Annotated in this window: 56 protein-coding genes, 1 pseudogene and 1 riboswitch; of the genes and pseudogenes, 44 read left to right on the top strand and 13 right to left on the bottom strand. The window is 55.5% G+C overall.

Annotation, left to right across the window (positions count from 1 at the left end; all coding sequences use genetic code 11):
* Positions 1-3: 3 nt before the first annotated feature.
* From Q674_RS27505 to Q674_RS40675, 4 genes are all read left to right on the top strand, one after another.
* The gene (locus Q674_RS27505) at positions 4-360 is read left to right on the top strand and encodes a MerR family transcriptional regulator (RefSeq protein WP_031209955.1); all 357 of its coding nucleotides are present in this window, start codon (positions 4-6) and stop codon (positions 358-360) included.
* Between the two features lie 59 nt (positions 361-419).
* Complete coding sequence (locus Q674_RS40845) at positions 420-797, top strand: carboxymuconolactone decarboxylase family protein (protein ID WP_081698923.1); 378 nt, start codon at positions 420-422, stop codon at positions 795-797.
* A gap of 269 nt (positions 798-1,066) precedes the next feature.
* Entirely contained in the window at positions 1,067-1,750 is a 684-nt protein-coding gene (locus Q674_RS0120670) for an aspartate/glutamate racemase family protein (RefSeq protein WP_031209954.1), read from the top strand.
* Between the two features lie 540 nt (positions 1,751-2,290).
* A complete protein-coding gene (locus Q674_RS40675) occupies positions 2,291-3,097 on the top strand; it encodes a helix-turn-helix transcriptional regulator (RefSeq protein WP_023008448.1) in 807 nt (268 codons plus the stop codon).
* 65 nt (positions 3,098-3,162) lie between these two features.
* Here Q674_RS40675 and Q674_RS41065 read toward each other — a convergent pair whose 3' ends face one another.
* The gene (locus Q674_RS41065) at positions 3,163-3,912 is read right to left on the bottom strand and encodes a hypothetical protein (RefSeq protein ID WP_152526055.1); all 750 of its coding nucleotides are present in this window, start codon (positions 3,910-3,912) and stop codon (positions 3,163-3,165) included.
* Entirely contained in the window at positions 3,900-6,848 is a 2,949-nt protein-coding gene (locus Q674_RS27490; RefSeq protein ID WP_227501196.1) for a class I SAM-dependent DNA methyltransferase, read from the bottom strand. Before Q674_RS27490 ends, Q674_RS41065 begins: the two co-directional genes overlap by 13 nt.
* An 891-nt stretch (positions 6,849-7,739) precedes the next feature.
* On the opposite strand from Q674_RS27490, the gene Q674_RS0120665 reads away from it, so the two are divergent.
* Entirely contained in the window at positions 7,740-8,219 is a 480-nt protein-coding gene (locus Q674_RS0120665) for a pyridoxamine 5'-phosphate oxidase family protein (RefSeq protein WP_031209953.1), read from the top strand.
* Positions 8,220-8,264: 45 nt separating this feature from the next.
* Positions 8,265-8,606, top strand: coding sequence for an NUDIX domain-containing protein (locus Q674_RS40840; protein WP_081698921.1), 342 nt, complete (start codon positions 8,265-8,267; stop codon positions 8,604-8,606).
* A gap of 67 nt (positions 8,607-8,673) precedes the next feature.
* Here Q674_RS40840 and Q674_RS27480 read toward each other — a convergent pair whose 3' ends face one another.
* Together Q674_RS27480 and Q674_RS27475 are read right to left on the bottom strand one after the other, a co-directional pair.
* Complete coding sequence (locus Q674_RS27480; RefSeq protein ID WP_023008443.1) at positions 8,674-9,027, bottom strand: DUF4440 domain-containing protein; 354 nt, start codon at positions 9,025-9,027, stop codon at positions 8,674-8,676.
* Between the two features lie 91 nt (positions 9,028-9,118).
* Positions 9,119-9,988 carry an alpha/beta fold hydrolase gene (locus Q674_RS27475; RefSeq protein WP_023008442.1) on the bottom strand — a complete coding sequence of 290 codons (870 nt, stop codon included), beginning with the start codon at positions 9,986-9,988 and terminating at the stop codon, positions 9,119-9,121.
* A 138-nt stretch (positions 9,989-10,126) separates the two neighbouring features.
* Between Q674_RS27475 and Q674_RS27470 the strand changes: the two genes are divergently transcribed.
* From Q674_RS27470 to Q674_RS27450, 6 genes are all read left to right on the top strand, one after another.
* Complete coding sequence (locus Q674_RS27470) at positions 10,127-11,338, top strand: aspartate aminotransferase family protein (protein WP_161629365.1); 1,212 nt, start codon at positions 10,127-10,129, stop codon at positions 11,336-11,338.
* A gap of 21 nt (positions 11,339-11,359) precedes the next feature.
* Entirely contained in the window at positions 11,360-11,935 is a 576-nt protein-coding gene (locus Q674_RS27465; protein WP_023008440.1) for a CGNR zinc finger domain-containing protein, read from the top strand.
* Positions 11,936-11,977: 42 nt separating this feature from the next.
* Entirely contained in the window at positions 11,978-12,382 is a 405-nt protein-coding gene (locus Q674_RS27460; protein WP_023008439.1) for a PaaI family thioesterase, read from the top strand.
* Positions 12,383-12,547: 165 nt separating this feature from the next.
* Positions 12,548-13,057 carry an AraC family transcriptional regulator gene (locus tag Q674_RS41305; protein ID WP_023008438.1) on the top strand — a complete coding sequence of 170 codons (510 nt, stop codon included), beginning with the start codon at positions 12,548-12,550 and terminating at the stop codon, positions 13,055-13,057.
* Positions 13,023-13,232, top strand: a complete 210-nt coding sequence (locus Q674_RS41665) for a helix-turn-helix domain-containing protein (RefSeq protein ID WP_200865914.1) — start codon at positions 13,023-13,025, stop codon at positions 13,230-13,232. Before Q674_RS41305 ends, Q674_RS41665 begins: the two co-directional genes overlap by 35 nt.
* A 62-nt stretch (positions 13,233-13,294) precedes the next feature.
* The gene (locus Q674_RS27450; protein WP_023008437.1) at positions 13,295-14,095 is read left to right on the top strand and encodes an alpha/beta fold hydrolase; all 801 of its coding nucleotides are present in this window, start codon (positions 13,295-13,297) and stop codon (positions 14,093-14,095) included.
* Positions 14,096-14,279: 184 nt separating this feature from the next.
* On the opposite strand, the pseudogene Q674_RS40835 reads toward Q674_RS27450, so the two are convergent.
* Positions 14,280-14,399, bottom strand: a pseudogene (locus tag Q674_RS40835) (IS256 family transposase); the annotation flags it as partial.
* Positions 14,400-14,670: 271 nt separating this feature from the next.
* Here Q674_RS40835 and Q674_RS27440 point away from each other — a divergent pair.
* From Q674_RS27440 to panB, 8 genes are all read left to right on the top strand, one after another.
* Positions 14,671-14,970: a hypothetical protein gene (locus Q674_RS27440; RefSeq protein ID WP_227501194.1), complete on the top strand. Its 300-nt coding sequence runs from the start codon at positions 14,671-14,673 to the stop codon at positions 14,968-14,970.
* A gap of 21 nt (positions 14,971-14,991) precedes the next feature.
* Positions 14,992-15,330 (top strand): tRNA-binding protein, encoded by a 339-nt coding sequence (locus Q674_RS27435; protein WP_031209947.1) that lies wholly within the window; start codon positions 14,992-14,994, stop codon positions 15,328-15,330.
* 109 nt (positions 15,331-15,439) lie between these two features.
* Positions 15,440-16,099 carry an NADPH-dependent F420 reductase gene (locus tag Q674_RS27430; RefSeq protein WP_023008433.1) on the top strand — a complete coding sequence of 220 codons (660 nt, stop codon included), beginning with the start codon at positions 15,440-15,442 and terminating at the stop codon, positions 16,097-16,099.
* A gap of 120 nt (positions 16,100-16,219) precedes the next feature.
* On the top strand, positions 16,220-16,846 hold the full coding sequence (locus tag Q674_RS27425) for a LysE family translocator (RefSeq protein ID WP_023008432.1): 627 nt from the start codon (positions 16,220-16,222) through the stop codon (positions 16,844-16,846).
* A gap of 437 nt (positions 16,847-17,283) precedes the next feature.
* Positions 17,284-17,814, top strand: a complete 531-nt coding sequence (locus Q674_RS27420) for a helix-turn-helix domain-containing protein (RefSeq protein WP_023008431.1) — start codon at positions 17,284-17,286, stop codon at positions 17,812-17,814.
* Entirely contained in the window at positions 17,811-18,530 is a 720-nt protein-coding gene (locus Q674_RS27415; RefSeq protein WP_023008430.1) for an AzlC family ABC transporter permease, read from the top strand. The genes Q674_RS27420 and Q674_RS27415 overlap by 4 nt, the downstream gene beginning before the upstream one ends.
* Positions 18,531-18,533: 3 nt before the next feature.
* Entirely contained in the window at positions 18,534-18,881 is a 348-nt protein-coding gene (locus Q674_RS27410; RefSeq protein WP_023008429.1) for an AzlD domain-containing protein, read from the top strand.
* A 22-nt stretch (positions 18,882-18,903) separates the two neighbouring features.
* A complete protein-coding gene (gene panB / locus Q674_RS27405) occupies positions 18,904-19,734 on the top strand; it encodes a 3-methyl-2-oxobutanoate hydroxymethyltransferase (protein ID WP_023008428.1) in 831 nt (276 codons plus the stop codon).
* Between the two features lie 408 nt (positions 19,735-20,142).
* Here the strand turns inward: panB and Q674_RS0120650 are convergent, their stop codons facing one another.
* On the bottom strand, positions 20,143-20,718 hold the full coding sequence (locus Q674_RS0120650; protein ID WP_227501198.1) for a GNAT family N-acetyltransferase: 576 nt from the start codon (positions 20,716-20,718) through the stop codon (positions 20,143-20,145).
* 43 nt (positions 20,719-20,761) lie between these two features.
* Positions 20,762-21,247 carry a hypothetical protein gene (locus Q674_RS27400; protein ID WP_023008426.1) on the bottom strand — a complete coding sequence of 162 codons (486 nt, stop codon included), beginning with the start codon at positions 21,245-21,247 and terminating at the stop codon, positions 20,762-20,764.
* 284 nt (positions 21,248-21,531) lie between these two features.
* On the opposite strand from Q674_RS27400, the gene Q674_RS27395 reads away from it, so the two are divergent.
* From Q674_RS27395 to Q674_RS27365, 8 genes are all read left to right on the top strand, one after another.
* Positions 21,532-22,212, top strand: a complete 681-nt coding sequence (locus Q674_RS27395; RefSeq protein WP_023008425.1) for a class I SAM-dependent methyltransferase — start codon at positions 21,532-21,534, stop codon at positions 22,210-22,212.
* A gap of 83 nt (positions 22,213-22,295) precedes the next feature.
* The gene (locus Q674_RS40830; RefSeq protein ID WP_081698919.1) at positions 22,296-22,697 is read left to right on the top strand and encodes a GFA family protein; all 402 of its coding nucleotides are present in this window, start codon (positions 22,296-22,298) and stop codon (positions 22,695-22,697) included.
* 90 nt (positions 22,698-22,787) lie between these two features.
* Positions 22,788-23,336, top strand: coding sequence for a DUF6624 domain-containing protein (locus Q674_RS27390; protein ID WP_023008424.1), 549 nt, complete (start codon positions 22,788-22,790; stop codon positions 23,334-23,336).
* Between the two features lie 90 nt (positions 23,337-23,426).
* Entirely contained in the window at positions 23,427-24,239 is an 813-nt protein-coding gene (locus Q674_RS27385; RefSeq protein ID WP_023008423.1) for a HEPN domain-containing protein, read from the top strand.
* Positions 24,240-24,486: 247 nt separating this feature from the next.
* The gene (locus Q674_RS41660) at positions 24,487-24,732 is read left to right on the top strand and encodes a VOC family protein (RefSeq protein WP_023008422.1); all 246 of its coding nucleotides are present in this window, start codon (positions 24,487-24,489) and stop codon (positions 24,730-24,732) included.
* Positions 24,733-25,190: 458 nt separating this feature from the next.
* Positions 25,191-25,667 (top strand): molybdopterin-dependent oxidoreductase, encoded by a 477-nt coding sequence (locus tag Q674_RS27375; protein ID WP_227501193.1) that lies wholly within the window; start codon positions 25,191-25,193, stop codon positions 25,665-25,667.
* Positions 25,664-27,610: a bifunctional diguanylate cyclase/phosphodiesterase gene (locus tag Q674_RS27370; RefSeq protein WP_023008420.1), complete on the top strand. Its 1,947-nt coding sequence runs from the start codon at positions 25,664-25,666 to the stop codon at positions 27,608-27,610. The genes Q674_RS27375 and Q674_RS27370 overlap by 4 nt, the downstream gene beginning before the upstream one ends.
* Positions 27,607-28,371 carry a HAMP domain-containing protein gene (locus Q674_RS27365; protein ID WP_023008419.1) on the top strand — a complete coding sequence of 255 codons (765 nt, stop codon included), beginning with the start codon at positions 27,607-27,609 and terminating at the stop codon, positions 28,369-28,371. Before Q674_RS27370 ends, Q674_RS27365 begins: the two co-directional genes overlap by 4 nt.
* 8 nt (positions 28,372-28,379) lie before the next feature.
* On the opposite strand, the gene Q674_RS27360 is transcribed toward Q674_RS27365, so the two are convergent.
* A complete protein-coding gene (locus Q674_RS27360; protein WP_023008418.1) occupies positions 28,380-30,455 on the bottom strand; it encodes a sensor domain-containing diguanylate cyclase in 2,076 nt (691 codons plus the stop codon).
* Positions 30,452-31,432 carry a substrate-binding domain-containing protein gene (locus Q674_RS27355; RefSeq protein ID WP_023008417.1) on the bottom strand — a complete coding sequence of 327 codons (981 nt, stop codon included), beginning with the start codon at positions 31,430-31,432 and terminating at the stop codon, positions 30,452-30,454. Before Q674_RS27355 ends, Q674_RS27360 begins: the two co-directional genes overlap by 4 nt.
* A 325-nt stretch (positions 31,433-31,757) precedes the next feature.
* Between Q674_RS27355 and nhaB the strand changes: the two genes are divergently transcribed.
* Entirely contained in the window at positions 31,758-33,263 is a 1,506-nt protein-coding gene (gene nhaB, locus Q674_RS27350) for a sodium/proton antiporter NhaB (protein ID WP_022992593.1), read from the top strand.
* A gap of 131 nt (positions 33,264-33,394) precedes the next feature.
* Positions 33,395-34,183 (top strand): substrate-binding periplasmic protein, encoded by a 789-nt coding sequence (locus tag Q674_RS27345; RefSeq protein WP_227501192.1) that lies wholly within the window; start codon positions 33,395-33,397, stop codon positions 34,181-34,183.
* Between the two features lie 12 nt (positions 34,184-34,195).
* Here Q674_RS27345 and Q674_RS27340 read toward each other — a convergent pair whose 3' ends face one another.
* Both Q674_RS27340 and Q674_RS27335 read right to left on the bottom strand, forming a co-directional pair.
* A complete protein-coding gene (locus Q674_RS27340) occupies positions 34,196-35,101 on the bottom strand; it encodes a response regulator (RefSeq protein ID WP_023008415.1) in 906 nt (301 codons plus the stop codon).
* The gene (locus Q674_RS27335; RefSeq protein WP_023008414.1) at positions 35,088-38,471 is read right to left on the bottom strand and encodes an ATP-binding protein; all 3,384 of its coding nucleotides are present in this window, start codon (positions 38,469-38,471) and stop codon (positions 35,088-35,090) included. The genes Q674_RS27340 and Q674_RS27335 overlap by 14 nt, the downstream gene beginning before the upstream one ends.
* A gap of 301 nt (positions 38,472-38,772) precedes the next feature.
* Between Q674_RS27335 and urtA the strand changes: the two genes are divergently transcribed.
* The 9 genes from urtA to Q674_RS27290 all read left to right on the top strand — a co-directional run bounded on the left by urtA (position 38,773) and on the right by Q674_RS27290 (position 47,556).
* The gene (urtA, locus tag Q674_RS27330; protein ID WP_011787268.1) at positions 38,773-40,038 is read left to right on the top strand and encodes an urea ABC transporter substrate-binding protein; all 1,266 of its coding nucleotides are present in this window, start codon (positions 38,773-38,775) and stop codon (positions 40,036-40,038) included.
* An 80-nt stretch (positions 40,039-40,118) separates the two neighbouring features.
* Positions 40,119-41,045, top strand: coding sequence for an urea ABC transporter permease subunit UrtB (gene urtB, locus Q674_RS27325; RefSeq protein WP_011787267.1), 927 nt, complete (start codon positions 40,119-40,121; stop codon positions 41,043-41,045).
* A gap of 9 nt (positions 41,046-41,054) precedes the next feature.
* A complete protein-coding gene (gene urtC, locus Q674_RS27320; RefSeq protein ID WP_023008413.1) occupies positions 41,055-42,254 on the top strand; it encodes an urea ABC transporter permease subunit UrtC in 1,200 nt (399 codons plus the stop codon).
* Positions 42,254-43,012 (top strand): urea ABC transporter ATP-binding protein UrtD, encoded by a 759-nt coding sequence (gene urtD, locus Q674_RS27315; protein WP_023008412.1) that lies wholly within the window; start codon positions 42,254-42,256, stop codon positions 43,010-43,012. The genes urtC and urtD overlap by 1 nt, the downstream gene beginning before the upstream one ends.
* Before the next feature lie 2 nt (positions 43,013-43,014).
* The gene (gene urtE / locus Q674_RS27310) at positions 43,015-43,704 is read left to right on the top strand and encodes an urea ABC transporter ATP-binding subunit UrtE (protein WP_011787264.1); all 690 of its coding nucleotides are present in this window, start codon (positions 43,015-43,017) and stop codon (positions 43,702-43,704) included.
* A 21-nt stretch (positions 43,705-43,725) separates the two neighbouring features.
* A complete protein-coding gene (locus Q674_RS27305; protein WP_014423120.1) occupies positions 43,726-44,772 on the top strand; it encodes an aliphatic amidase in 1,047 nt (348 codons plus the stop codon).
* A 15-nt stretch (positions 44,773-44,787) separates the two neighbouring features.
* Positions 44,788-45,831: an AAA family ATPase gene (locus Q674_RS27300; RefSeq protein WP_023008411.1), complete on the top strand. Its 1,044-nt coding sequence runs from the start codon at positions 44,788-44,790 to the stop codon at positions 45,829-45,831.
* Between the two features lie 135 nt (positions 45,832-45,966).
* Positions 45,967-47,199 carry a formamidase gene (gene fmdA / locus Q674_RS27295; RefSeq protein WP_023008410.1) on the top strand — a complete coding sequence of 411 codons (1,233 nt, stop codon included), beginning with the start codon at positions 45,967-45,969 and terminating at the stop codon, positions 47,197-47,199.
* Between the two features lie 3 nt (positions 47,200-47,202).
* Positions 47,203-47,556: a zinc ribbon domain-containing protein gene (locus tag Q674_RS27290; RefSeq protein ID WP_023008409.1), complete on the top strand. Its 354-nt coding sequence runs from the start codon at positions 47,203-47,205 to the stop codon at positions 47,554-47,556.
* Between the two features lie 51 nt (positions 47,557-47,607).
* Here Q674_RS27290 and Q674_RS27285 read toward each other — a convergent pair whose 3' ends face one another.
* Positions 47,608-48,297, bottom strand: coding sequence for a DUF3047 domain-containing protein (locus Q674_RS27285; RefSeq protein ID WP_051993036.1), 690 nt, complete (start codon positions 48,295-48,297; stop codon positions 47,608-47,610).
* Between the two features lie 144 nt (positions 48,298-48,441).
* Positions 48,442-48,639, top strand: a riboswitch (cobalamin riboswitch).
* Positions 48,640-48,770: 131 nt separating this feature from the next.
* Here Q674_RS27285 and Q674_RS27280 point away from each other — a divergent pair.
* Genes Q674_RS27280 through Q674_RS27270 form a run of 3 tightly spaced genes read left to right on the top strand, consistent with a single transcriptional unit; the run spans position 48,771 to position 53,537 of the window.
* Positions 48,771-51,533 carry a ribonucleoside-diphosphate reductase subunit alpha gene (locus Q674_RS27280; RefSeq protein WP_023008407.1) on the top strand — a complete coding sequence of 921 codons (2,763 nt, stop codon included), beginning with the start codon at positions 48,771-48,773 and terminating at the stop codon, positions 51,531-51,533.
* 27 nt (positions 51,534-51,560) lie between these two features.
* Entirely contained in the window at positions 51,561-52,619 is a 1,059-nt protein-coding gene (locus Q674_RS41060) for a ribonucleotide-diphosphate reductase subunit beta (protein WP_023008406.1), read from the top strand.
* Positions 52,620-52,679: 60 nt separating this feature from the next.
* Complete coding sequence (locus tag Q674_RS27270) at positions 52,680-53,537, top strand: AraC family transcriptional regulator (RefSeq protein ID WP_031209935.1); 858 nt, start codon at positions 52,680-52,682, stop codon at positions 53,535-53,537.
* Here Q674_RS27270 and Q674_RS27265 read toward each other — a convergent pair.
* A complete protein-coding gene (locus Q674_RS27265; RefSeq protein WP_031209933.1) occupies positions 53,499-54,092 on the bottom strand; it encodes a LysE family translocator in 594 nt (197 codons plus the stop codon). The two genes, Q674_RS27270 and Q674_RS27265, sit on opposite strands and share 39 nt — an antisense overlap.
* A gap of 149 nt (positions 54,093-54,241) precedes the next feature.
* On the opposite strand from Q674_RS27265, the gene Q674_RS27260 reads away from it, so the two are divergent.
* Together Q674_RS27260 and Q674_RS27255 are read left to right on the top strand one after the other, a co-directional pair.
* A complete protein-coding gene (locus Q674_RS27260; RefSeq protein ID WP_023008403.1) occupies positions 54,242-55,252 on the top strand; it encodes a 2-hydroxyacid dehydrogenase in 1,011 nt (336 codons plus the stop codon).
* 38 nt (positions 55,253-55,290) lie between these two features.
* Entirely contained in the window at positions 55,291-56,064 is a 774-nt protein-coding gene (locus tag Q674_RS27255; RefSeq protein WP_023008402.1) for a CLCA_X family protein, read from the top strand.
* Positions 56,065-56,363: the final 299 nt, after the last annotated feature.

Below are 56,363 nucleotides of genomic sequence, written 5' to 3'. Positions count from 1 at the left end.
ATCATGAACATGAGAGAATTTTCGGATAGAGTCGAATTGTCGGCTTATACCCTTCGTTACTACGAAAAAATAGGTTTACTTAAACATGTCCAAAGAAACACTAGTGGTCACAGAGTTTACTCAAAAAAGGATATTGATTGGGTAAAATTCATCAAACGCTTAAAAGATACAGGTATGCCTCTCGTAGAGATTCAGAAATATGCGTCTCTAAGGGAGTTGGGTACACAAACGGTACAAAAGCGGCAAGCTATTCTAGAAAAACATCAAAGAAATTTGATAGAGCATATCAGGCAGCAGAATGAGCACCTGAAGACCTTGGATGATAAAATTAATTTATACAAAAGCGGAGAAGTGAGTTGACTTAGAGTTAACTCTAAGTAGTAAGGTGTGCTGGTTTTATTTAAATAGGAGCGCACACAATGGGAAATGAACGTTTCGATAAAGGTTTCGAGTTACTATCAAAAATTGATGGTGAAGCCGGTCAAAAGGTTATCGATAGTCTAGAAGATATTTGTCCTGATTTAGGCAAATATACCATCGAATATCCGTTTGGAGATATCTATTCCCGCCCAGGTTTAGATTTGAAATCACGAGAATTGGCAACAGTTTCAGCCTTAACCGCAATGGGCAACTGCGTTCCACAATTGAAAGTGCATTTACATGCAGCACTTAATGTTGGTTGTACAGAGACGGAACTAAAAGAAGTCATTATCCAAATGTCAGTATATGCAGGTTTCCCAGCAGCACTAAATGGTATGTTTGCTCTCAAAGAGGTGCTCTCTGAACGGCGGGCATAACATGTCGCTCAAGTAGACGGTGGACTTCCCTTGGGCGGCGTTTTCTCCGTTTCGTAAAAGCAGCCGTTTATTGTTGGCGTTGGGGCTGTAGAAAAAAGTCACGAGATCTTCCTGACCCGAAATCGGTCAGTAAATGAACTAAAAAATGCGCCTATTCTTAAAACCTGGAGCATTCATCATCGAAAATACTCCCAGATTTTACGTAGGAGCACCATCGGAAAAAGGGGCGGGTTTATTTCTACAGCCTCGTTAGGTATCAAAAGAATTGTATGAAACACATAGGTATAGCGGCAGTAACAGCGGAAGGTGCTGCACTCGTATATAGGCGGATTTGCTCCTTTTCGACAACGCGCTTGGGCAAACATTGTCACCCTGAAATATCTCTTCATTCCTTTTCGTTCTCTGAACACGTCAACGCAGGCCCAAATAGACGGGAAAAGTGGGCTGAACTTATTGCCCAATCTGCAATGAAGTTACACAGGAGCGGCGCGGACTTTATGATTTGCCCATCTAATACACCGCATGATGTTTACAGCATAGTTGAGCCTTTGTTGCCTTTTCCCTGGCTTCACATTGCGTCGTCTGTCCGTAGGATGGCTGAGTCTAAGAATATCAATAGGGTTCTTTTGCTGGGAACAAGGTTTACAATTGAAGGTGATGTGTATGACAAGGAGTTTTCAGGTAGTGGTATTGAGCTGATGAGGCCAGACAATGACGAGGCAATTCAGATACATCAGTATATTACGGCGGAGCTGGTAAGTGGTTATGTCAGCAATCAATCCAAGCAGTTCTTCTTACAATTGCTCAAAAAATACGCCCTTGAAGGTGCCGGGGGAGTTATCCTTGGATGCACAGAGCTTCCGCTGGTTGTTACTAAAGAGAATTCCTACTTGCCAGTTCTTGATTCTACCATTGCCTTAGCAGATGCGGCTGTTGAGTATGCAATTGAGTAGCTCTCATCGAGCTGCTCATGAAGGCCTCCAGCGGCTACTGGGGGCGGGCCTTTGCCTAAACACGGCAGAAATTATCCATACAAGGCGACGTCTACTACATTGCGGCTTCGCCTCCATTCCGCAGCCGCGCATGCTGGCTGGCGTTGTGCTGCCAGGGGCTCACTGAAAGGAGCCATGGATGATCGTTCCTCTATTCCTTGATACAAATGATTGCCGGTATTTCTCAAAGGATGCTCGCCGCACCATCGGAGAGGTATGTGCCGATGCTGAACCAGAGATACGCTCTCTTCTTGGAGACTTACCTGAGAATATTGAATTGGCCTGTCAAACGGGGCCGTATGTTATCCCGGAAACGGGTGAGATGGGCGCGGCAATAGCACCAAACCGCATAGGTTGGACGGTTGATGATAGGCTGCCGGGGGGCGTAGCTACCATCGTCCGTACCCAATTACGTTTCACGTTGTTCCACGAACTCCACCACTTGGTAAGAGGGTGGGTCATGTATGGTAGGGCACCCCCCACTCCTTTATGGATGGGGTAGTGAGTGAGGGCCTTGCGACCGTGTTTGGACGTGATTTTGGCGGCCGCGAGGCGCCTTGGGGAAAACACCCTGAAGGCGTCGAGGATTGGGTGACTGAACTGCTAGAACTTCCAGTTTCTGCCCCTTACAACCAATGGTTGCCTTCCGCTTTAGTAATGAAGAGCGCGCTTGATCTTCTCGTTGGAAGTAACCAAATTGCGGCTAGGTCCGAGCTCCATTGCAAAGGCATCGTTGATAATGAAATTCAAGCACAGACGGAAGTCCTTTGGAGGCTTAAAATGGAACTCCATACAGGGCTGCTCGAAGGTGTTGAGGATCGTTTGCTGTCACTGAGGGCTTGGTGTACTTCCCAGGGGCAGTGGCTCCGCCTGCTGGAAACGCGTTTGTTGCTGGCGGTCGTGATGCTGCGCAGTGGCCGTCACCGGGAAGCAGTGAAGAAGTTCTGTGATGTGGGGAGCCTGTTAGTCAGGGAGCGCATGACCGGTGTGATGCTCGATCCGTTTCTGCTCTGGTTGCCCTTTTTGGACCAGCGCCTCCCGGAGGAGCTGCGTGCGGCCCTTGAACGGTTGCTGGAGCAAATACCAGAGACTGCCGGTCGGGTCTTGTCTTCTAAAGCAAGGCTGACAGCGCGGGAAAAGCAGGTGCTTCAGTTACTGGTTAAAGGAATGCGTAATCAGGTTATTGCTGATGAGCTGTCGGTTTCCATAACCACCGTGCGTAGCCACTTACAGAACATCTACAACAAATTGGGTGTTTCAAGTCGGGTTGGTGCGACGGCATGTGCCTTGGAGAAAGGGATCGTTTAATGCTTGCGACTTAAGGTAAACATGCAATGTTCTATGCAGGAAATTGCGCTCATACCATTGAGGTTTCACGTTGATGTTTTACATCGGGTGTTCTCACAGGGCTCTTCAGTCTTCAACCATAAATGATGTAAGGCAATCGGCAGGTTAGAAGTTTGGCGGCTTGCGTTAGAGCCGCGATAATGCACGCTCGAATAAACTACGTCACCATAAATTGTCTGGCGAAGCGGGGTTGTTCTTTTCTTGACTCGGTACTCTTTTCGCCCCGTAGCACTGTCCAGTACATAAGTAAGTCCGTTAGGCAGATCACAGATATTGCGCACATACCCCAACATGAGCGCGCGGTCTACTGCCCAAGCATAATCTTCTTTAACAAACCGGCTTATGCCCGCCTTACAGTAGGTACTGCCGATGGGGTGTGCAGAATCGATGGGTTTGCATTCGACTAGTATTGCTGCCATCGCATTGCTTCTGGTGACCAATTGACCCCGAAGCGGACGGAATGTGAGATCGGGCTGGCAATCGAGCCTGGTTCCTGTTCGATTTCGCAGGTTACCCTCTCGAACAGGGGTCTGAAAAAGTGAAAGCCCTTTAATAGACTCTGGATGATTGCTGGAAAGTTCATCCAGAATCATATAAAGACGCTCAGTGATGGTGTCTTCTTCTTCGCCGCAAATGGAGAATTGCCCTTCGGCGACGTCCTTAAGCAATTGACGCCAGGCGTGAGCGAGCGCATTTTGAATTACTTCCATTAAGAATACTGGAATTTTGCATGGACCTTCAGCGTCTGTGCCCAGCCCTGTCATCAATCCACGCATTGCTGACTGAGCTCCTCTAAACGCGCCCCGTATTCCCAGACCAGATCTGATGCAAGCAGGCGGGCTTGGCTTTGTGTCCAGTATCGATAACGGTTAAGGAGCCCAACTATCAAGCTGGGCTGCGTCGAACTTAGTAAAGTGATTCGGCTGACGCCGAGACTGCTTACTTGTTGGACCCAATTTTCAGGAAGCTCAAGTGGTGCTGATCTCCCCTCCAATTTGATGGAAATAAAGCGCCACGGGAGGGCTGCCTTGATATTATTTAAGAATTGCACTTGCACCTGATGGCCGCCCGCACCAAGCACCCCAGTCAGTTCTTTTTTCAAACAAGCGATGAAAGCCTGAGCCTGTTCCTCTTCGGTCTTCGCCAACCCTTTGTCGCGAGCTGATGCGTAGGGGGCGTTTACCATGAGAGTATCCGAAAGAACCTGTTGGTCGGTAGTCGACAAACCATAGAGCTGTCCAACGGTATAATCGAGCGACGACCAATCAGGATGGTTGTGGATCAAATTCTTTGCGCAAGTTTCTATGGACTGACGTTGATCTGACGACAGGCTCTCCGGTGGAATAAAGGGAAGACGGTTAATGTCCATTTTTTGCTGAACCTCGCGTTCAACACCGAACTCTCCGCTCGTCATCAGGGTTACGTATTCAAAAAGTTTACTGTGAAGCAAAACCAGCAAGTAATGGGTTAGAAACTCTGAGAGTGGGTGACCAGAAGTTGAGTATCCATAATAAGATTCAGAAAATGCCAAGTCGCTAAAACTTAACAACGCGCGTCCCCTAGCGCGATCTTCCCGCAACGTTTTTCTCACTAGCAATAGTGGTGCTTTATATATTTCAGGCATTCTGGGGCGATGCAACCCTTCCGGAACATAACGTTCAAGGGATTGACTCTCAACAAAAAAGGGATGCAAATTATAGTTCGCTTTGAGTGTGGGCTTATTTGCAAGGAAGCTATCATCCGATGCCCGATCAGCTACCCTAAAGCCCTGCCCTTCATAAAGGTTTGCATTTTGTTTCCAATAGCTGCCGATGGTCGATTGTGCTCGCAGCCTGATCTTTTTGATGATGGCTACATCCAGCACAGTGCCGCGATACAAGGTTTTTAGCGCAGCCGGATTGGCTTTGACCAGATCAAAAGCGACCGGAGTGGCATCACTAGCATCGACTCGCAACAGACCCTTACTGTTCAGGTTTGGTTCATAATGCGGACTAACGAAGATAAACCGATTATCTGGCTCTGGCAGCTCATTGTCGGCAAACAGTAGGCAGAACGGCTGATCTACACTTGGCCAGACCCGGGTTTGCCTCAGTGCAGCGCCATTCAGGATACCCGTTACTTTCAGGGCTTCGAATATCGCATTGCGAGCCGCAGTTCCTTTGTGAGATTGCTTGAACAGCCAGCGCCCTGCCAATGCCAAAGCAATGCGTCCACCGGGCTTGGCCCAAGCCATGGCTCCCCAAACAAAGGGCAAGTCGGGAACGCCATCTGGGTTTTGATAAGACTTAGCGATTTCATCCAGACCGCGTTGTGCAGCTACCTCTCTACACCGCTTGGTAAAAATCCGTTCAATGCTTCGGTACTCCTTGGTTAAACTGGTCCACGGCGGATTGCCAATGACGAGGTCAAAGGCATGCTGGTAGTGATCAAACACGTGATCACCCAAGCTGCCTGCCATAGGCACCAGCTTATTACTGTTAGATTCCGGGTCAGCAACGTTGATGAGAACACTGCTCTCAAGTTTCTTGAAACGCAGCTCTTCAAGTGGTGCGGGATGTGGATCAAGTTCAAGGGCCGTCAGGTATAGGGCTAATGCTGCAAGCGTGCGGGCATGGCTATTGGTATCGAAGCCAACCAGTTGTTCATGAAGCATGTCTCGAATTTGTTGGCGCGATGGTCGTTTACCAGTTTCGCGAAAGCGTAATTCCACTAACTTACGTAGTCCGGCGACTAGAAATACGCCGGCCCCGCAAGCAGGGTCCAGTAGCTTCGCGTTTGAGCCCTCCGGATGTGCGTGGAAGGCTTCTTCCACCATGTATTCGGCAATGTGATAGGGCGTGTAGTACACGCTCGTGGCGTGACGGGCGGATTGATCGAACTGATGAATCAGTTCTTCATAGGTTTCACTTAACAAACCAATTGGCAGGTGATCGAAATCAAGATCCCCCCAATCGAGCCGCTGTTGTGACGCGCCGGGTTCAATGGCGGTATCAAGGGTCATTATAGCGCTCAAAGGTTGAGTGACACTTGGCCCGTGTTGTTGAACTAATTGGCGGAAATAAACGGCGTAATCGGTAGCGGGGAGAGTTAGAAGGTCGCCATTGAAGGTTCTATCGAGCCAGTGATTAGTCTCTGCCAGTGCTACATCTGTGTCCATGCACTCTTTCAGTGAGTTGGCACTAGGAGCGATATCGGCCAAATTCTCGGGGAGCACAATCTTTCGACCTATCAAGTAGCGCAGAAACAGCGCTCTACCCGTGAGTGCAATTGCCTCGTGAGTTGATACGCCAAGATCGCGCAGCGCTTCGCCTGCATTGCTCATCAAATCGAGAAGGACATCACGCAGGCGCAGAGTAGCAGGCGCTACGAAGTCCTCACCCTGAGCAAGTCTGGGAAGAATGCTTGGTGCATCGTTGGAATCGCGAGAAAACCAGACTGGGGTCGCGTCTTCTGAGGGGCGCAGATCGGTGGCGTAAATATCCAGTCGTCCCGGTTTCAATATGCCCAACCAAGCCGGCTCGCCCCGCATGGCAAGAATTTTCTGGAGATCACGAACGGGTAACACGTCATCTCGAAAGTGAGTTTGGTCGACGACGTATAGCAGCGCCTGGACCTGATGTTCAACAACATAATCAACCAGTGGGCGTTCTCGATTCCGATATAGATCTGTATACCTCAGGCAACGAGCATCCAGGTTGTCGTGCAGATCCACACAGCTCTCGTTAGGTGCACCGAATTCCTGTAGCAAATTCATCTTTGCTGCCCTGATGCGATGTTTGTGATCAAGGGTAGCTCTCGTTGAGAACATTCGAGTCCCAGGTACCAATCGATACGCTCTCGCTCTTTGGACATATCGACAACCCAGCCCAGGCCGGTGGGATTCTGGCCTCGGAGCAAATAAACGGCTTCTCCCTCGTCCAGGTTTTCCTGTGGAATAAAAATTAACTCAGCTCCAGGAGCCTGACGTGGTGCGCTGACATAACGATGGACAGCGGCTGAGACCCGTTGGACATCTCTGCGTTTCATACCCAGGGTGTCCTCTAGTGTTTGCAGTGCCGCGAACGTAATTAAATCTGCCTTTGTGAAGCGTCGTGCGCTCCTTTCACGAGTTGGCCTGTCGCAAAATGGTGGCAGTTGCGCCCACATGTGAAGCCTTGACCGGCTTATTCCTCCTAAGGCGGCACAAACATCTTTGGCGGTGAACGACTTGATGGCAGGCATTTTTACGCTTTCTGTTTTAGAAGTAGAGCAAAACTGTTCAGATTATAGAACAGTTTCACTAAAGAAAACATGCTCAGAGCCTGCCAGACCTACTAACTGGGGAAGGTGAAGCGGATTTAGGGCTGTGTTGTTTAGGGGCAGCTTCTTTTTTTCGCTCTAGCGTCTCTGACGGGCTCAGAATGTAGTGGTCAATTAATTCCGGACAGTATCAGGAGTAAAGGAACGTTGCTCTCCGGTCACCAGACACTTCGTTTATGGTGGTGATACTACCACCTTCGCTGGCGCACAAAATCATTGAAGCACTACATTCCCTACTATTCAAAAAATGAATGACAGAGCATAAAATAGAAATTTTTTTGGCTAAAGTGATTGTGGGTTTATTATGTTAAGTCCTGACGTATTAGAGTATATCGACCGGAGTGTTTTATGTTGGCTCGCGACGGTAGATCCCAGCGGATATCCAAATGTGTCCCCAAAAGAAATATTCTGTCACTTTGGAAACGAAAATCTTCTGATAGCAAACATTGCGTCGCCGGGTAGTTCTCGTAACATACTGAGTAATAGTAAAGTTTGTGTTAGTTTTGTGGATATTTTTGTTCAGAAAGGTTACAAAATAAAAGGTGAAGCCACCATTGTTGAACCATCAAACAATGGTTTTGATAGTTATGTTAGGCCGCTTCTTTCAATGACGAAAGGAATGTTTCAGATAAGGAGTATTTTCGATATCAAAGTTGAATTAGTTGAGCGAATACTAGCTCCAAGCTACATTTTAGAACCAAATGTTACGGAGCAAGATCAGATAAAAGCTGCACTTAAGACGTATGGGGTAGATAAGTCTAAAATGAAGCTTGATAACTGCTGATATTGTTGTTGGTTAATTTATTTTAATCAGCTATTTGAGGTCACAATGAAAAATGGCTTCTCGGAATGCAAAATTGCTTATATTTATGAGGGCAGGATCCTGGTTTATAAGCGATATAATAATATAAATATACCTTATGCTGGTCTATGGGATCTTCCCGGTGGAGGAAGAGACGGAAAAGAATCACCAGAACAATGCATGTTGCGAGAATTAGAAGAGGAGTTTTCAATTTCTCTTGATGTCTCAAGGTTGATATATAAAAGAAAGTATGCTGGAAAAAACACAACATTCTTTTATGCTGCTTATGGAGAGCAGGCGGAGGTTGATGGTATTGTGTTTGGTCCAGAGGGTCAATGTTGGGAGTTTAGACTATATAAATCATCCTGACTCTAGACCAGATCTGGTGGCCAAGATTAGAAGCTTCATTGAAAATAATATTGAAGTTCAGTGAGATTTATCCATGATGGGTCGGTATTATTGTTGATTGATGGTGGAGCATCTGCCACCGATTATCCTTTTTTACCCATATCGAACTCCTGTAGGACCTCTTTCCCTCCCAAGACGAAAAGTAATAAATCAGTACGCATCCTTCGCATAAAGTCTTGTAGCTAAAGTTTGATAGCTTGTATATCGTATTAAAATCTAAATTGGCCGAAGATAAAACTGTATCCTTGTCTATTACATGACCGGAGCTTCCAAACTCTTTGAAGTCATCTGCTAATAGCTCGTCCAAGCGGCTGGCATTCATTCGAGTATCAGGAGAGATGAGTTCTAATTCTAATTTTTGGATGTGGTCATAATCTGACATGTTAATTCCTCCTGCTTTCCGCACTGGCCAAAGAGGAGCTTACTAAAATCAACTGCCTCTTTGGCCTGAGGCTATTATTCAGTGTTGGAATTTACCTTACAAATAGCTCAATGATTCGATCGGCTATGTAATCACAATGAGTTTCCAAAGCAAAATGACCGGTATCCAAAAGTTCCACTGTCGCGTTGGGGTTATCTTCTTTGAATGCGTGAGCTCCTGGAGGAATAAAGAATGGGTCATGGCGCCCCCATATAATGAGAGATGGTACCTTTGACTGCCTGAAATATTCCTGAAACTCTGGATAGCGCGCCAAGTTGTTTTGATAATCAAGGAACAGGTCCAGTTGAATATCCTTGTTACCCGGACGTTCCATTAGTAGCGCATCCAGAGTGTAAGCCTCTGGAGCGAGTAGTGATGTATCCGACACACCTTCCATATACTGCCAGCGCGTTCCTTCTAAGTGCAAAATAGCCTCTCGCACTTTATCACGATTCTCCTGGGTGGGTTGATCCCAGTAGGTTCTGATCGGATCCCAGGCGCTACCGAGACCTTCGAGGTAGGCATTGCCGTTCTGAGAAACCAACGCCGATATTCGTTGGGGTTGAGACACAGCTAACCTCAGCCCCACAGGGGCTCCGTAATCAAACACGAAGAGTGCAAACCGTTCGAGATTCAGCTTTTTCACAAAAGCAGCCATCGTCTTCGCGAGGTTATCGAAAGAGTATTGATAGTTGCGCTCACTGGGGACCTCCGTAAACCCAAACCCTGGAAGATCTGGCGCTATTACATGGTAGTGCGCTGCCAGGCGCGGGATGAGGTTCCTGAACTGGTGAGAAGAGCTTGGGAAACCGTGGAGAAGCAAGAAAACTGGTGCACCTTTTTTTCCTGCTTCCCGGTAAAACACGTTAACCCCATCAACCTCTGTTTGGCGGTAGTGAGTGATCGTCATGGGTAGTGACATTCTTTCTCTCCCTGTAACCTGTATAGTGAATTATAAAAGGTTACTGGGGATCTTGATCTGCTCTTTGTAACTTGTCAAGTGTAATTTATGTGGTTACCATAATCGTGACGTATCCTAGGTATAGGATCGATGAGAAGCATGCCTGAACACGCTGGTATGGAGGCCGCAGTGAACCATCTATTAAATAGCTATACGGATGTCGACGTAGATATTGTGTCTGGTCAGAATTGCTCGCTATACGACCATTCAGGAAACCGGTTTGTGGATTTCGAGGCAGGACTTTGGAGTGCCGCGCTTGGTCACAGTCATCCACGAATCACCAGAGCCATTACTGATCAAGCGAGTAAAATCAGCCATCTCCACACCCGCACGCCAAACACTGTTGCGCAACTGGCTGCAGAGACGATCTTGGGCATCACCGGACTTGCCGGTGGAAAGTGCGTGTTCCTGAATTCTGGCAGTGAGGCCGCTGAACTGTCCGTTAAGGTCGTCAGACACCTGGTACGAAATCGGAAGCTATTGAGTTTCGCTAACTCCTACCTCTCGGCGTATGGTCGTGCAGGAGAGAAATCTGAGGTCGATTTCCGGCTGATCGATTGGAGCAACATGGAGCTTCATGAGCTTGATGCGATATTGAACGACATACCATTTCAGGAAATCGGCGGTTTTATTCTGGAACCGGGGGGGAGCGGTTCCGGGTTCGTTAGGTTCCCGCCGTCGGAGCTTGTTAAAAAAGCTGTCGAGAAGGTGAGACAGAACAACGGAATCATCGTTGCCAATGAGGTAACGACTGGAATGGGGCGAACCGGTAAGTGGTTTGGTATCCACCATTACCAAATTGAACCGGACATAGTGATTCTGGGTAAAGGGTTGGGAAACGGCTATCCAGTGAGTGCAATAGCCATTGAGCGAGGTCTCGCAGCCCAACTAGAAGAGGGTGGCTTCACCCACGTTCAATCACATCAAAATGATCCTTTAGGCTGCCGGGTTGCCCAAGAGGTCGTAATGACCATGCGGGAGGAAGGCCTCGTTGAGCGGAGCAAGGAAACTGGGGCTTACTTCCTGAATGGGTTGCTAGAGTTGACTCGCAAACATGACCTATTGTCCGATGCTCGCGGCAGAGGTTTAGTACTGGCCTTGGAGTTCGCGTCTGGTAATAAGCTGAACGCTAGCTGGGCTTACCGTCAGCTTTTGAAGGAAGGCTTTCTGGTTGGCTGCTATCCGGCGGCGAACATTCTTAGATTTGATCCGCCACTAACCATTGAACGGGACGACATTGACCTGCTTTTGCAATGCATCGATTCAATTTTGAACAGGGCTGAAGATGGGCTCATTGATACTGAACTTTAGCTTTAAACCAAGGGAGTTTTAATGAAGCTTTCTCCTGATGGCAAGCCGCTATTGTTAGCTGATCATTCCGCGTTGGATTTGGTTAACACTGTAAGCCGTATAGAGGGCAAAAATTTTGACTTTTGGAGTGATGACGAAGACGTGGAGAGCTGGCTGGAGCGCGTCGGCCTCTCGGTTGATTCGGTGAATGTCCATTGGTCGCGAGGAGAACTACTGTCCCATGCCAAGGAACTGAGATCTCTGGTTCTAAATTGGCTTCATAAATCGAGAGAGGAGGTTGAGATCCTCAATGTACTAAACAGCTATCTTGCTGAGTCCTGGAGCCACCCGAAAGTCATATATGAATCGAGTACAGGTCTCCGAGTCGAGCGACATCGAGCTGCGACGAGTGTTAAGGGATTGCTGGGACCAATTTCAGAATCCATTGCTGATCTTTTTGCCAATGGCGACCCGCAACGAATAGGGCAGTGTCAGCACAACGAATGCATTTTATGGTTCTACGATCGCACCAAAGCCCGCCGTCGTCGGTGGTGCAGTATGGCTTTATGTGGAAACCGGCACAAGGTTGGTGAGTACCGCAAGCGGCATGGCAGTTGACGGTGGAACAGACGTGGTCACGTTAAGGAAAGGGAGATTATCATGAAAGAACTGTTTGCGTTTGGCCAAAGTATTCTTGAAAACCAGCCTTTTAGCGTTTTGCTTGGGACAGCGCTGGATGAGTTCGAGCCGGGCAAAGCCACACTAAAGCTTGCCGTTCAGGATAAGCTCAAACAACAACATGGATTCGTCCACGGTGGTGTAGTCAGTTATCTCGCAGATAACGCATTGACTTATGCCGGAGGGTCCGTCTTGGGTGATTCAGTGACGTCGGAGTACAAAATCAATTATTTGCGTCCTGCAATTGGAGAGCTGTTGGTTGCTCAGGCTTCAGTGATTTCTTCGGGTAAATCGCAAGCTGTTTGTCAGTGTCAGGTTCTTGCAGTACAAGACGGTGAAGAACGAATGGTCGCCTTCGCTCAGGGGACGATACGTAAGGTAGTTTAGATATCACGGGTAAATGTCATGCTGATTGAAACTACGTCCTCATCAACTGATCTGCCCCCAGTCTCTGAGTCACGGCTTTGCATCGATTTGCGAAGCTATTGTAGTGAAGGGAAGCAGCATAGCCATAATCATCATCAACTTGTTCTTCCGCTCTAAGGTCAACTCTTGCTGTCGGTAGAAAATAAAGATGGTGAAGTAAACGGGGAGCACGCGGGCGTGATTTTAGCAGGCCATACACACGGGTTTTTGGCTCCTGCTCCCAATCAGTTTCTAGTCGTTGATTTGCCGGAGGCTGATTTTCCATCGCTTACCAGGCTCCCGGCTTTTCCGAGGCTGAGCGTAGCGTTGTTGCGTTATATTCAGTTCCTTCACACAGATATCACTTCATCTACGAGTTCTTCTAGCACTCGTAGCCAAATGCTGCTTCTCCTGATTCAGCTTTTGCTGGAACAACAGGGAGAGCATTTGGATTTAGATCGTCGAATTATTACAGCCAAACAGTATCTCGAAGCTAATTACCACCGAAGAATCTCAACCAAAGAGCTTGCCGCCGTTGCTCATCTGAGCACCCGTCAACTTAACGACCTATTCAGAGGTCAACTTGGTCACCTCGCCCTATGCTTACTTGACCAGCCTAAGGATGCACGAATCCAAGAGATTGCTGGAGCAAAGTGATTTAAGCATTCAGCGGATAGCAGACCTGGTTGGCTACACTTCGCTTTCCGCATTCAGTGACCGATTTTCCCGATACTTTGGGAAATCTCCCCGATTTTTCCGTCGGAACCCACAGTCATGGAGCCATGATCAGAGGCCTGCTCTTGAGCTCGAAAAGCAAACTCTCTCCTATTGATGCGGCTCAGAACAGCCTTTATTTTGGAATACCATCAGTTGGAGTAGCCAAGGAAAATTCTTATGTTTGAGAGGTTCCAAAGTAGAACAATAGATGTCGGCGGGGCGACAATTCACTCGTTGATAGGTGGAGCCGGGGAACCGTTGCTTCTGTTGCACGGCTATCCGCAAACGCATGTGATGTGGCATAACATCGCCGATGAGCTTGCGAAAAAGTTCCAAGTCGTCGCGTCGGATTTGAGGGGATATGGTGAGTCTCTCGCTCATGATGGCGACTTGACATTTCGCTCAATGGCAAGGGATCAAGTGGAGGTTATGAGGTCACTAGGGTGCGAGTGGTTCCACGTTATCGCCCATGATCGTGGGGCTCGTACTGCACATCGAATGGCCCTCGATCACCCTGAGGCAGTTAGATCTCTCGTGCTCTTGGACATTTTGCCAACATTAGATGTATGGCGGACGATGGATAGCTGGCTTGCATTAAAGTATTACCATTGGTTGTTTTTAGCTCAGCCCGATGGGATACCCGAGAAATTGATCACCAGCGATCCTATTTCATTTTTACACTCTACTTTGTCTGGAATGGCGGCCGGTGATGACATTTTTGATTCCCTTGCATTGGAGAAATATGAGGAAGCGGCTTGCCGTCCGGGGGTTGTGGCGGCTTGGTGCGGCGACTACAGAGCAGCGGCCACAATTGATAGGGAACACGATCATCAAGATGAAGGTAGGGCAAGTGACATTGCTTGTTTAGTTCTCTGGGGAAAAAAGGAGTTGTTGCGCATCACCTCAATCCGCTGGACACTTGGCGAACTTGGTTTCCCAACGCTAGGGGAAAAGAAGTCGATGCAGGGCACTTCTTAGTAGAGGAAAAACCCGATTTGGTACTAGAGGAAATCCTCTCGCACCTCAAGGCTGTGTGATATCTCTGTGGATCCAGCAGGTTCAAAGGTAGCTTTGATGTAGACAAAGAGTCTCGCATCGGCTGGCTTTCCTCTGGGAGCAGAAGTAGTGACCTTAAGACCAGGTAGGATTCCAGCTCACTTTACATGGCGGCTTCGGTGAGTTGCTTGATCAACGGAGTCAGGATGCGCTCTTTGCCGGTGAGGTCTTTGCTCTCACGCGGAGCTTGAAGGGCGCGCCCCATATCGAACGTAGGTTTGGTCATGGGGCACCTCTTTTCGGTTCCGTTTAAAGAAATACCACAGAGTTTTGAACACTACCGATAGCCTCCTTCAGCGTGGTCCGATACATCTCGCTTTCCGCTTTCCGCTTTCCGCATTCAGCAACCCCTTTTCCCTATACTTTGGGAAATCTTCCCGACTTTCCGCCGAAACCCGAAAAAAAAGCGCTGGAATCAGAAAGCCGTTCTTAAGTTCTAAAAGTAAACTCTTCCCTATTGATGCGGCTCAGAACGGCTTGATCTTGGAGGGAATTGATTGGAACAGACTGTGTGGCCAACAGGCTGGCTGGAATGGTTTGGTGTTTTGGGCCCGGGCTTGGGGCCGGTAGGTATCGCCTTTTTTACTTGGGACCATGGCGTGAAGCGCGGCAATATCCAGTTGCTAGGAACTCTGGCGTATAGCGCTCCGCTTATTTCGGCCATTCTACTGATTGTCGCAGGCTATGCTGAAGCCACTGGCGCGGTTATTGGCGCTAGCGTTCTCATTGTGCTGAGTTCATTGATCGCAGGAAAGGCAAGGCGACCGCTGGTGACCAACCCCGAGACTGTTTGTTGATCAATTCCTGAATCGAAGGAGATGAACATGATTAGTTGGGAAGACTTTGAGAAGGTCGAGCTACGGGTTGGCACTATCATTGAGGTGGAAGATTTTCCTCAAGCGCGAAAACCAGCATACAAATTAAAACTCGATTTTGGACCGGAGATTGGCATTCGTAAATCCAGTGCACAGATCACAAAGCTCTATGACAAGGAGATGCTAAAGGGTAAGCAAGTGCTCGCCGTAATCAATTTCCCTCCCAAACAGATAGGGCCATTTATATCTGAATGCTTGGTTACTGGGGTGCAAAATGAGGAGGGGGCAGTCGCGTTGCTAACGCCAGACTTGCTTGTCGAGAATGGCCAGAGACTTTATTAATCGTGTCGGCGCACTGCATCGGGCTATATCCTTTGATGATTAGTGTGAGCTGCTCAGTTGCCGGAATGCCAATGCCAGAATAATTGTTGAGCGGACGGAGAGGTTACGTATGAAAATTGGAATTATTGGGGCGGGTCATATTGGTCAGGCTCTTGCAAAGCTTGCTGTTGCTCACGGGCACTCCGTGATAGTCAGTAACTCTCGTGGCCCGGAAACATTAACAGTGCTTGCCGATGAGATTGGATGTTCGGTGGGAACTCCTGTGGATGCTGCAACCTTTGGTGAACTGGTAATCCTCTCTGTGCCATTCAAGAAAGTGTTTGAGATTAAACCAACTTTGCTAAAGGGAAAGATAGTAATTGATACAAATAACTATTATCCCGACCGCGACGGGAAAATTGCCGACCTTGATGAGCTTCGCACAACGACAAGCGCTATGGTGAGCGAGCACTTTTCAGAGGCACGTTTGGTGAAGGCATTCAATGCGATTCTGGCTGCCGACCTAGAAATGGAGGCTGTCATCAAATCTGATCGTTATATGCGATATTTACCGATAGCCGGAGACGATGAGCAAGCAAAAAAAATCGTCGCCCGACTGCATCAGCAATTTGGTTTCGGTGTGGTTGACGCTGGGAGTCTTGAAGGTAGCTGGAGATTTGAGCGGGCAAAGCCAGCATATTGTATTCCGTTGGACGAGGTCGGTCTGAAAGACGCATTGAAAAAGGCACAAAGAGACATTGAACTCCCTCATGGATCGTGGCGTCGATAAGAAGGGTGCCCAATAGATTGCCGTAGCTGAAGCCAAAATCCGTAATCTGTGACTTGCAATCATGCCAGGTGCTGATAAAAGCTAGGTCATTTGGGCAACCTAGCCGAGGGAGGACAATCAATGTCATTAGAAATTTGGTTCGCATTCACTATTGCTTCTACGGTTCTACTCGTCATTCCAGGCCCCACTATTTTGACGGTAATTAGCTATTCGATTGCTCAAGGCGCGCGCGCGAATGTCCCATTGGTACTTGCCGTTGCTCTCGGAGACTCCACTGCTCTTCTGTTTTCTCTACTAGGCTTGGGAGCTCTTTTAACTACCTCAGCGTTTTGGTTCACAGCGGTCAAGTGGGCCGGAGGTCTTTACCTTCTTTACCTGGGAATTAAGCTTCTACATTCTGGTGTTCAAATTGGAGGAATCGAAAAGACAGCAGGGGGTGGATCGAGATGGAAATTGTTCCTCAATACCTATCTGGTAACCGCACTTAACCCAAAAGGAATTGTTTTTTTCGTTGCGTTCTTGCCCCAGTTTGTGACGCCAGCCGCGAACGTTACGCAGCAGCTCTGGCTTCTGGCGATTACATTCGTGGTCTTGGCCACGATCAACGCAACACTGTACGCTCTGTTTGCCGCATCGGCCCGTCGGTTTCTCACCTCGCCCAGAGCACAACGTCGTTTTAATGTGGTGGGCGGCACTCTCTTGTCTTCTGCTGGGGTGTGGGCATTGCTGGCAAAAAGGTCGGTTTGAAACGTATAGGACATAGGAAAGAGATCAGGAAGCTGGGAGCATGCAGTTGTTCCGTGGTTCGAACCCGTGAAGAAGTTAGTATCTCGGTGATGCTGATTGGCAACACTGTGGGGATGGTAGAAATGGGGTTAGAGAGTACGAAGCATGTCACCATCTAGCACGTGGAGCATCACCTGGTGTTTCTGGACGAGGCGCCCCGGATACGCATCTCATTAAATCTTCCATTTGGCACTGATAAATACGTAGACAATGCCTTGGTGAATGCCCGCTGGTTAATTGCAGTGACGGCGCGTCAGGCGGCACCTCCTTGCTGTTAGCCGGATGCGAACGAGAGCCTTAGTAGCACTAGGATGCTGTCGCTATTAGCGCCTCATAATTGACATTTCCTTGTTCCTTTTGTAGAACGTTCTATAAATGGAACATTGGAAGTGGTTTACATGGATCAGCATTCTCTCGAAACCCTGGGGCGACACCTTCAGTCCCTTCGGGTAGCTCGCGGATGGTCGCTCTCGGGGCTTGCCGCCGCTGCAGGTGTTGCCAAGTCGAATCTTTCCCGCCTGGAACAGGGAAATGGGAATCCGACCCTGGATACCATCTGGCGACTGGCGGTTCAGCTTAATGTCCCCTTCGGCAACCTGGTTGCCCCGATCCGTGTGCCGGTTGGTGAGGAAGGTGTGCAGGTCCGGCTTGTGGATCAGGGGGAAGACAATCCCCGGGTAGACGCTTACTGGATGTCGTGCGCTCCCAATACCACACGCATGGCGGAGGGCCATACGCCGGGAGCAGAGGAATCCGTTACCGTTGTCAGTGGTCAGCTGGAAGTCGGTGTCACTGGCCACAGCCAGCATTTGCGGGCTGGGCAGAGTCACACCTTCGATGCGGAGCAGCCTCACCTTTATCGCACCCGGGACTCCTGGGCCACGTTACTGGTCACCATCGTGTATCGAAAAGAAGGTGAGGAATCATGAGCGATCAGGCAATCAGTGCGGGCGGGCGCGCGTGGGTGAGTGGGGTACGGGATGCGACTCCGCTGCTCGGTGGCTACATTCCGGTGGCGATTTCGTTTGGCCTGATCGCCAATCAGGCCGGTTTCAGCAGCTGGGAAGCCATCATCATCTCCCTGGTTATCTATGCGGGTGCCTCCCAGTTCCTGTTTGTTGGCATGGTGGCGTCGGGAGCCCCCTTGTGGCTTGTGGTGGTGATGACGCTGCTGATCAATGCCCGGCATCTGGTTTATGCCCCGAACCTGGCCCCCTGGCTTACTGGAAACCGGTGGTGGTTCTGGTTGATGCACGGGCTGACGGATCAGGTCTTCGCCCTGGCGCACACCCGCCTGCCGGCGTTGCCACCCTCGGAACGCCTGGGGTGGTTCACTGGCGCCATGTTGCTGGCCTGGTTCGGTTGGGTAGGGGGCACGGCCCTGGGCGCTTTCGCGGGGCAGGAGCTGACGGGGCGCTGGCCATTGCTGAATGACGTTATGCCCTTTGCGCTGCCGGCTCTGTTCGTGGTGCTGCTGGCCCCGAGATTCACCTCCTGGTTATGGGCTGCAGCGCTAGGGTATGCCATTGTTGTAGCGTTGTTGTTTGCGGCCAATGGCCTGCCCAATGTGGCGATACCGGTTGCGGCGCTTATGGGCGCGGCGGTGTTCTTTGTGATGCAATCCAATACACGGGTGGAGGTTTAGCGCATGGCCGGCGAACTGTGGGTTGCGGTGATGGTTGCTGCAGCGGGTACCTTGTTGATGCGTTTGTTGCCCCTGGTGTGGATGCAGAGACGTCTGGCCCGGGAAGACCGTCAGGGCGGTGCAGCGGCCATGCCCAGGTGGTTGGGGGTGCTCGGCCCGGTGATGATTGCGGCTATGCTGGGGGCTTCGCTGGTCCCCGCAGCCGGCACCCTGAATGCCTGGGTTGCAACGGCGGTAGGGGGAGGCGCAACTCTGCTGGTCTGGTGGAGAACAAAGTCCCTGGGGTGGCCGGTCGTCTCGGGCGTTGTGGTGTTTGGTGCGGTGCGGTTTCTCAATTTCGTTGTGATCTAACTGATCAAGGATAGGAGTGAATATGAGTACTCATACTTCCAGCCAGAAGATAACAACCTCTAAGATTCAGGCCATGAAAGGACGAGGTAGCATTGTTTCGCTTACAGCATACACAAAGCCCATGGCAGAACTCATGGACCCTTTTGTCGATCTGATCATCGTCGGGGATTCCACAGGGATGGTGGCTTACGGATACGATTCTACGTTGCCCGTTACTCTGGATATGATGATTAACCATGGTGCAGCAGTGGTGCGCGGCAGCCAGAAAGCCTGTGTCGTTATCGATATGCCCTATGGCTCATATCAAGAAAGCAAGGAGCTGGCTTTCCGAAACGCGGCGCGCTTACTGACGGAAACTGGTGCTCAGGGCATCAAGGTTGAAGGTGGGTTAGAGCTTGTTGAAACGGTGGAGTTCCTGGTCAGTCGTGGTATACCGGTAATGCCGCACATTGGCCTGCGTCCTCAGCATGCAAACACTATGGGCGGATTTAAGGCCCAGGGCAGAGATGAGGCTGCCGCCAAACGGTTGGTTGAAGAAGCACAGGCTTTTGAGTCTGTTGGTGCCTTCTCAGTATTAATTGAAGGGGTATTTGAAGCCGCCGCGCGGCGTGTTACGCAATCTTTAGCCATTCCAACCATAGGTATTGGCGCGTCTCCCGAATGTGATGGCCAAGTGCTGGTAACGGAGGATATCCTAGGCTTGTTCTCTGACTACACGCCGAAATTTGCCAAAAAGTACGTCGATCTGAGCGCCCAAATCAAGGATGTGTTTGCGCTGTATGAAAGAGAGGTCAGAGCCGGCGAATTTCCCGCAGAGGAGCATTGCTTTGGGATTAAGAAGCAACCAACTTAGATTGTCGGGAGGGCCAAGGGGTTGTGTGTGAACAAGTGCGAAACAAAGGGAATGAGCCGAACCTGGGCAAGCCTGAGTACCTCTATCACGGTAGTCGACAAAAAACCGTCCGGCTAGAGCCAGCCCAGGGCATTGGGCATGGTGAGGCTGACAACGAATACGGTATTTATGCTGTCTCAGAGCGGGATTTAGCTGTTCCGTTTGCAATCACATATTACCCCCTGAGCCCTCGTGCAGTTTTCTCGGTCGACACCTCGCAACGCCCACCCCGGATAGTGCTGAGGGATACTGAAGTAAGTTGGCATGAGAAGGGGTATATCTATACGTTGCGATCTGAAACCTTTGAGCAAATAGATGCTCTCCAGTGGGTTTCGCGAGTTCCTGTAGAGCCTGTGTTGATTGAAGAAATTACCCCTGAGCTCTACCGGGATTGGGTCGTTGATTCCTGACTACAGCTAATTCATCGTGGAGACGAAGGCGCCAGTCTTCATTTGTCATCCGATACAGCCGCACCCTCTTCTTATGAAACTCTTGCATGGTGTAGCAGGAGAATCCAGCCTTCTCAGTTACTCGAACTGAGGCCGCATGGTCTGGCTCTATAATGACCACTACTGACTCACACTGTTTTTGATCGAAGGCATACCGCAGCACGCCTTTAACAGCTTCGGTTGCAAGCCCTTGATTCCAGTATCGCCTCGCTAATCGATAACCGAGGTTGATCTCCTCACCCCCTCCGACTAGCTCCGGCCCAATACCACAGAAACCAACAAGTTTTCCCGACCTCTTCTCAGTTAATGCCCATGGACCCATACCATGGGATGCGTAACATTCCTGGCACCAACCTATAAATTTGCGGGTAGCTTCTTCATCACAAACCCCTCGAACGGAATACCTCATGACCTCAGGGTCACTCAGTATCTCAGTGAGCGCGGGAATATCTTGATGGGATAGCTGCGTTACGATTAGTCTTTTCGTTTGAAACACATACACCGTGTGTACCTATGATTGGAATTTTTAAAATTGGCCCTCAGGAACCGTCGAATTCTACCAGTCTTACTGCAACATTGGCGTGGCGTGCTCCTGATGTACTTTCGTGGTGCGAGCCAAACAAATGGACCCACTGTCCTTTTTCCAGCAATAACTCCCCACTTCCCGAGCTTTGTCCGCTGCTTGTCGTATGTGTACCCGTATAGTTGAACGAGAACGTGTCGGATGAGTCTTTGATTGGGCTGAATTCATACCCCATGGTGACGTAATCGGACGCGACGAAGCCGTTATCTTCAGTAAACACAGCCGTTTTCACAACACTCGACTCCTGCAAAAAATCTGACAGCAATACGGACGGATGACCATTCGGCTTGACGGCTTCGCATTCGCAGTGCCGGATTTCCAAGACCAAATGCTTGCTGCCAATGTAGGCCTCAGGAGTGGCATTTTCGGCCAGCGTGAAGGCGGGAAGTACAGCAAGGCCGGTTAGAAAAAGCGGCAATAAAATTCTTGGCATCATTGGCATAGAACCTCCATCTTGAGATGCTTTAATGTTAAACGAACTGAGTGACGGTGATGACCATTTGATTCGCATTCCGTTGACGACATTATTACACATGGAGCTACTGTTCGAGGTCGCGCACTTCACCTGCCGTCATACCACAAAACCATTTGCAGTATAATGAAGTTACTGAGCGGAGCGGCTTTCTAAGTTTTACAGTATGGCAATGACCGATCAGGCTGCCAGATGCCGCTTTACGCGGCTCCTTCGTCACCACCGTGCTTCGTCAAACAGACTAAGGAGAGCTGATGTTGGATTTAGCTAATGTAGTTCCGTGGGGGCGATCGCTAAAGGAATATCAGGCGATGTTTGAGCTATCGAATGATGACCTGAACAAGAAAATTCTGGGTTGCGGCGATGGCCCGGCCAGCTTCAATGCTGAGGCGACAGAGGTAGGATGCCAAGTCATCTCATGTGATCCGGTATATCAATTCAAGGTTGATGAAGTGCGTCACCGAATTGGCGAGGTGTACCCAGAAATCATGGCCAAGATGCAACAGGCCGCAGACAGTTATGTTTGGGACTCATTCAATAGCGTTGAGCATCTTGGCGAGGTTCGGATGGAAGCTATGTCGCGGTTCCTGTCCGATTTTGATGCTGGTTACCAACAAGGACGGTATGTGTCGGCGTCATTGCCTATGCTGCCATTCTCTGACTCCAAGTTTGATCTGGCACTCTGTTCTCACTTTCTTTTCCTTTACAGTGATCATTTAGATCGGGCGGCCCATCTGGCATCAATGCGGGAGTTATGCAGAGTTGCCTCTGAGGTTCGCGTCTTTCCAGTTGTCTCGCTGGACGGAAAAACCTCAAAGCACCTTGATTCGGTCATGGCGGGACTATCCGCTGACGGAATCGCTGTCTCGTTGCAGCCTGTTAGCTATCGTTTTCAAAAGGGCGCTACTGAGATGTTGGTGGCAAAATCGGCATAACCATTGGCTGTTGTCGGACGACCCTACGGGCCACTTCGGCACGTTCCAAATCTAAGTTTTAAATTTACAGAGTGAGATCTCTCATGGGGTTGAAGGGAAGCTGTTTGTGTGGCGAGATAAGTTACGAAATCGACTCAGTGGATATGCCAATCGTGCATTGCCATTGTCAGACTTGTCGTAAAGCCCATGCTGCACCGTTCGCCTCCACTGCGGGAGTAAAGCGCGAGAATTTCCGTTGGCTCAGAGGTAAGCGTTCTATTTCTACGTTCGAATCATCCCCTGGAAAATTGCGCCATTTTTGCAAACGCTGTGGTTCCCATTTGGTGGCTGAAAGGCCTGCGCAACCCCACGTCATTGTTCGGGTAGCTACTCTGGACTATGATCCCGGTTTAAAACCAGAGGCTCATATTTGGGTGTCGCACGACGTGCCATGGCTTGAGTACGATAGGGCCTGTAAGCATAGAGAGTGGCAAGACGACATTTAACAAATCAATCGAGTTTCCGGCATGAAGGCCTGCCACCGGATGCCCCTGCCGGGGCGGCGCTTATTTGTGGCATCAACTGGGAGGGAGCCCATGAATCAGAGTCTTGCGGATGAGCTGGTCATGATGCTGTTAGAAGACCAGCGATTGTTACAGCGACTCTTCGATTCCGGCGAGTTACCGTCGGATTCCTACCATCCCCGACTGAAAGCACTGCACCAGCGCAACGCCTCCCGCCTGAAGGAAATCATCAGGGCTCACTGCTGGCCTGGTATTTCCTTGGTCGGAGAGGAAGCCTCCAAAGCCGCCTGGCTGGTGGTGGCTCAGCATTCGGTGTCCGGGGCCGGGTTCATGGCGGAATGCGTTCACTTGCTGGAGGAAGCCGTTGCGAAAGACGACGCCGAGGGTTGGCAGTTGGCGTTTCTTCAGGATCGGGTGCGGACGTTAGCCGGCGAGCCACAATATTACGGCACCCAGTTTGATGTTGATGAAAACGGGTGGCCAACACCGTTTCCCATCAAGGATCCCGCCTCGGTTAATGAGCGCCGTGCGCAACTTGGGCTTGATTCCCTGGAGGAGCGTTTAGGACAAATGACTGAGCAGGAACGGAAGCGACGTGCCAACAGCCAGCACGCCAGTTAACCAAGCGCGGCACTTGGTCGCCTTCGTCTCCATTTTGCTGCGTCGCGCTCGCCGGAACACTTTTTGCGCCTGTTCGAGGTTAGAAGCTGAATGAGCGAAAGAAGATTGAGCTACATATACAGTTTCAAGTGTGGAGATGAGCTTGAGCACTTCGACAAACTACCTGACTATGAGCAAGCCAATATCGAACGATACATTGTACAAGTAATCAGCGATTCTTTTGTTAAACCTGCAGATGAAGACTATGTGACTGCTCGGTTACTGGCAAAAAAAGGAATGCATCGCGCTTTTTTTTGGGCTGCGTGTCAAGCGCTTGAAAAATACCTCAAAGCTTTTCTTTTAATGAGGGGTGCTTCGGTTAATCGCTTCAGAGGTCATCCGATTGCCGATTTATACTCTGAAGCGTGCTCAGTAGATGCTGAGCTCTTAACCGTTGACACGAGTTTCCATCCAGCAATTAAGATTCACCAAAACGTCTCTGAGTCCATTGAAGGGTTATCTGTAGCTCAATTCATCAATGGCATTGAAATGCAGGGAAGTCCCGACAACCGCTATAATTCGTTTGGAGTCAACTTCAACACAGGCTATTTATTTGCGCTTGATAGCTTTGTTTTTGGCTTGCGGCAGCGGATCGGCGTGCCCCCGATAGAAGAAACTCTCAGAAAGTTTGATCAGGATCTTGTCGAGGGATTCAACTTGTACAACCCATGGTTCGCTCCTGTGCACGTGGATCTTGCCGAAGTCCCCAATAAAGATTTCAATCTGCGCATATCTGGCTCTGTCCCAACCTTGGACATTCTCACCGGTCCATATGCGCCAAATGGATCCCGATTTGTGTTGCGATGGCTTGACAAAAAAATGAAATTGCCCAGGAAAACCAAGCAGCATTTGAGCAAGGGCTAATGGGCTCACAGTGATACGCGGCTAACGAGTCAAATCGTACTAACGCAGATATGAGCCAGCTCCATCAGTGGCGGGGGAATGAATGGAAGTTAAGTGTATTGCGGGGTTTGCGTCAATTACTAAAGATTCTGCGGCGAGTGCGTCTTTGTATGAGGGTGCGCGAGGCTTGCCGCTAGAAAAGATGGACGATTATCGTTTCATGGATAGGTTCCCCGGAGCGCATCATTTCGGGGTATGACCCCTCTCTATGGCGGCCCAGTCTTGTTTTGGGCAGGAGGAATGGCCTGACCATGTTCCTGAGCCGACAGCTACAATTGAATTTGAGTTGGCGGACGCGGCTGCAGTGGACGCGGCATTGAAAGAAATGAAGGAAAGGGGTCAGGAATTCGTTCATGAAACCCGGACTGAACCCTGGGGGCAAACAGTCGCAAGGTTTATGAGCCCTGAGGGTGTGTTGGTTGGCCTGAGTTATGCGCCATGGCTTCATGAATAAGAGCTTAACCACATAGCGTTACGCCGACTGGCTTTTCAGCTGATTCTCCAAGGTTAGCCGGTTCCGCTTTGCGACAGTTTGTACCCTTTTAGGGCCTCATTGGGGGAAGCTCAGATCGTTTACTGGGAGCTTGCCAATGATAAGTTACCAACTTTATTACCATGATTTTCTAGGGGTTTTGCTCTGGATCCTTCGAAAGTTACCAACTTTATTTATCTTTATGGTTGATTAATTACTGTAAAATTGAGCTTGGGAAGGCATTTTGTTACCAACTTTATTCCGATCCTACATTTGAAAAGCCCGTTGTGCGCATCAGCCAGCGGGCTTTTTTCGTTCTCTCGGCGTTTTAAACGATTTCACAAATTAGATGCACTGTGTAACCAAGTGGTACTGGCTGAAAATCGCGCCCGCCACTATGATGCCTGTCCAAATTATGATCAACAGGATGGGTATTTCCGATGAATGATCGTCTCCGATCAATGTTAGGCCTGGCCATTCTCCTCCTCATTACCTTCGGCTCGGCCTCTGCCCAGACGCTCGAAATTACCGATGGAAAGGAGACTCTGGTGCTGGATCGGGCACTGTTGGAGAGTTTTCCACAGTCAGTCATCGAGACCACCAGTCCTTACTACGACGGCACCGCCGAGTTCTCCGGCCCAACGCTGGCAAGGGTCATTGAGCATTTTGGCAGCACCGGGGCCAATGAGGTCACTCTGGTGGCTCTGAATGGCTACAAGGTGTCAGGGTCCATGAAGGAACTGATGAGCCTGGACGCCATTGTGTCAACCCGCCAGAACGGCGAGCCGATGAGCATCCGCCAGCGCGGTCCCTACTGGATCATGTTGCCGTTATCGGAACGCCCTGAGCTGAACAGTGAGGATTTCCACCGTTACATGGTCTGGCAGCTCAACCGGATTGAACTCAAGCAGGAATGAAAAGCCAATCTGTGCTGGCGGGACTCTTCTCCCGCATCACCGTTGTCCTGTTGTTCTCCGTGGTGGGTATCTTGCTGTCTGCCAGCTTTTACACCTACCTCCAGGATCGAAAACTGCAGAGTGTCTCGCTCAGTGCCCTGAGAATGGCATCGTGGAACCTGGTTCGTCTCGGCAGCGAAGCAAGCGCCCTGGATAGGGAGTTGTCGCTGCTTGATCGCGGTGTGGGCCAGCCTGATCAGGTTACCCTGAGGTACGACGTTCTCTGGAGCCGCTACGATTATCTCCTGACCAGCAAGGAGTCCGCGCCCACCCGAGAGCACGACAGCAATGCGGCTCGCCTGCAGGATCTGTTCACCCGTTTGCAGGCGCTGGAGGACCCTCTTACCCGACGCCTCGCCGGAGACCTTACCGGCTGGTCTGACGCCATGGCGGCATGGCATCGGCAGTGGCAGGATGCCATGCAGCTGGTTACCGACAACTTTGTGGGCGATGAAACCAGTCGGTTGATGAGTAGCGTGGAAGCCTCCCGGGATCGGCTGGCCATGCTCCGGATACTGACACTGGTCGCGTTGGCCGTGGTTTTCGGCTATCTGGCGCTGGGAATGGCTTTCCTGCGCAAGCAGTCAAAGACCGATCCGGTCACCGGGTTGCCCAACAGTCATTATTTGCATTCCCTCGGAGGCGTGGACCCTCGAGTCAGCATCATTACCTGCGCTATTCAGAAATACACGCTGGTGCTCAGTGAATATGGCCAGGAGGGCGCAACCTCGCTTACCCGGGCATTTGCACACAAACTCCAGCGCGAATTGTCGACCGATGATCAGCTCATTCAGGTGTCGGCCAGTGAGTTTGTGATTCTACTGGCGCCCCTGGCGCCCGAGTTCGTTGAGTCTTCGGTCTACCAACTGGCGTCCGCGACCCGTTTTGACTGGCGGATCGGCGATTCCGTCTGGCATGCCTCAGCCGTTTTCGGCGTGGCGCCACCCTGCGCCGGGAAAGCAGGTGACTGGCAGATCCGCTACCAGCAGGCGCATCGTGCATTGGTCCAGGCCTCGGAGGAAAACCAGGACTATTTCATTGATGGCGAAGCCCTGCGCCGGCGGATATTGGAAGAACGCCAGATTCACGCGGGTTTGCTGAGTCTGTTTAATGAGGAACCTGGTGCGTTGATACTCCGGCTGGTCTATCAGCCCATCGTCAGTGCGTCCGACGTGAACCTTGTAACCGGGGCCGAAGTCCTGTTGCGCTGCGAACACGAGAGCCTGGGATTCATCCCGCCCAATCGCGTGGTAGAGCTCTGCGAGCGCTATGGTCTGGGGGAACAACTGGGTTGTTGGCTGTTTCGCAGGGTTGCCGCTGAATCCCGGCAGCTGTATTCAGGGCTCCGGTATACCGGCAACCTCTCGATCAACCTCAACCCCGCCATGCTGTCCATGAAGCTGATCGGTAACGTTGAGCGGCTACTGCTCGAGCCCGGTATTCCCGCGGCGGCCTTATGCATGGAGATTACCGAGGACAACGCGGCTCTTGAGTTTGGCAATATCAATGATGTGATTGAAGCGCTGCATGGTCTCGGCATTACCTTTGCTCTGGATGATTTCGGCACCGGCCACTCGTCCCTGGAATATGTCCGGGAGCTCAAGGTCGACAGGCTGAAGATCGACCGTTGCTTTGTTGAGGGCATTGAGCTGGATGCCAACAAAGCCAAGTTCCTGGCATCCATTGTCGCCATGGCCAACCAGGCGTTCATGAAGAGCGTGATTGAGGGGGTGGAGAACGAGCTGCAATGGCAGCAGGTGCAGTCATTCGGGGATGTTCTGGTGCAGGGTTACTATGCCCATAAGCCGATGTCATTCAACGACTATCTGGCTTTGCTTCTGGATGCCGGAACGCGCTGGCCCGCTCCGGACTCCGCCCGGGGAAATGCAGAGGTCCGGGTATGAAGCTGTCGCTGCGAGTCCAGGCGGTCATTGGTATCGGCACCATTGAGGTGGCGATACTGGTGGTTCTGTTGTACTCCGTTTTCCACTTTATGGATGACTCCATTCATCACGAGGTGGATCGCCGTGCCCAATCCATCGCCCGGGTATTGGCAGCCAATGCCGTTGATAACCTGCTGCTTGGCAATCGAGTGGGACTGCAGGATCTGGTCAGCGCGACCGCGCGTGCCGAGGGCATTGAGTTCGCCCGTATTCTGGATTACGAGGGCCGGCTGTTGGTGGAAGCGGGCTCTCCCGAGAGCTTGAAGCAGCCGTTCGAGCGTTCCCGCAGAGCCGAAGTTCTTCCGGACCTTTACATGGCGAAGGCGGTGATTACCCAGGCGGGACTGGGTTATGGGTCGGTGGAAATCGGACTGGATTTGTCCGGTCAGAAGCGGGCCATGGCCGGGGCGAAGCGTAACAGTGTGATGATCGCCGGGCTTGAGGTGCTGACGGCCGCGCTGTTCTCCATGCTTGCCGGTCATTACCTGGTCCGGCGTCTACGCCGGATTCGTCGTTTTCTGAAATCTGTGAACCAGGGTGACTACCTGCAACGCCTGGACGACCACGGAACCGATGAGGTATCCGACATTGCTGCCGAGATTGATCAGCTTACGGATCGGTTGGTCTGGGAGAAAAGTACGCGGGACGCGCGCATTCATGAGCTTGAGGTACAGAACGAGCTGCTGCAGACCAAGCTGGCAGAACAGCTCCGGAATGGTTGAAGGCAGAGCTATTGCTGATCTCCGGTCGGCACAGCCATGGCGTCGTCTGTGTGGTCCAGACCGTTGAAGAACCGCACCTGATTCTTGCCTCTTTGTTTGGCCTGGTACATGGCGATGTCGGCTTGCCTTAGCAGTACTTCGGCATCAATATCCGGCACCTGTGGATAAAAACTGACGCCAAGGCTGGCAGAGACCTGAACGGTTCGTTCGAGCAGTTCGACGGGCTCCGACAATGCCGACAGCAGTCGGGACAGGATGGTTTTGCAGTCAGGCCCGGACGAAAGCTCCGGCAGCAATACCACAAACTCATCCCCACCCAGTCGTGCAACGGTGTCGCATTCCCTCAGGATGCCTTTCATTCTCCTGGCCAGCGTGACCAGCAATTCGTCACCGGTGGCATGGCCATAGGTGTCATTAACGGCCTTGAAGCCATCCAGATCCAGGAACACCACAGCCAGTACATCCCCGTGCCGGCGGGTAGAGGCGACTGCGTGCTGAAGCCGCTCGCCCAGCAGCAGCCGGTTGGGAAGGCCGGTCAGGGGATCGTAGTGGGCAATATGACGAAGCTGTTCTTCGGTCTGTTTGAGATGGGAAATATCCGCGAACAGCGTGACATAATGCTCCACCTCTCCCTCCCGGCTGCGCACCGCCGCGATGGTCATCAGTGAGGGCAGCAACGAGCCATTCTGGCAACGTATCCAGTACTCACCACTCCATACTCCCTTGGCATCAAGCGATGCCAGCACCTGATGCCGAAAATCCCGGGAGTACTGGTCAGAGGCCAGGATATCCTCGTAATACTGCTCCAGAACGTGTTCCCGGGCGTATCCGGTCAGCGCGCTGAAGGCGGCGTTTACGTCCAGAATTCGTCCCTGTGCACTGGTCAGTACAATGCCTTCCCGGGCATGGCGAAACACACCCGCTGCCATCGACAGGCTGGCCTCCGCCCGCTTGCGTTCCGTAATGTCCTGATGGGTGCCGTACATCAGCAAGGGCTGGCCCTGGTCATCCCAGGATTGCACCTGGCCACGGTCGAGAACCCAGACCCAGTGACCGTCCTTGTGTCGCATCCGGGCCTCACATTCGTAATAGGCCAGCTCGCCGCGGAAATGCCGCTCCAGCAGCTCGGCGCTGCGCTGCAGATCATCCGGATGCGCCAGGTTCATCCAGGTGTCGATCGATACCGGCGCCAGTTCCTCCAGGGTATAGCCTGCGATCTCGGCCCAGCGTTTGTTGTAGACGGTTTCTCCCGTCTGGACATTCCACGCCCAGGTACCCGACCGGGTCCCGCTGATAATGTTCTCCAGCCGACTTCGTTCCAGCTTCAGTTGCTCCCGTGAGGCTTTGATGGACTCGAGCATGGTGTTGATGCCATCACTCAGCACGGCCAGCTCCCGATACTGGAACGGAGGCACGGGCTGGAGCGGAATACCCTCGGCATCCTTGTTCCTGAGCGCGTCATCGATGGCGACAATGGAACGGAAAACCGAGCGGTGGAGCACCGTGCCGAGTAAAGCCGACAGGGTGAACGCAAGGGCCAGTACCGTCAGCAGTTCCTCAAGCACGACCCGCTCCAACTTTGCCACCAGCAGGTCATCCGCGGCGTAGATCCGGATCGTACCCAGTACTTCATCGTTGCCGCCCACTATGGGCGCACTGGCTTGGTAAAACGCCTGGGCAAGCTCATGCTGAACCGGTTGGGTGCGTTCCTGGAACAATCTGTATTGGCCGTTCTGTTGCCGCAGTTGGCCATACAGGTAGTAGGGCTGGCCGAGAATCCGGCCCATCTCATAGTCTTCGAGTATCACCGCGAAGTGTTGTTTCAGGGCCATCTCGGTGGCAATCAGGCTTTCGTATTCGTGCACCGAGTAGGATTCGATAAATGGGGCAATGCTCCGGCTCAGACGTTCAAGACTCTCGTGGACATCCTGTTCGATGCCCGCCGTAATCTCTGCCCGGGCGGTGCTGTAAACATACACCGCATGCAACAGAAATACGCCCGCGATAACGGCCACTACCAGAGACGTAGTGCGGCCCAGTAACGAGGGGTAACCAGAGGTGTTTGCGGCCACTTGTTTCATCATGGTTGCGACCGGTTACCCAGAACGGTGCGCTGGATGGTGGGCAGGAGTTGCTCCAGATTACTTCGGTGTACCGGTAACACCGGCAGCCGCTGGACCTTTTCAACCGGTGCACCCGACAGGTGCCGATGCATTGCCTCCACGGCGGTTTCGCCCATCAGGAATGGCTGCTGCATCCCGGCCGCCACGAGGTCGCCAGAACGGATCATGGCCAGAAACTCGGGTTCGGCGTCAAAGCAGATCAGCAGGATCTGGCCGGTTTTGCCGGATTCCCAAATGGCATCCAGCGCGCCCCGGTATCGATTGGAGCCCTGTAACCAGATGGCTCGGAGCTGTGGATTGTCCTGAATCAGACGTCGACTGAATTCATAGGTCTCGCGGTAGGAAAAATCCGCTTGCTGGTAGATGCCGGCGGTGCTGACGCCATGCTCCTCCAGGGCCCGCAGAAAGCCTTCGGTCCGGGCCTTGCCGTTGGCTCGCTTCTGGGGAATGGCGACAATCCCCACCGTCCCGTTCATCCAGCCCTTCTCGTCCAGAGCGGCAACCAACAGTTCGCCCAGATCGTAGGCGCCCTGGTCATTGTCGGATTCGATATAGCTCACATAGTTGTCCGACTTGGCGCCAATATCTGAAATCACCACCGGAATACCGGCTTGTTCTGCAAGCTTGAGAACCGTGACGGCGGCGGAGGATTGGGTCGGGGAGAGGATGATGCCGTCAACGCCGGAGTCAATCGCGGCAACGGTCGCTTCCAGTTCTCCTCGGGACAGGTTGTCGGCGCTGTGTACCGATAACTCATAGCCCAGTTCAGTAGCCTTCTGGTGAATGCCCCGGGCCATGATGTCCCAGAACGGGATACGAATGTCGGGAACCAGATAGGCCAGCGTGCGTCCCTGAGCCGCAGCGTCGGATGCCGGGTTGAGCATCAGGATCAGAACAACGGGAAGTGCCCGGAATACCCGGACCAGAGAGTGTTTCATGCCGACATCGTATTGCTGGAAAGCGGCCTATTTTACTGTGTGTAACTTGACGACATATAGTTCTTTGGGATGATCTTTATCAAATTGTTGGTGAATACTTGCTTCCCGCAAGGTCGCTGGCAAAGGCGGAGGGCCGCCGCTGGATAACTCGCGTCGTTGACCAATTCCCGGTAAACTAGGCGCCCTGCCAGGGGTACGCCCCGCCTACACCTGAATGTGGGCCTTTCTACCACCTTCGGGCCATTACCCCGGGCACAAATATCAAGGAAGATAACGGCTTCATGCCGCATACTTCTCCGGCAGTCATCTTCAGAAGAATTGTGTAATGCCCAACACCGTAATTGCTGGCTTCACCCATAATTTTCTTGGCAAGGCACCCGTCTGGTACAAGCAGGTTATTCTGCTATTCCTGATTGCCAATCCCGTCGTGATGTACGTGCTTGGACCGGGCGTTGCAGGCTGGCTGCTGATCGGCGAGTTCATTTTTACCCTGGCAATGGCGCTGAAATGCTACCCACTGCTCCCGGGGGGCTTGCTGGCGGTGGAGGCCCTGCTGATCGGGCTGACGTCCGCGGATGCGGTGTACCATGAGGTTCTGACCAATTTCCCGGTCATCCTGCTGCTGATGTTCATGGTGGCGGGTATTTACTTCATGAAAGAGCTGCTGCTGGTGACCTTCACCCAGATTCTGGTGGGGGTGCGGTCCAAGTCGGCGTTGTCGCTGCTGTTCTGTAGCGCTGCGGCAGTGTTGTCTGCGTTTCTCGATGCCCTGACCGTCACCGCCGTCATCATCAGCGTTGCGGTAGGTTTCTTCTCGGTCTATCACAAGGTGGCATCCGGCAAGGGTTACCAGCAGAAAGACCACAACACCAACAGCGACGACGAAGTGATTGAGCTGCACCGGGAAGATCTGGAAAACTTCCGGGCCTTTCTGCGCAGTCTGCTGATGCACGGGGCGATCGGTACCGCCCTGGGTGGCGTCGCCACCATGGTGGGTGAGCCCCAGAACCTGCTGATTGCCAAGGTGGTTGGCTGGGATTTCGCCGGCTTTTTCCTGCACATGGCACCGGTGAGTATTCCGGTTTTGTTCGCCGGTCTGGCCACGTGCTGGGCGCTGGAGAAACTACGCTGGTTTGGCTATGGCGGTCGACTGCCCAAGCCGGTGCGACGGGTGTTGGAAGAGTTCGCTGACAATGAAAAGGCTCGGCGCACCAAGTCTGATCAGGCGGCGCTCTGGATTCAGGCGGTGGCCGCGGTCATTCTGGTGTTTGGTCTGGCATTCCACATCGCCGAAGTAGGATTGATTGGCCTGCTGGTGATTATCCTGATTACCTCCTTTACCGGCGTGACGGACGAACACCAGATTGGCAAGGCGTTCCAGGAATCCCTGCCCTTTACCTCATTGCTGGTGGTGTTTTTCGCCGTGGTGGCGGTGATTCACGAGCAGCACCTGTTCAAACCGATCATTGATTACGTACTGGCGCTGCCTGAAGGCCAGCAGCCGGGCATGTTCTTCATTGCCAACGGGCTGTTGTCGATGATCAGCGACAACGTGTTTGTGGCGACCGTCTACATCAGCGAAGTGAAACAGGCGCTGGACGCCGGCAGCATCAGCTACGAGCACTTCCAGACCCTGGCCGTAGCCATCAATACCGGTACCAACCTGCCGAGCGTAGCCACACCCAATGGCCAGGCGGCGTTCCTGTTCCTGCTGACCTCAGCCATTGCGCCCCTAGTGCGATTGTCCTACGGGCGCATGGTGATCATGGCGTTGCCTTACACCATCGTGATGGGGGGCGTCGGTCTGTACATGGTCACCCACGCGTTCTGAGTCATGGTTTTGCATATTTCACCGCACAGTTTTCATAGGATCTGTTAACCTTCAGGTAAACAGATAAAAGAAAAGCGGTATACATGCGCAGTTGCCAACAACCCCAATCGATCCTTTCGCGCGCCTGTCTGATGGCGCTTTTTCTTGTTCTGGTTTTCTCCTATTTGTTCTATCCCACCGCTGTCCGTGCCTCAGAGGCAGAGGCTATTGTCGATAAAACCATACGGGTTGCTTATGTCGAGTTTCCGCCGGTCACTTATCGGGATGACAGGGGCGAGCCTGCCGGAGAGTTTGTGGACATCACCCGCAAGGTGGCGGCAGAGGCGGGTTACCAACTGGAGTTTATCTACCTGCCGGTGGCACGCACCTACCTCTATCTGAAAAACGGCACGATTGATTTGTGGATGGGGCTAACCGACATTCCCGCTTTAAAAGACGACATTCTCGAAAGCTGGATCAGCCCGATTCCGGTGGAACTCAGTGCCTGGTTTCTCGAAGGCGTGCCGCCGGTGGATCATATGGATCGCCTGCGCAACAAAACCGTGATTCTGATCGGCGGCTATACCTATGCTGGCCTCAGAGACTGGCTGACCTCCCAGCCCGATATCCAGATTACCGAAGCACCGAACCATCGGTCCGGCCTCAATATGCTCAAGCGTCATCGCGGCGATTACCTGTTGGACTACCGGCAACCGGTCCAGCAAACCCTGAGCCGGAACGAAGATAACGAGATTCGCGAATCGGAAATGCGCAGCCGCAATGGCGCCTGGCTGTTTTCCCTGGCCAATCCGCGTGCGGCAGTTCTGCGTGAGGCCTTTGACGACGCTTACCTGCGCCTGGCCGAAAAGGGCGAAGTACCGCCGGTGCGGCGGTTTCAGCAAACCTACGTGGTGCCAGGATTCCCGGAGCAGTACCGGTAACACCGGCAGGCTTTAAAGCGTTGCCAGCACCCGAATGGCATTGGCCGCTGCCGCCGTCCGGTTTTCCACATTCATCTTCCGGAACACCTGCTCCAGGTGTTTATTCACGGTGCGGGGGCTCATCTCCAGAATCTGTCCGATTTCCCGGTTGGTCTTGCCATTGGCGATCCACAGCAGGACATCCGACTCCCGCAGGGTAAGATCAAAACGTTCCCGCAGCGCCGCTGAGGCGCTGTTCTGGTTCTGGGGTGTTTTCAGACGCAACAGGTATTCCTGGCCATCCACCAGGGCCAGATATTCAATGGAGCGGGGCGTGTCCAGTAACTGGATGGGCAGACTGTGGCCGGGATCTGGCCGGTGGCCCAGCCAGTCCTCAAGTTGTTCCCGTACTTCCTGAAAGTCCTCGTGATCCGGCGGCGGCAGGCAACGGCATACTTGCGGGGTACCCCACAGCAGGTTGCCCTCGCGGTCGACCGCAAACAGGTTCTGACCGGCGGTATCGAGCGCGCAACGGGCGCTGCGGGTCATTCTGGCGTTGGCCAGGTGCACCGCCATGCGGGCCAGTAACTCGGTGGTGTCGATGGGCTTGGTAACATAGTCCACGCCGCCGGCATTCAGGCCCATAACCACGTGTTCGGTATCGCTCAGGCCGGTCATGAAAATGATCGGAATGTCCGCGAAGGCGGGGTTTTCCTTGAGTCGCCGACACGTCTCGAAGCCATCCATATTCGGCATCAGCGCATCCATCAGCACCACATCGGGGGTGATGTTCTGGCTGATGGTCAGGGCCTGATTACCTTCCAGCGCCACCAGCACGGTCATGCCTGCTTCTTCCAGTGCATCATTGATCATGCGGATGGAATCAATGGCGTCGTCGACGACCAGTACCACGGTTTTGCGGTCATCAGGATGCTTCATGTTCGGCTACCTCAAGAAGTTCGAGAATCTTCTCGAACTGGAAATCGTTGGTGAATTTGGTGATCTCCTGAACGAAGGCGTCACTGGCGTCTCCGGCATACTGCAAGCTGTGCAGCGCCTCCAGCAGGCCCTTGCGGTGGCCGATTCTGGCCAGGTCCGCCAACGCCTCGCAGTGCTCCCGGGCGGGCAGTTCAAGCGCGCCGCTCGCTGGCAGCGGCAGTGCGGCCAGGGGCTCCGGGCTTTTCTCGAAGCGCCAGTCCAGGCCCATGACCCGGCCAATGGTGTCCAGCAGCAGGTTCAGTCGCACCGGTTTGATGATGTAACCGTCGTGCAGGCGCGGTGCCTCGGCGCTATGGTGGCCCTCGTTGGCGTCGGCCGAGACCATCACCACGGGCAGGTTGTATTTCATTCCCCTGAGCTCGGCCAGCACCTCCCAGCCGCTTTTCCCGGGCATCGACACATCGAGAAGAATCAGGTTGGGGCGCTCCTGTTCCACCCGTTCCGGAACGGTCATGGCATTGCCGGTGTCGCTGATTTCAAAGCCAAGTGGCGACAGCATGGCCCGGATCACCTGACGATGGGAGTCGTCGTCATCCACCAGCAGGATTTTCCGGCGGGCGCCATGGTAGCCGTAGATCCTGCGGGCCGGCGTCGAGATCGAGCGTGGGCTGGCGGAATGCAGGCTCGACAGCATCAGGCTGACCTTGAACACGCTGCCCTCGCCAGGTTCGCTCTCCACCGAGATGTCGCCACCCATGATTTCCGTCAGCAGCCGGGTGATGGTCAGGCCCAGGCCGGTTCCGGTGCGGCTCTGGCCGGGATTGCGGATACGCTCAAACGGCCGGAAGATGCGTTCGATGTTCTCTGCGGCAATGCCCTCGCCGGTATCACGCACAGTGAATTCCGCCACCTGGCTGCGGTAGCGGAGGGTCAGTGACACGCTGCCCTGGTCGGTGTATTTGATGGCGTTCGACAACAGATTGATCAGTATCTGGCGCAGGCGTTTTTCATCGGTGGTCACCAGCTCCGGCAGAGGGTGAGGGCAGTGGTAGTCGAACGCCAGGCCCTTTTCTTCGGCCTGAAGCCGGAACATGGTGACCAACTGCTCCATCAGCAACCCGATGCGTACCTGGTCCCGGTGCAGATCCAGCCGGCCCGCCTCAATTTTTGAGATATCCAGCAACCCTTCAATCAGATCCGCCAGGTATTCGCCGCTGCGGCGAATGACCCCCAGGGCTTCCTTGCGATGAGGCGGTACCGAGTCGTCGTTCTCCATGAGCTGGGCGTAACCGAGGATGGCGTTCAGGGGCGAGCGTAACTCGTGGCTGATTCCGGTCAGGTACCGGCTCTTGGCGCCATTGGCGGCCTCGGCCTGTTCCTTAGCCTGCTGCAGGGCCTGGTCGGTGCGTTCGTGGGCGACAATCTCCTCGGTCAGCAGGCGGGTCTGGCGCCGGGATTCCTCCTCTGCCACTACCCGGCTTTCATGTGCCAGTACAAACAGCCAGCAGATCACCCCGGTGACAATCACCAGAATGAAGAACACTTTCCACAGGGTGACAGACAGCAGCACAGCCTCGGCAAGCGAAGCCACCGGAGTCTTGAAGTAGATCAGCGACAGCAGCAGTGCGGAAAACCCGTTGATGACCACCAGCAGCGACAGGAAATGCCCGAGCCGGGAGCGCAGTGCCGACAGCAGTGGCGCCGGAAGAAACCGCCCGAGAAACTGCTGCATCTGCTCCTGGTAGCCGGCACCCGGTTTGCAGGCGTCCTCACAGCGGGCGTCCAGCGAACAGCACAGCGAGCAGATGGCGCCATCGTAGGCGGGGCAGTGGGTGACATCTTCCGGCTCGAAGCGGTGTTCGCAGATGCTGCACCCCACCAGTTGGTGATCGGTGGCGAGGGGCACAAACGGGCGGGCGGTGTAGAAACGCCCGCCGGTCTTCCAGGCAATCAGGGGCGCGGTGACCAGTGCCACCGCCAGGGCAATGAAATGGGAAAGGGCCTGGGCGTAGTCACCCAGTACCCCGGTGTGGCAGGTGATTCCCACCACCGAGGCGGTGATCATGGCACCCACGCCCACCGGATTGATGTCGTACAGGTGCGCCCGTTTGAATTCGATATGGGCCGGGCTCAGGCCCAGGGGCTTGTTGATCACCAGGTCTGCCACCAGGGCACCCACCCAGGCAATGGCGACAATGCCGTAGAACCCCAGGGTCTCTTCCAGTGCCCGATACACTCCAAGTTCCATTACCAGCAGGGCAATGGCGACATTGAACACCAGCCAGACCACCCGGCCAGGGTGGCTGTGGGTCAACCGGGAGAAGAAATTGGACCAGGCAATGGAGCCGGCGTAGGCATTGGTCACATTGATCTTGATCTGACACAGGATCACGAAGATGCCGGCCATCGCCAGCGAGAGCTCGGGGGAATGGGTGATGTAGTTGAACGCCACCAGATACATCTGGGTTGGGTCGGCCGCTTCTGTCGCGGAAATGCCCTGATTCAGTGCAAGCACGGCCAGAAAGGAGCCGGCCAGAATTTTTACCATGCCGATGACAATCCAGCCGGGGCCGCCGGCCATTACCGCCACCCACCAACGGCGCCGTTCCGGAGCATTGGTGGGCTCGGGAATGAAGCGCAGAAAGTCCACCTGTTCGCCAATCTGGGCAATCAGGGAGAACACCACCGCGGCGGCGGCCCCGAACAGCAGCAGGTCAAAGCCATTGTCGGCGGGCAGGCCCACGCCCTGGAACTGCGTCCAGTCGGTGATGGAAGAGGCATCTGCGTAGATGATGAACACGAAAGGCGCCAGCTGCAGCAGGATAAACAGGGGTTGGGTCCACACCTGAAAACGGCTGATGGTGGTGATGCCGTGGGTGACCAGAGGAATGATTACCACGGCGCAGATCAGGTAACCCAGTACCAGGGGAATGGCAAACAGCATTTCCAGCGCCATCGCCATGATGGCGGCCTCAATGGCGAAGAAGATAAAGGTAAAGGAGGCGTAGATCAGCGAGGTGATGGTCGAGCCGATGTAGCCGAAGCCGGCGCCCCGGGTCAGCAGGTCGATGTCCACCCCGTAGCGGGCGGCGTAGTAGCTGATCGGGATCGCGGTCAGGAAAATCACCAGGCTGACCGCGAGGATCGCCGCGACGGCGTTGTCGAAACCATAGTGCAGTGTAATGGAGCCGCCGATGGCCTCCATGGCCAGGAACGAGATGGCCCCCAGCGCAGTATGGCTGACCCGCGCAGCCGACCACCGGCGTGCACTTTTGGCGGTAAAGCGCAGGGCGTAGTCCTCCAGGGTCTGGTTGGCTACCCATTGGTTATAGCTACGCCGGACCCGAAAAATATTCTGTTTTACCGCCATTCCCGCCCTGCTCCTGGCCCGCCGGGCCGCCCTGAATTGGTGCGCGTTTGCTGCCGTCACGCACCGGATCAGAAAGCTGGAACAAGAACCGTGCCATAAACCGGTGCAACGGATGTGCGCCTTGGGGTTGCCTGCGGTTGTAACCTGTCTGACCTGGCACGGGTATGCGTCAAATGACGTACCACGCTGGGGTGAATGCCGAATGGGCACCCATGACAGGCCTGAGCAGAATGATTGACGTGGGCACTGTGCTTCCGGAGCGGAGCACGGTACCGGCTTTCAACCACTGCGAGGAATGACCATGGGAACCACAACCATTGCCGCCGGAGGGCGGAGTCACAAGAGCAAAGGGCTACGAAAGAGCCTGGCCACCCTGGCCGCATCCATCATGCTGGCCACGTCGGCCCAGGCGGCCACGCCGGCAACCGATGAGGTAAACACCACCGGACTGGCGGTCACTGACGACACCGTCAAGGTCGGTATCCTGCACTCCATCACCGGCACCATGGCTATCAGTGAGATTGGTTCGGTGCAGGCCGAGAAGCTCGCCATTGAGCAGATCAACGAGTCCGGCGGTGTCCTTGGCCGGCAGATCGAGTTTGTCCAGGAAGACGGCGCCAGTGACTGGCCCACCTTCGCGGAGAAATCCCGCAAGCTGCTTCGCCAGGACAACGTCGCGGCCATCTTTGGTGCCTGGACCTCGGCTTCCCGTAAAGCCATCCTGCCGGTCATCGAGCAGTACAACGGTATGCTGTACTACCCGACCTTCTACGAGGGTCTGGAGCAGTCACCCAACGTGATCTACACCGGCCAGGAAGCCACCCAGCAGATTCTGGCGGGTATCGACTGGGCGGTGAAAGAGAAAGGCGCCAAAACCTTCTACCTGCTGGGCTCGGATTACATCTGGCCCCGTACCTCCAACAAAATTGCCCGCAAGCACATCGACAAACTGGGCCTGAAAGTAGTGGGCGAGGAGTACTACCCGCTGGGCCACACCCAGTTCAACTCCGTGATCAACAAGATCAAGCTCAAGAAGCCGGACGTGATCTTTGCGTCGGTGGTGGGTGGTTCCAACGTGGCCTTCTACAAGCAGATGAAAGCCGCCGGTGTCGATTTCACCGACGAGAAGCCGCTGCTGCTGACTATCTCCGTCACCGAGGATGAAATCCGCGGTATCGGCGGCGAGAACGTGGAAGGTATCTACGCCTCCATGAAGTACTTCCAGAGCCTGGACAACCCCAATAACGAAGAATTCGTGGCCGCCTTCAAGGAAGCCTGGGGTGACGACATGGTGATTGGCGACGTGACCCAGGCGGCCTATCTCGGCCCGTGGCTGTGGAAGATGGCGGTGGAAAAAGCCGGCTCCTTCGACATCGACAAGATCCGTGAAGCCTCACCCGGTATCGAGTTTACCAAGGCACCGGAAGGCTATGTCCGCATCCACGAAAACCATCACCTCTGGTCCAAGACCCGCATCGGCCGCGCGAAAACCGATGGCCAGTATGAAGTGGTTTATGAAACCGACGAGCTGATGGAACCCGATCCGTTCCCGGAAGGTTACCAGTAAGCAGCCGTGGCCGGTGCCTTCGGGCACCGGCGTCCGGCTCGGACGCAAGCACGTGTTCTTAAGCGACGGGAGTAAGGGTCATGTTTGACGGATACACCACCAGCGAATTGATGTCGATTTTTGCCATGCAGGGCTTTGCCGGGCTGTCCCTGTTCTCGGTATTCGTACTGATGGCACTGGGCCTGGCGATCATTTTTGGTCAGATGGGGGTGATCAATATGGCCCACGGGGAATTCATGATCCTCGGCGCCTACACCACCTACCTTGTCTCCGGGTTTTTCCAGTCGGTCCTGCCCGGTCTGTTTGGCGGATACTTCTTCGTCGCCATCATTATTGCGTTTCTTATCTGTGCGGCCCTCGGGGCCTTTATCGAATGGGCCATGATCCGGCACCTTTACCGGCGGCCACTCGACACCCTGCTGGCCACATGGGGCCTGAGCCTGATCATGCAGCAAACCTACCGCTCCATCTTCGGGGCCCGGGAAGTGGGTGTGGAACTGCCGGAGTGGATGATGGGCGCCATCCAGGTTACCGATCTGGTGGAACTGCCCATCAACGGCTTGTTCGTGATGATCATTGCCCTGTCCATCGCCCTGGGGGTTTACCTGCTGATGTACCGCTCCGGCTGGGGCAAGAAGGTTCGTGCCGTGGTACAGAACCGCCCGATGGCCGAAGCCGTGGGCATCAACAGTGCCGGGGTTGACCGTATGACCTTCGCCCTGGGCTGTGGCATTGCCGGTATCGCCGGTGCGGCCTTTACCATGATCGGCTCTACGGGCCCGTCCTCCGGCCAGGCCTACATTGTCGATACCTTCCTGGTGGTGGTGTTCGGCGGTGCCCAGAGTCTGATTGGCACCATTGTCTCTGCTTTCGGTATTTCCCAGGCCCAGTCCACGATGGAGTTCTTCCTCAGTGGTTCCATGGCCAAAGTCCTCACCCTGCTGGTGGTCGTTGGCATCCTGATGCTGCGCCCGGAAGGCCTGATGGCGCTCAAGGTCCGTCGCTAGGAGACTGTCATGAAAAGCACTTCCCCTTTGAAATGGTTTGCCTCCCGAGAGGGACTCTACTATCTGGCACTGGCGTTGCTGCTGGTTGTCATCCTGCCGCTGGCGCTGGACCCGTTCCGCCTGAACATGGTGGGTAAATACCTCACCTACGCCTTCGTGGCCATCGGCCTGGTGATGTGCTGGGGCAAAGCCGGCATCCTCAGCCTGGGCCAGGGCGTGTTCTTCGGCCTGGGCGGCTACTGCATGGCCATGTTCCTGAAGCTGGAGGCCTCCACGCCGGAGGCCACGGCCATCCAGTCCACGCCCGGTATCCCGGACTTCATGGACTGGAACCAGCTGACCGAGCTGCCGTGGTTCTGGGAACCGTTCCACAGCTTCTCGTTCACCCTGCTGGCAATCGTCGGTGTGCCGGTGCTGCTGGCATTCATCATCGGTTTTGCGATGTTTACCCGCCGGGTGGGGGGCGTCTACTTCGCCATCATCACCCAGGCCATCGCCGCCATCCTGACCATTCTGATCATTGGTCAGCAGGGCTACACCGGGGGTGTCAACGGCATTACCGATCTGCAGACCCTGATGGGCTGGGACATCCGCACCGACGAGGCCAAAACCATCCTGTACTTCGTGTGCGTGGGCCTGCTGTTCGTGTGCCTGTTCGTGGCCCGGTTCGTCCAGAACCGCAAGCTCGGTCGCATCCTGGTGGCCATGAACGCCCAGGAAAACCGGGTGCGTTTCTCTGGCTATGACGTGGCCGCGTTCAAGATCTTCGTGTTCTGCCTGGCCGCCGCCTTTGCGGGCATTGGCGGCGCGCTGTTCACCCTGATTGTCGGCTTCATGTCGCCCTCGTTCATCGGCATCGTTGCCTCCATTGAAATGGTCATCTTCTGCGCCCTCGGGGGTCGCCTGTCGATTCTGGGCGCAGTCTACGGCGCGTTGCTGGTGAACGCCGCCAAGAGCGGCTTCTCCGAATCCTTCCCGGAATTGTGGCCGTTCGCCATGGGCGCGTTGTTCATCGGTGTGGTGCTGGCTTTCCCGAATGGCCTGGCCGGCCTGTACCAGACCTACGTGATGCCCCTGGAAGACCGTCTGTTCAAGCGCAAGCCGAAAGCAGCGGCGAGCACCCCGGCGAAGCCAGCGCCTGCTGCCCGCCAAGAGGAGGGCCGTGATTACGACCCGATGCTGGATCAATACAGCCCGGAGAAATCCTGATGAACGCAGCCAAAGCACAGAGCAAGGACTTCCTGCTCGCAGTCGAGGGCCTGACCGTCTCATTCGATGGCTTCAAGGCAGTGGATGATCTCTCGTTCTACCTGGACCCGAAAGAGATCCGGGTCATCATCGGCCCCAACGGGGCCGGCAAAACCACGGTACTGGACCTGATTTGCGGCAAGACCAAGGCGACCTCGGGGTCCATCAAGTTTGATGGCAAGGAGCTGACCAGGCTCAAGGAGCACCAGATTGTGCATTCCGGCGTTGGTCGCAAGTTCCAGACCCCGTCGGTGTTCGAGGACCTGACGGTGTTCGAGAACCTGGAGGTGTCTTATCCACAGGGCCACAGCGTGATGGGGGCGCTGGCCTTCAAACGCTCGGCTGAGGTGGTGGCTGCGGTGGAAGACGTGGCCGAGACCATCTTCTTGAAAGATGCCCTGGAGCAGCCGGCGTCGCTGCTCAGTCACGGCCAGAAACAGTGGCTGGAGATTGGCATGCTGCTGATCCAGAAGCCGGACCTCTTGATGCTGGATGAACCGGTGGCCGGCATGTCGGTGGCCGAGCGCAAGAAAACCGCTGAACTGCTGCGGCGCATTACCAAAGACCACACGGTGCTGGTGATCGAGCACGACATGCAGTTTGTCGGGGATATCGCAGACCGGGTCACGGTGATGCACCAGGGCAAGGTTCTGTCTGAGGGGTCCATCGAGCACGTGAAGTCGGACCCGAAAGTCATCGAAGTCTACCTGGGGCATTGATCATGCTGAGCGTCAAACAACATTCGGTGGCCTATGGCCAGAGCAGCATTATCCAGGACCTGAACCTGGAGGTGGGCAAGCAGGAAATCGTGGCGGTGGTTGGCCGCAACGGTATGGGTAAAACCACCCTGATGAAATCCCTGGTGGGTATGACCCCGAGCCGCGGTGGCCAGGTCACGCTGGATGGCACGGACCTGTCGAACCTGAAGAGCTTCCAGCGGGTGAGGGCCGGCATCGGGTTTGTGCCCCAGGGGCGGATGATTTTCCCGACCCTGACGGTGAAGGAAAACATCGAGACCGGTCTGGCCGCGGTGGGCGAGAAGAAAATTCCGGAAGACCTTTATGAGCTGTTTCCGGTGCTGAAGGAAATGCAGCACCGCCGGGGCGGCAACCTTTCCGGCGGGCAGCAGCAACAGCTGGCCATCGCCCGGGCCCTGGCGACCCGGCCTAAGGTGCTTCTGCTCGATGAGCCGACCGAGGGCATCCAGCCCAACATCATCAAGGACATTGCCAAGACCCTTCGGCGCATTCGCGATGAGCGGGGGCTGTCGATTGTGGTGTCGGAGCAGGTGTTGAGCTTTGTGATGGATGCGGCGGATCGGATTCTGGTGATCGAGAAGGGGGAGATTGTGCACGAGGAGCTTCGGGAAGAGGCGGATCAGGACAAGATTGCCAGTTATCTGGCCGTTTAGCTTTGTTGAGGGGGAATAAATATGAGACACGGTGATATTTCCAGCAGTAACGATACCGTCGGCGTGGCGGTGGTGAACTACAAGATGCCCCGGCTGCATACCAAAGCCGAGGTGCTGGACAACGCCCGCAAGATTGCGGACATGATCAAGGGCATGAAGGTGGGGCTGCCGGGGATGGATCTGGTGGTGTTTCCGGAATACAGCACCATGGGGATCATGTACGACAACGACGAGATGATGGAGACCGCCGCCACCATTCCCGGAGATGAGACAGCGATTTTCTCGGCGGCCTGCCGGGAGGCGAATACCTGGGGGGTGTTTTCGCTCACCGGCGAGCGCCATGAAGATCATCCCAACAAGGCGCCCTACAACACCCTGGTGCTGATCAACAATGAGGGTGAGATTGTCCAGAAATACCGCAAGTGCATTCCCTGGTGCCCGATTGAGGGCTGGTACCCCGGCGACACCACCTATGTGACCGAGGGGCCGAAGGGGATGAAGATCAGTCTGATCATCTGTGACGACGGCAACTACCCGGAGATCTGGCGCGACTGCGCCATGAAGGGGGCGGAGCTGATTGTGCGGTGCCAGGGTTACATGTATCCGGCCAAGGAACAGCAGATCATGATGGCCAAGAGCATGGCCTGGGCCAACAACTGTTACGTGGCGGTGGCTAATGCCTCCGGCTTTGACGGGGTGTATTCGTACTTCGGGCACTCCGCCATCATCGGCTTTGATGGTCGTACCCTGGGTGAATGTGGCGAGGAGGACATGGGGGTGCAGTACGCCCAGCTGTCTGTCAGCCAGATCCGTGACGCCCGCGCCAACGACCAGTCCCAGAACCACCTGTTCAAGCTGCTGCACCGGGGCTACACCGGCGTCCACAACTCCGGTGATGGCGACAAGGGCGTGGCCGATTGCCCGTTCGAGTTCTATCGCACCTGGGTGATGGACGCCCAGAAAGCCCAGGAAAACGTCGAGGCCATGACCCGCAAAACCGTGGGCACGGCGGAGTGCCCGGTGGGTGAACTGCCGTTCGATGGCAAGGAAAAAACTGCAGGGGCCTGAGCCCGGGAGACCGCGATGCCGTTTATCAATGAGCGGCTGGAAGCCAACCGGGAAACGCTGACAAGGAACCGGGCCGATTCAGGCCCGGTTCGTGTTTCCCGGTTCCGCTTTGAGCCGGACGCCGTAATGGCGAGCCTGCGGGCCAACATCGTGGGCCAGCAGCCGGCCCTGGAGGCGATGGAATCCATGCTGGTTCGGGTGAAGGCCGACATCGGTGAAGAGAACCGCCCGCTGGCGGTTCACTTGTTTCTGGGGCCGACCGGGGTGGGCAAGACTGAAACCGTACGGCTGATTGCCGAGGCCATTCATGGCAGCCGCGATGCCCTGTGCCGCATCGACATGAACACCCTGGCCCAGGAGCACTACGCGGCCGCGCTGACCGGCGCGCCGCCCGGTTATGTGGGCAGCAAGGAAGGCCACAGCCTGTTTGATCTTGAGAAGGTTCAGGGGTCGTTCAGCAAACCGGGGATTGTCTTGTTCGACGAGCTTGAAAAGGCCAGCAAGGAGGTCACCCGGACCCTGCTCAATGTGCTCGATACCGGCCGGCTGGTGTTCCCCTCCGGCAACCGGGAAATCGACTTCCGCAACACCCTGATCTTTATGACCAGCAACGCCGGAGCCCTGGAAGCGGAAGCGCACCATCATCGCTATCAGCGAGGCTGGCGCCGCTGGCTGGGGCTGGAGCCGGGCCCGCAGGAGCACCTTCGGGACAAGGCCCTGCGCCGGCATTTCGACCCGGAGTTCCTGAACCGGATTGACCAGATTCTTACGTTCAACCCCCTGACAGACCAGTGGCTGTATGCCCTTCTGGAGATCGAACTGGCCGGCTTGAACAGGCGCCTGGCCCGCAAACAGGCCTCGCTGGATTTGTCGGTGGAGCTGCGCAGTGTGTTGTGCCGCGATTACGACAGCCGCTATGGCGCCCGCGAGATGCTACGGGCGTTCCGCCAGAAACTGGAGCCGGCGCTGGCCCGTGCGTTGCTGGCGCATCCCGAGCATTCCTCATTTCTGGCCGAGCTTAAGGGGCAGGAGATCGTGGTGCGCCAATACGTCGAATGACGTAGGTGCCGGGGGCAATTCGCGAATACCGCGCCGGTGGCGTATCGCGGATAGTGAAACGGTCAGCGCAGGCGCCGTCGGGCACTGCGTTCCCAAGCTTAGACGCCGAACGCCAAGAACCAAGGAGCGACCGCTATGGCCGAAACACTCATCAAGATCGATTTGAGCAAATCCGCGTACGAGAACGAGAATATCCACAACCGCTGGCATCCGGACATTCCCATGGCGGCGACGGTCAAGCCCGGGGACGATTTCATCCTCGAGTGTTACGACTGGACCGGTGGCCAGATCAAGAACGACGACAGCGCCGACGACGTGCGCGATGTGGATCTGACCCAGGTTCACTTCCTGTCTGGCCCGGTGGGCGTGGAGGGCGCAGAACCCGGCGACCTGCTGGAAGTGGACATCCTCGACATCGGTGCCTTCAAGGACAGCCAGTGGGGCTTCAACGGTTTCTTCTCCAAGAAGAACGGCGGCGGCTTTCTGACCGAGCACTTTCCGGAAGCCCAGAAATCCATCTGGGATTTCAACGGCATGTTCACCAAATCCCGCCACATCCCTAACGTTGAATTCGCCGGCATGATCCACCCGGGCCTGATCGGCTGCCTGCCGTCCAAGGAAATGCTGGCGGAGTGGAACAAGCGCGAGAAAGAACTGTACGACACCGAGCCGGATCGGGTGCCGGGCCTGGCAAACCTGCCCTACGCCGACACTGCCCACCTGGGCAAGCTGGCGGGTGATGCCGCCAAAGAGGCGGCGCTGGAAGCCGCCCGCACCGTACCGCCCCGGGAACACGGTGGTAACTGTGACATCAAGGACTTGTCCCGTGGTTCCAAGGTGTATTTCCCGGTCTATGTGAAGGGGGCAGGCCTGTCGGTGGGCGACCTGCACTTCAGCCAGGGCGACGGCGAGATCACCTTCTGCGGCGCCATCGAAATGGCCGGCTGGATTCACCTGCGGGTGAACCTGATCAAGGACGGTATGGCCAAATACGGCATCAAGAACCCGGTCTTCAAACCCAGCAGCATCAAGCCGCGCTACGAGGACTATGTGATCTTCGAGGGCATCTCGGTGGATGAAGAGGGCCAGCAGCACTACCTGGACGTGCACGTGGCCTACCGCCAGGCCTGCCTCAACGCCATCAACTACCTGACCAAGTTCGGTTACACCCCGGCTCAGGGTTACGCGTTGCTTGGTTGTGCGCCGGTGGAAGGCCACATCAGTGGTGTGGTGGATGTACCCAACGCCTGCGCCACCTTGTGGTTGCCGACCGAGATCTTCGACTTCGACATCAACCCCACGGCGGAAGGACCGACCAGGAAGGTCACGCCGGGCACCGACGTACCCCTTTCACCGGACAAGGAGTAAGCCATGCCACTGTACGACTACAAATGCCGGGAACACGGGCTGTTCCAGGAACTGGGCGCCATGGCCGAAGCCGGTAACCCGGCCCATTGCCCCACCTGCAAGGCGCTGTCACCCCGGGTGATTGTGCTGCCGCCGGAGCTCCTGACCATGGACCCGGCCCGCCGCAACGCGGAGGCGCGGAATGAAAAGGCGAGCCACGAGCCCATCATCTCCACCGCCGACCAGCGGGCCCGGGACGCCGAGCACCGCAAGAGTTGTGGCTGCAAGAAAAAGTCGGACGGTAAACACATGCTGTTCTACACCGCCGACGGCAAGAAGATGTTCCCGTCCATGCGGCCCTGGATGATCAGCCACTGACCATTGCTTTCACGTGTTTGGCCCCCTTGAGGGGCCTTTTTTTATGGCCGATCAGCGGTTTTGCTCCAGGGTGAGATCGCCATACCAGGCCGTGGCCTGCTCGCCGGTGTTGTCGGCGTCGGTCATGATGGCCACGCCCACAATGGCGGGTGGTTCTTCGCCGAAGGCCTGCCGGTAATCTGCCACCAGGTCCCGGGTAACGGTCACCCATTCGCCCACCTGCGACGGCCCGGAGTTGACGGCAATCATCATGGTTTTGTCGGTGTAGGCGTTGGCGACCATGCTCTGCTCTGGTAGCTGATTGGCCCAGATGTAGTTCAGGGCGTTGCCGGGCAGGGTCTCGCCGAACAGCACTTCCACGGTCTTGCGCCTGGCCCGTTCAAAAAAGCCGGCCTTGTCCGGCTGAAACTCAAAGGCGACGTAGATGCGGGCAGGGTAGTCATCACCGGACTTTTCGCGGGCGTTGCCGGCTTCGTAGATGTTCGACACCTTCCAGCGCCATGACAGCGTGAGCGAGTCGCCGGGCACCAGCTCAACACGGGCAATCAGCCCGGAAGCGCTGGCGTCTGCGTCGGCACGGACCACCTGCTGGCCGTCGTCCGTGTCCAGGGTGTAGCGGGTATGTGTCTCGATGTTCGGAAAGGTCAGGGGCTCCCAGCCGTCCTCCAGTGAGGTCATGGTGGAGAACCGGGTTAGCCGGTCTGTTTCTGCCCACACCGGGCTGGCGGCGAGACCGAGCATCAGGGTACTGGCTAAAAGCAGCGAAATTCTCACATTTATTCCTCAATTCTGGCGGTCTGGAAATGGACAGGCTCTGTTGCAAAAAGTGCCTTGTCTTGGCGTATTCGTCCCTATATAGTGACCGGGTCCTTGGTTAACTACCATATATTGTGATCAAACTCTGATCATCTTGATCACAGGGTAGTCGGGAATCCGGTGAGAATCCGGAACTGACGCGCAGCGGTATTGGGGAACGAGCGTGGCAAGATGACACTGGCGCAAGCCGGGAAGTCGCCACGTTAGGCAGAGCTGAAAGGTTCACGCCCCTGAGTCCGAAGACCTGCCAGGGATCAGAAGCCCCCATGGGTTTCTGGACTGCACCTTCGCGATTCAAGGGTGAGCAGATTGGTCAGGCCTGCCCGTGTATTCGGGGCAAGGTGTGCCACTGCGTTCGCGAGGGTGAAACGGAACCAACGCGAATTCAGGAGAGCACCATGACAGCCACTGCCATTGCCGAACCCCCGGCCCCCGCGACCGATACCCAATCCCTGCAAGTTATCAAACGAAACGGCACCCTGGTGAGTTTCAACCCGGCCAAGATCAGTGTCGCGGTGACCAAAGCCTTCCTGGCGGTGGAAGGGGACCAGGCAGCCGGTTCCGCCCGCATCAACGACGCCGTGCACCGGGTTACCGAACAGGTAGTGCAGGCCATCAGCCGCCGCCTCAAGGCCGGTGGCAAGGTGCACATCGAAGACATCCAGGACCAGGTGGAACTGGCCCTGATGCGGGCCGAAGAGCAGAAAGTGGCCCGGGCCTACGTGCTGTACCGTGAAGAACACGCCCGCCAGCGCGCCGTGGACGAGCCGGTGGAAGCGCACCCGCACCTGACCGTGAAAAAAGCCGATGGCAGCATCGCCCCGCTGGACTTGGGCCTGATGAAGCAGCAGGTGGAACAGGCGGCTACCGGCCTGGACGGCATCAACGGCGATTCGCTGGTGGAAGATGCCCTGCGCAACCTCTACGACGGCATCGAAGAGACCGAAGTCCTGTCTGCCCTGATCATGACCGCCCGGGGCCGCATTGAACGGGAACCCGACTACAGTGCCGTAACCGCCCGCTTGCTGCTGGAACAGCTCCGGCTGGAAACAGCGGAAGCCCTGGACCTGCCCCGCAGTCTTCCGCTGGCAGAGATTTATCCACAGGCCCTGAGCGCCTTTGTTCACGCCGGTATCCGCTACGAACTGCTGGACGAAGCCCTGGCGGCCTTTGACCTGGAACGCCTTGGCAACGCCCTGAAACCGGAGCGCGACCTCCAGTTCGGCTTCCTGGGCCTGCAAACCCTGTACGACCGTTACTTCCTGCACTGGAACAAGGCCCGCCTGGAACTGCCCCAGGTGTTCTTCATGCGGGTGGCCATGGGCCTGGCACTGCGTGAGGACGACCCCAACGCCCGCGCCATCGAATTCTATGAGCTGCTGTCCAGTTTCGATTACATGGCCAGCACGCCCACCCTGTTCAACAGCGGCACCCGGCATTCCCAGCTGTCGTCCTGCTACCTGACCACGGTGGGCGACGACCTGGAAGGCATTTACGGGGCCATTCGCGATAACGCCCTGCTGTCGAAATGGGCCGGTGGTCTGGGCAACGACTGGACCCCGGTGCGGGCCCTGGGCTCCCACATCAAGGGTACCAACGGCCAGAGCCAGGGCGTGGTGCCGTTCCTGAAAGTGGTCAACGACACCGCCGTGGCGGTGAACCAGGGCGGCAAACGCAAGGGCGCGGTCTGTGCCTATCTGGAAAGCTGGCACCTGGACATCGAAGAGTTCCTGGAACTGCGCAAGAACACCGGCGATGAGCGCCGCCGTACCCACGACATGAACACCGCCAACTGGGTGCCGGATCTGCTGATCGAACGCATGCGCGAAGACCGTGACTGGACCCTGTTCTCCCCCAGCGATGTGCCAGATCTGCACGACCTGTACGGCAACGCCTTCCGCGAGCGTTACCAGCACTACGAAGCCCTGGCCGAGCAGGGCAAGATCAAGCTGTTCAAGAAAATTCCGGCCAAACAGCTGTGGCGCAAGATGCTCACCGTGCTGTTCGAGACCGGTCACCCCTGGATCACCTTCAAGGACCCCTGCAACCTGCGCTCCCCGCAGCAGCATCAGGGCGTGGTGCACAGCTCCAACCTGTGTACCGAAATCACCCTGAACACCAGCGCCGATGAGATTGCGGTGTGCAACCTGGGCTCGGTGAACCTGGCTGCCCACATCAAGGACGGCGAGCTGGACGTCACGCGCCTGGAGCGCACCGTGAACACCGCCGTGCGCATGCTCGATAACGTCATCGACATTAACTTCTACGCGGTGCCGCAGGCGCGCAATTCCAACCTGAAGCATCGCCCGGTGGGCCTGGGCCTGATGGGCTTCCAGGACGCCCTGTACCAGCTGGGCCTGCCGTACTCCAGCCCGGAAGCGGTGGAATTTGCCGACGTTGCCATGGAGCAACTCAGCTACTTCGCGTTGCGTGCCTCCGCCACGCTGGCCGGTGAACGGGGCGCCTACGACACCTACGAAGGCTCGCTGTGGAGCCAGGGCATCCTGCCGATGGATTCGGTGGGCCTGCTGAAGGACAACCGCCGGGACGGCGACCTGTCGCTCAATACCAACAGCCGCCTCGACTGGACCCCGGTGCGGGAGCTGATTGCCAAAAACGGCATGCGCAACAGCAACGTGATGGCCATTGCCCCGACCGCGACCATTTCCAACATCGTGGGCGTGTCCCAGTCCATCGAACCGGCGTACCAGAACCTGTTCGTGAAATCGAACCTGTCCGGCGAATTCACCGTGGTAAATCCCTCGCTGGTGCGTGATCTCAAGGCCGAAGGCCTGTGGGACAACGTGATGGTGAACGACCTGAAATACTTCGATGGCAGTGTGCAGCAGATCGACCGCATCCCCGCCGAGCTCAAGGCCCGCTACGCCACCGCATTCGAGATTGACCCGCGCTGGCTGGTGGAAGCGGCGGCCCGGCGCCAGAAATGGCTGGACCAGGCCCAGAGTCTGAACCTGTACATGGCCGAGCCCAGCGGCAAGAAGCTGGATGCCCTGTATCAGCTGGCCTGGGAGCGTGGCCTCAAAACCACCTACTACCTGCGCTCCCTGGGGGCCACTGGCGCCGAGAAGACCGCGCCGGTGTCGGCGCCACAGCCGCAGGTGTGCAGCATCGACAATCCCGACTGCGAAGCTTGTCAGTAACCATTTACTTATTTGGGAGGCACCCACATGCTGGACTGGGACGACGAACCAAAAGCGCAAACCACAGCCGCCGCCACCGGCGGCCCGGCGCCCGTGAATGTCGACGACAAGCGGGTGATTAACGGCGAGACCGACATCAACCAGTTGGCACCGTTCAAGTACCCCTGGGCCTGGGAGTACTTCATGAACGCCAACAAGAACCACTGGACGCCGCTGGACGTGAACATGGCGCAGGACGTTCACGACTACCACCACCGGCTGACGCCGGCGGAAAAACACGTGTACGAGAACGTGCTGGCGTACCTGACCACCTCCGACATCCTCGCCATGCGCAATATCGGCCTGGCGGTGATGGAGAAGATGAGCGCGCCGGAACTGCAGATCTACCAGGCCCGCCAGGTGTACGAGGAAGCGCTGCACACCTGGACCTACCAGCACTGCATCGAAACCCTGAACCTGGACCAGAGCGAGATCTACAACCGCTACCGCGTGGTGCCGGAGATCAACGGCAAAATCCAGCTGGCCAACCGCCGGCTGGACGCCGCCATGCGCTCCGACATGAACCTGCGCAACCCGGACGAGCTGCAGGACTTCGTGATGTCCTACCTGTTCTTCGCCGCCGTGTTTGAGGGCTGCTGGTTCTACAACGGCTTCAGCCCCATCTTCGCCCTGCAGCGCCGGGGCCTGATGCGGGGCACGGGCGAACAGTTGCAGTACATCCTGCGGGACGAAGCCATGCACTTCTCCTTCGGCCTGAAAGTGGTGAACCAGATTCTCGAGGAAGAGAAAATCACCCTGGAGCCGAAAGCGGTGCGCGATATGTGGGATGAATCCGAAGCCGCGGAAATGGCCTACGCCAACTACGTGCTGCGGGACCCGATCCTGGGTTACTCGGCGGAATACCACAGCGAACAGTTCCGCTTTGTGGCCAACCGCCGGGCCCGCACCGTGGGCCTGGAAGAGCCGTTCCCGGGGGCGAAGAACGTGTCGCCCTGGCTGGACGAGCAGGCCACCCTGCGCAAGGAGAAGAATTTCTTCGAAACCCGGGTGATTGAGTATCAGACCGGCGCGCAGCTGGAGTGGTAAGTTTCTGCTAGGCTAGTGCCATACGCACTGGCCTGGCCGATTCGCTTTGAGGCAACCACCATGACCGATCCTCGCACACCCATCTTCTGGCGCGACGCCCGCATGCCCCATGTGGAACTGCGCAAAGTCGCGGATGGGCGCGAGGTCTGTTATGCCCTGCACACCCACCGGCACTGGTCGATCGGGGCCATAACCGGCGGTGAAAGCACGTTCCTGTACCGCACCGACCAGTACCACGTTAGCGCCGGCACGCTGGTTTTGATGAACCCGGAATGGCCCCACGCCTGCAACCCCATTGATAACCAGCCCTGGGCGTATCTGATGCTGTACGTGGATACCGCCTGGCTGACCCGGCTCAGATTTGAAGCGGGCCTGTTGCCCAGCGAAGACTGGCAGGACCTGGACACGGCAGTGATCACCGACCCCCGCCAGTACCAGGACTACTGCACCATGGCCGATTGCCTGCTGGACCCGGGCCGGGACCTGCTGGAAAAGCAGAGCCGGGTTGCCGAGTATCTGCTGGACCTGATGCAGAGCCTGGCGGAAGCGCCGGCCCGGGGCATTCCGCGCCCCTCGGGCACCCTGGCCGCGGTGGCTGAGCACCTGGACAGCCACTGTACCGACGAGGTATCGCTGGACGACCTGTGCCGGCTCAGTGGCTACAGCCCGGGGCATCTGGTGCGGGCATTTCGGCAAAGCTACGGGTTAACGCCCCACGCCTACCTGATCAACCGCCGCATCCAGCACGGCCAGAGCGAACTGAAACGCGGCGTGAGTATTGCCGACGCGGCCCTCAACGCCGGCTTTGCCGACCAGGCGCATTTCCAGAGGACCTTCAAACGCGTGGTGGCGGCCACCCCGAACCAGTATCGCCAGCCCTCAGTCCAGCAGCAGGAACACGCAACTTCCGGCAAGTAACAGCGCCAGAACCCGGTTGAACCCGCGCAGGATTCGCGGCTGCTGCACCAGCCGGCGAAGCCCGACCCCGACATACACCCAACTGGCCAGCGACAGCCAGCAAATGGGCAGATACAGCCCCGCAAACAGCCAGAGCAGGGTGCTGTCGCCGCCCTCGGTAAACGCACTGATGCCCGCCACCGAAGCAAGCCAGGCTTTGGGGTTCAACCATTGCATCAGGGCGCCGGTGACAAAGCCGGGGGCCGGGCGTGCCTCATCCTCACTGAGATGGCCATCGGCGGTGGCCAGTTGGTAGCTCAAGTACAGCAAGAAGGCGACGCCAGCCCAGCTCAACCAGCGCTCGAACCCGGGCGCGTGTTCCAACAGCGAGTGCAGACCCAGGCCCACCGCCATAAACAGCGCGATAAACCCCAGAGTGGCCCCGGTGACAAACACCAGGCCCTGAGACACCGGATAGCGCGTGCCACTGCTCAGGCACACCAGATTGACCGGCCCCGGCGACACCGAAGCCACCAGGGCGAAGGCCGACATCGGCAGGATAATAGACAGACTCATAGCATCAGCACTCTGTGAACCAACGGAGGCGCCCAGTGTGCCCGGAGCCTTGTAACCGGTATTGAACAAAATTGCGGTGGCTCGCCGCCGGGCATTTGATTTATGTTGGAAGAACCCCGTACCCACCCAGAACGGATGAGGCCAATCCCATGAAAGTGGCGGTTTTCAGCACCAAACCCTACGACGAACAGTTCCTGGCACAGGCGAACCAGGCCAGCCACCAGCATGAACTGGTGTTCCTGGAACCACGTCTGAACGCGGCCACTGCGGCACTGGCCAAAGGCTTCGACGCCGTATGCGTGTTCGTGAACGACCAGGTGGACGCCAAGGTACTGGAACAGCTGGCCGCCGGCGGCACCCGGGCCGTGGCCCTGCGTTGCGCCGGGTTCAATAACGTCGACCTGAAAGCCGCCGAACGCCTGGGCATCGCCGTGGTGCGGGTACCGGCGTATTCCCCCTATGCGGTGGCCGAACACACCGTGGCCCTGATCCTCACCCTGAACCGGCAGATCCACCGGGCCTACCACCGCATTCGTGATGGCAACTTTGCGCTCGACGGCTTGCTGGGGTTCGATCTGCGGGGCCGCACCGTGGGTGTGGTGGGTACCGGCCAGATTGGCGTGGAAGTGGTGCGCATCATGCGTGGGTTCGGCTGCCGCGTGCTGTGTTACGACCTACACGCCAACCCGGAGGCGCAAACGCTGGGCGCGGAATATGTGAGCCTGGACGAACTGTTCCGGGAAGCAGACATTGTGACCCTGCATTGCCCGCTCACCCCGGACACCCATCACCTGATTGATGCCGCAGCCGTGGCCAAAATGAAAAAAGGCGTGATGCTGATCAACACCAGCCGGGGCGCCATGGTGGACACCGCCGCCATCATCGAAGGTCTGAAATCCGGCCAGGTGGGCTACCTGGGGCTGGACGTGTATGAGGAAGAAGGCGACCTGTTCTTCGAAGATCTTTCCAATATCGTGCTGAAAGACGACGTGTTCGCCCGTTTGCTGACGTTCCCGAATGTGGTGATCACCGGCCACCAGGCGTTTTTCACCCGCAACGCCCTGGAAAGCATTGCCCACACAACACTCAGCAACCTGACGGACCTGGAAACCGGCGGCGAATGCGCCAACCGGGTGCTGGCCGCCAACGGCAGCACCTGAACTGAGACAAGTCGCCCGCGCCTTCGTACAATGCCGCCATGCCCAGACCCTTCTACAGAACCGGCCCCGACCACCGCGCCGGGGCGCCGGTCAGCTTTCTAGACGTGCGCCGGCGGTTCCAGTTTCGATCCGTCGAGATTGGCCGCTGGGTGACCGAGCCTGAAAAACAGCGCAGTGCCGCCCTGTTCTACGATGCCCTGTGCGACCTGATGACCATCCTCGGCGGCACCGAAAGCCTGATCTCCCTGCGCGGCACTTTGGCCCTGCAATACGGCATTGGCGGTCGCCCGGGGGTGTCTGCCCATTACACCCCCGCCACCCGCAGCTTCGCCCTGGCCAAAAACGCCGGCCCCGGCAGCATCGCCCACGAATGGTTTCATGCCTTCGACCACTACATCGGCGACAAACTGTTCCCCCAAGTACCCCGGGGCCAGTTCGCCTCCCGCCAATGGCTCACCCGCCAGGACGCCATCCAGCACCCGCTGAACCAGCGCCTGCAAGCCTGCTACCAGGCCATCCTGCTGGACGACACCGGCCAAGACCCCAGCCCCCTGTTCCAGAACTCCGCAAAAGCCGACAAAGCCGCCGGCGTGCACTACTACAGCCAGCCAGAAGAACTCTGTGCCCGAGCCTTCGAAGCCTTCATCCAGGATGCTGCAGTGAAGAACGCCTTTCTGGTGAAAGGCACCAAAGAGAGCGAAGAAGCCCGCCTGGGGCTATATCCACAGGGCGAACAGCGCGACCAGATAAACGCCGCCTTCCGAACCTACTTCCATTCCCTGGGCCGCGCGTTGCAGCAAAAACCGGCATAAAAACCGGAGTTATACGAACGCGTTCGCAAAACCCCGGGCAGCCTCCGGAAATTGTTGCTAACCTTCTGATAAGTTTGAAAAGGAAAAACAGGGCGGGCGGAGTTATACGCCCCCAACCTGGAGCAGGGGTGGCTCGAACACGGGCGTATAACTCCGGCGGTAGCCGTGGTGGGTTCAGGTAATCTGCTGATTTTATTCGCGAAGCTGGGGTTTGCGAGGGCCGCGAGCTTTGGAGTTATACGAATGCGTGTTATACGAACGGGTTCGTATAATTAGCTGTTATTGGTCTTGGCCTTCAT

It is taken from the genome of Marinobacter sp. EVN1 (genome assembly GCF_000475375.1).
GTDB classification, from domain to species: Bacteria; Pseudomonadota; Gammaproteobacteria; order Pseudomonadales; family Oleiphilaceae; genus Marinobacter; species Marinobacter nauticus.
The sequence above is the reverse complement of the archived record's forward strand: the minus strand, read 5'-3'. Positions and strand labels throughout refer to the sequence as shown.

What these genes read in the sequence shown, in the direction of transcription:
- Q674_RS27430 (WP_023008433.1), top strand. Translation starts at nt 15,440, where the DNA reads ATGAAAATTGGAATTATTGGGGCGGGTCATATTGGTCAGGCTCTTGCA.
- Q674_RS27290 (WP_023008409.1), top strand. Translation starts at nt 47,203, where the DNA reads ATGCCACTGTACGACTACAAATGCCGGGAACACGGGCTGTTCCAGGAA.
- Q674_RS27360 (WP_023008418.1), bottom strand. Translation starts at nt 30,455, where the DNA reads ATGATGAAACAAGTGGCCGCAAACACCTCTGGTTACCCCTCGTTACTG.
- Q674_RS27365 (WP_023008419.1), top strand. Translation starts at nt 27,607, where the DNA reads ATGAAGCTGTCGCTGCGAGTCCAGGCGGTCATTGGTATCGGCACCATT.
- Q674_RS27460 (WP_023008439.1), top strand. Translation starts at nt 11,978, where the DNA reads ATGAAAGAACTGTTTGCGTTTGGCCAAAGTATTCTTGAAAACCAGCCT.
- Q674_RS27400 (WP_023008426.1), bottom strand. Translation starts at nt 21,247, where the DNA reads ATGCCAATGATGCCAAGAATTTTATTGCCGCTTTTTCTAACCGGCCTT.
- Q674_RS27280 (WP_023008407.1), top strand. Translation starts at nt 48,771, where the DNA reads ATGACAGCCACTGCCATTGCCGAACCCCCGGCCCCCGCGACCGATACC.
- Q674_RS27260 (WP_023008403.1), top strand. Translation starts at nt 54,242, where the DNA reads ATGAAAGTGGCGGTTTTCAGCACCAAACCCTACGACGAACAGTTCCTG.
- Q674_RS27470 (WP_161629365.1), top strand. Translation starts at nt 10,127, where the DNA reads ATGCCTGAACACGCTGGTATGGAGGCCGCAGTGAACCATCTATTAAAT.
- nhaB (WP_022992593.1), top strand. Translation starts at nt 31,758, where the DNA reads ATGCCCAACACCGTAATTGCTGGCTTCACCCATAATTTTCTTGGCAAG.
- fmdA (WP_023008410.1), top strand. Translation starts at nt 45,967, where the DNA reads ATGGCCGAAACACTCATCAAGATCGATTTGAGCAAATCCGCGTACGAG.
- Q674_RS27410 (WP_023008429.1), top strand. Translation starts at nt 18,534, where the DNA reads ATGGCCGGCGAACTGTGGGTTGCGGTGATGGTTGCTGCAGCGGGTACC.
- panB (WP_023008428.1), top strand. Translation starts at nt 18,904, where the DNA reads ATGAGTACTCATACTTCCAGCCAGAAGATAACAACCTCTAAGATTCAG.
- Q674_RS27465 (WP_023008440.1), top strand. Translation starts at nt 11,360, where the DNA reads ATGAAGCTTTCTCCTGATGGCAAGCCGCTATTGTTAGCTGATCATTCC.
- Q674_RS27385 (WP_023008423.1), top strand. Translation starts at nt 23,427, where the DNA reads ATGAGCGAAAGAAGATTGAGCTACATATACAGTTTCAAGTGTGGAGAT.
- Q674_RS41060 (WP_023008406.1), top strand. Translation starts at nt 51,561, where the DNA reads ATGCTGGACTGGGACGACGAACCAAAAGCGCAAACCACAGCCGCCGCC.
- Q674_RS41665 (WP_200865914.1), top strand. Translation starts at nt 13,023, where the DNA reads ATGCACGAATCCAAGAGATTGCTGGAGCAAAGTGATTTAAGCATTCAG.
- Q674_RS41660 (WP_023008422.1), top strand. Translation starts at nt 24,487, where the DNA reads ATGGCGGCCCAGTCTTGTTTTGGGCAGGAGGAATGGCCTGACCATGTT.
- Q674_RS40840 (WP_081698921.1), top strand. Translation starts at nt 8,265, where the DNA reads ATGAAAAATGGCTTCTCGGAATGCAAAATTGCTTATATTTATGAGGGC.
- Q674_RS27480 (WP_023008443.1), bottom strand. Translation starts at nt 9,027, where the DNA reads ATGTCAGATTATGACCACATCCAAAAATTAGAATTAGAACTCATCTCT.
- Q674_RS27285 (WP_051993036.1), bottom strand. Translation starts at nt 48,297, where the DNA reads ATGCTCGGTCTCGCCGCCAGCCCGGTGTGGGCAGAAACAGACCGGCTA.
- urtE (WP_011787264.1), top strand. Translation starts at nt 43,015, where the DNA reads ATGCTGAGCGTCAAACAACATTCGGTGGCCTATGGCCAGAGCAGCATT.
- Q674_RS27370 (WP_023008420.1), top strand. Translation starts at nt 25,664, where the DNA reads ATGAAAAGCCAATCTGTGCTGGCGGGACTCTTCTCCCGCATCACCGTT.
- Q674_RS27265 (WP_031209933.1), bottom strand. Translation starts at nt 54,092, where the DNA reads ATGAGTCTGTCTATTATCCTGCCGATGTCGGCCTTCGCCCTGGTGGCT.
- Q674_RS27305 (WP_014423120.1), top strand. Translation starts at nt 43,726, where the DNA reads ATGAGACACGGTGATATTTCCAGCAGTAACGATACCGTCGGCGTGGCG.
- Q674_RS27435 (WP_031209947.1), top strand. Translation starts at nt 14,992, where the DNA reads ATGAACATGATTAGTTGGGAAGACTTTGAGAAGGTCGAGCTACGGGTT.
- Q674_RS40830 (WP_081698919.1), top strand. Translation starts at nt 22,296, where the DNA reads ATGGGGTTGAAGGGAAGCTGTTTGTGTGGCGAGATAAGTTACGAAATC.
- Q674_RS0120670 (WP_031209954.1), top strand. Translation starts at nt 1,067, where the DNA reads ATGAAACACATAGGTATAGCGGCAGTAACAGCGGAAGGTGCTGCACTC.
- urtD (WP_023008412.1), top strand. Translation starts at nt 42,254, where the DNA reads ATGAACGCAGCCAAAGCACAGAGCAAGGACTTCCTGCTCGCAGTCGAG.
- Q674_RS41065 (WP_152526055.1), bottom strand. Translation starts at nt 3,912, where the DNA reads ATGCGTGGATTGATGACAGGGCTGGGCACAGACGCTGAAGGTCCATGC.
- Q674_RS27255 (WP_023008402.1), top strand. Translation starts at nt 55,291, where the DNA reads ATGCCCAGACCCTTCTACAGAACCGGCCCCGACCACCGCGCCGGGGCG.
- Q674_RS27450 (WP_023008437.1), top strand. Translation starts at nt 13,295, where the DNA reads ATGTTTGAGAGGTTCCAAAGTAGAACAATAGATGTCGGCGGGGCGACA.
- Q674_RS27335 (WP_023008414.1), bottom strand. Translation starts at nt 38,471, where the DNA reads ATGGCGGTAAAACAGAATATTTTTCGGGTCCGGCGTAGCTATAACCAA.
- Q674_RS27345 (WP_227501192.1), top strand. Translation starts at nt 33,395, where the DNA reads ATGGCGCTTTTTCTTGTTCTGGTTTTCTCCTATTTGTTCTATCCCACC.
- urtA (WP_011787268.1), top strand. Translation starts at nt 38,773, where the DNA reads ATGGGAACCACAACCATTGCCGCCGGAGGGCGGAGTCACAAGAGCAAA.
- Q674_RS27505 (WP_031209955.1), top strand. Translation starts at nt 4, where the DNA reads ATGAACATGAGAGAATTTTCGGATAGAGTCGAATTGTCGGCTTATACC.
- Q674_RS40845 (WP_081698923.1), top strand. Translation starts at nt 420, where the DNA reads ATGGGAAATGAACGTTTCGATAAAGGTTTCGAGTTACTATCAAAAATT.
- Q674_RS27340 (WP_023008415.1), bottom strand. Translation starts at nt 35,101, where the DNA reads ATGAAGCATCCTGATGACCGCAAAACCGTGGTACTGGTCGTCGACGAC.
- Q674_RS27415 (WP_023008430.1), top strand. Translation starts at nt 17,811, where the DNA reads ATGAGCGATCAGGCAATCAGTGCGGGCGGGCGCGCGTGGGTGAGTGGG.
- Q674_RS27270 (WP_031209935.1), top strand. Translation starts at nt 52,680, where the DNA reads ATGACCGATCCTCGCACACCCATCTTCTGGCGCGACGCCCGCATGCCC.
- Q674_RS27390 (WP_023008424.1), top strand. Translation starts at nt 22,788, where the DNA reads ATGAATCAGAGTCTTGCGGATGAGCTGGTCATGATGCTGTTAGAAGAC.
- Q674_RS0120665 (WP_031209953.1), top strand. Translation starts at nt 7,740, where the DNA reads ATGTTAAGTCCTGACGTATTAGAGTATATCGACCGGAGTGTTTTATGT.
- Q674_RS27475 (WP_023008442.1), bottom strand. Translation starts at nt 9,988, where the DNA reads ATGTCACTACCCATGACGATCACTCACTACCGCCAAACAGAGGTTGAT.
- Q674_RS27355 (WP_023008417.1), bottom strand. Translation starts at nt 31,432, where the DNA reads ATGAAACACTCTCTGGTCCGGGTATTCCGGGCACTTCCCGTTGTTCTG.
- urtB (WP_011787267.1), top strand. Translation starts at nt 40,119, where the DNA reads ATGTTTGACGGATACACCACCAGCGAATTGATGTCGATTTTTGCCATG.
- Q674_RS27425 (WP_023008432.1), top strand. Translation starts at nt 16,220, where the DNA reads ATGTCATTAGAAATTTGGTTCGCATTCACTATTGCTTCTACGGTTCTA.
- urtC (WP_023008413.1), top strand. Translation starts at nt 41,055, where the DNA reads ATGAAAAGCACTTCCCCTTTGAAATGGTTTGCCTCCCGAGAGGGACTC.
- Q674_RS27375 (WP_227501193.1), top strand. Translation starts at nt 25,191, where the DNA reads ATGAATGATCGTCTCCGATCAATGTTAGGCCTGGCCATTCTCCTCCTC.
- Q674_RS27300 (WP_023008411.1), top strand. Translation starts at nt 44,788, where the DNA reads ATGCCGTTTATCAATGAGCGGCTGGAAGCCAACCGGGAAACGCTGACA.
- Q674_RS27395 (WP_023008425.1), top strand. Translation starts at nt 21,532, where the DNA reads ATGTTGGATTTAGCTAATGTAGTTCCGTGGGGGCGATCGCTAAAGGAA.
- Q674_RS27420 (WP_023008431.1), top strand. Translation starts at nt 17,284, where the DNA reads ATGGATCAGCATTCTCTCGAAACCCTGGGGCGACACCTTCAGTCCCTT.